Here is a 47548-nt window from a genome sequence, read left to right as displayed (position 1 = left end):
ATGAGAGAGGAAAGGGCCGCAGTCGAGCGTCTCGCCAAGCTCCCAGCCACCGGCAGCAAAGCAGCCATGCCGCAACGACCCCATGAACCCGCCCGACCGGCCAGTGCCCACACGATGGACCACGCCACTACGCGCCGGCCGACCCCCTCGACGGCCACCCCCGATGTGCCCGACCGATCGTGGCACCGGTTCAGGGTGCGGTCTGCGGTCGCCTGGACGGCGTCCTCTCCGACAGGAGGTCGCGGAGCAGGGCGAGGCTGTGGTCGCGGAACTCGGCAAGACCGTGTTCGATGCCGTGCAGGACGTCCTCGGTCACGTCCGCGAGTTCCCAGAAGCGGAGCTTGCGCTCAAGGCGGTCGCTGAACGGGACCCCGCGCAACTCCTGGAGCCGCCGGATGAACCCGGGCCCCGTCTCGGACCACAGGTAGCACAGGTCGTAGTCAGGGTCGCCGATCGTGGTGTCGCCGAAGTCGATCAGGCCGGTGACATCCGTACCGGCCACGAGGAGGTGGTCCAGGCTGATGTCGGCGTGGGTCGAGATCGTTCGCGGAGCAGCCTGATCCTCAGCCTTGGCGCCACCCCCGAAACGCGAGGGAGGTGACGGTCGTGGCACTGCTCGACATCGTCCGTCCATGTGTCCGAGCGGGAGAGCGGTACGGGGGCCGGGGCATACCGCCCTTCCTCAGGTCACATCTCCCGGGCCTCATGCCCGCGACCACGTTCCCAGTGGGTTGCTCCGCTTGATCGGCATCCTTCCGGGGCGTCCCCTGGTCTCGGATGTCCGCCAAGCCCAATCAAGCCCAGAGGGGTAGTCCCGAGGTGCGCATGCCCCGAACCCCCACACCTCCATGAGCGCGCCCGTGAGCATGCTCGTCACATGGGCGTGTCGTACCTCCCTCGGGGTTTGCGACGCTCCTGTTTTCCGGGGGCGGCCAAGTGGACGAGGAACGACTGCGCGCCGGAGATACGGACACGTTGCAGGTGTATGGGGACGAGTCCGTGACGGATTCCGGTGGGCAGGTCCTCGAGGCCGGGGAGCAGGACCGTCGCTGTCGCGCCGGGCGCGAGGACGCGACGTAGCTCCGCCCACCAGAACGAGGTGGACGCGGCAAGCAGGCCGCCGGGGGAGACCTGCCCGCCCCAGGGCGGATTGTTCAGTATCCGGTCGATGCTGCCGTCCGGCAGCGGCAGGTGCCCGGCGTCGGCCCGCACGAAGCCGACGGGCAGCCCGGCCGCGTTCTCCTCGGACGCGCGCAGGGCGCTCACGTCCAGGTCGAAGCCGTACAGGCGGGCCCGCGGCTGCTGCCTCGCGGCCTCGGCCAGCAGTGTGCCCGCTCCGCAGGAGGGATCGACAACGGTGTGACCGGGGCGGATGTCGGCCATTCGCGCCATGGCGGCGGCCAGCGGAGGGTGCAGGCTTCCCGGGACGGATCGTTGTCTGTAGTCACGCCGGTGGAGTGGCCGGTCGGCGATCCGCAGCATCAGGGTGGCGTGCTCGCCGTCGAGGGTCACCCGCCATCCCGTGCAGTTCCGTGGAGGCCCCTCGCCCGCCCGGCGTGAGTGGTACCGGACCGCCAGCCGCCGGGCCAATGCGTGTCCGACAGTGTCCTCGACGTCGTAGCGGTTGAAGTTGCGCCTTCCCAAGAACGACGCCGACACCTCGACACCGGTGAGGGGGACCGGTCCGCCCCGGACTCGCCGTAGCAGTGAGTCGAGGTCGGCGAGGTCGGCGAGGCGTCCGAGGGTGGAGGCGCCCTGCTTGGCGACGCCGATGTCGGCGCACTGGGAGGCCAGGAGGAACACGTCGTCCGCGGTGCGAAGGGCGACGGCCCCCGACGCGGAGCGGTGGGTACGGAAATGGACCTCGCGATGCCCGATCTGGGTGATCAGGCCGAGGCCGAGCTGAAGGATTTCCGCGGCCACGGTCGGCTCCAGCCCGTGAACACACCGCGCCACCAGGCGCGCCGCCGTCACGAGACGGCGGCGGCGCTGGGACGCGGAGCGGTGAAAAAGATCGCGTGAACACGCATAGTGATCGTTCTTCTTCCACGTCAGCCCGGGACGGCGCTGCGCCGCCCCGCCTCGTCGGCGACGGGTCTGTCCTCGCTTCGCCGACGGCGGCTAGCGGAGGTGGAAGGAGAACGCGAAGTTCATGGTCACTGATCGTAGGGGTGCCGCGGTCCCGAACTCAAGCCGTTATCGGGAGAGGCAGCGCGATGACACCGGCTGTGCGGCGCGGACGAAAGGCGCGAAATCCCGCCTGCGCAGGCGGGTACGGCAAGGAAGATGGGCGCATGCGAACCCTCACCGCCGTGATCATCCTCGTGGCCGGCGTGAGCGCCGCGTGCGCCACCGCTGATCCGCCACGGCCGACCACCGCTGCTCCGCCGTCGAGGAGCGAGACCCCGACTTCGCCTTCCCCCGCTCCGTCGGGGAGCGTACGGTGCGCCGACGCGATCAGCGGGGAACCCGCTCCGCCCGATGGCTTCGAGATCATCGGCGGCGCCGTGGCCCTTCCGACGAACGTTGTCCGGACCGAGGCCCTGCAGGCGGCTACGGCGGAGCTGCCGGACGGAAGCAGGGGGTCGTTCGCCAAGCAGGGGCTTCTCGTACGGCGCGGGCACCATGTCGAGTTGACCGTGCCGGAGAATCTGACCGGCCGGGCCTGGATGATTTGGGGTCTCCCGGGGAAGCCAGGGGCGCGCGTGGTGGTGGGCCGGTGCGAGGCGAAGGACGAGTGGGCCGTCTTCGCGGGCGGATACCTGGTCCGCGACACCGGGTGCCTGCCGGTGCGGGTCCGGGTCGACGGCGGTCCTGTCCAGGAGGTGACCATCGGCGTGGGCGCCCCCTGCCCGGGACAGGGACCCCCTCCCCGGCCCTGATCGAGGGCATCGCCCGGCCCCCGCTCGCGTGCGCGTCGTCTCCCAAGGGGCTGGCCGTGACGACACTTCATCGTGGGTGACCGCCGGGCCGTACCTCTGCTCGCGTGGGCGTCGTCTCTCAGGCGGGCGGCCGTGACGACACGTCATCGTGGGCGACGGCCGGGCCGTACGTCATCCCGGCCGGTGGGAGCGGGGGACGACCAGGCCCGACTCGTACGCGGCGACGACCGCCTGGGTCCTGTCGCGGAGGGCGAGCTTGTTGAGCACGCGGCTCACGTGCGTCTTGACGGTCTCCTCGGTGACCGTCAACCTGGCCGCGATCTCCGGATTGGACAGGCCCTCGGCGATCAGTCGCAGGACCTGGGTCTCGCGGGGGGTGAGCGCGGCGAGCGCGGCCGTGGAGGCGGCGTCGGGTGTGGGGCGCAGCCGGGCGAACTCGTCGATGAGACGGCGGGTGACCGCCGGGGCGAGCAGCGCCTCACCGGCGGCGATGACGCGTACGGCGTCGAAGAGCCACTCGGCGGTGACGTCCTTGAGCAGGAACCCGCTGGCTCCGGCGCGCAGCGCGTCGTAGACGTACTCGTCCAGGTCGAAGGTCGTCAGGATGAGCACGCGCGGTCCACCGGCCGCCGAGCCGGCGAGGAGGCGGGTGGCCTCGATGCCGTCCATGCCCGGCATACGGACGTCCATGAGGACGACGTCGGGCGACAGTTCGCGGCAGAGCCGTACCGCCTCCCGGCCGTCGGCGGCGACCCCCACGACGGCGAAGTCCGGCTGGGTGCCGAGCAGCTCCGCGAAGCCGGTGCGGACCACCAGGTGGTCGTCGGCGACGACGATCCTGACCGCGGGGGACGGGGCCGTCATGCGGAGGCCTCGTTCGCGCCGGGCAGGCGCGCCTCGACGAGGAAGCCGCCGCCCGCGGCGGGTCCGGCGCGCAGCTCGCCGCCCACGGCCGCCGCGCGTTCGCGCATCCCGGCCAGTCCGTGACCGCCGCGAGGTGGCGCGACCGGGGACCCGGGGCCGTTGTCGCGGACGAGCAGCCGGAGGGAGTCGCCGGCGTAGTGCAGCTCCACGTCCACCGCGGCGCCGGGCGCGTGTCGCCGGGCGTTGGTGAGCGCCTCCTGGATGATGCGGTAGGCCGCCAGCTCCACGCCGGGGTCGAGCACGAGCGGAGTGCCGCGGAGGATGAGGCGGGTCCCCGTCCCGGAGGCGTCCCGGGACTCGTCGAGCAGCTCGTTGATCTCCCACAGGCGCAGGCCCGGCTGGGGCCTCCGGGGCGCCTTCCCTCCCTCCCGGCCAGACGTTTTCGCCTGTTCCTCCGCTTTCGTCCCCGCCGGAAAAGCCATCGAAGACGCCGTCGAAGACGCCGTCGAGGACAGCGCCGAGGACAGCGCCGAGGACACCGCCGAGGACACCGCCGACGGCACCACGGAAGACTCCGCCCCGGTCTCCGCCGGGGACTCCGTCGACGACCGCGTCACGAACTCCTGCGAGGGCTGAGCGGCGAACTGTGCCGCGGACTTCGCCGCGGGTTCCGGCGAGGGCTGTGCGGCGGGCTCCGCCGAGGTCCGGGCCGAGGGCGCCGACGACCGCGCCGGAGTCTCCGTCGCCGGCTCCGCGTCCTCGCGCAGCACGCCGAGGAGCCGCCGCATCTCGGTCAGCGCCGCCCGGGCGGTGTCGCCGATCGCCAACAGCCGCTCCGCACCCGCCGCAGGCATCCCGGGGGTGGCCAGCCGTGCGGTCTCCGCCTGTACGGCGATCATGGAGATGTGGTGGGCGACGACGTCGTGCAGCTCCCGTGCGATGCGGGCACGTTCGCCGCGCGCCACGTGCTCCAGGAGGCTGTCGGCGGCGACCTGCCGGACGGCCCTGCTCTCCATGGCCTCGCGGCGCGCCCGCCGCGCCACCCCGGCCAGCGCCGCCGCCGGCGCAAGTGAGGCGAGCAGGAGGATGAGCACGCGGGTCCCGCTCTCTCCCACGCCGGCCAGCGCCAGCACCGGGTACGGCGCGGCGAGGAGCAGGGCGAGGAGTACGGCCGGCGGCCGCGAACCGTCCCGCCCGAGCCGGTATCCGGCGACGAGCTGGGCGGCGGCGCCGGCCACCGTCAGCGTCTGGAAGGCCGTGAGCGACAGCACGGCCGACGCGGAGACGAGCACGGCGGACACGGCGGGCTGCGCCCACAGCAGGACGAGCGGCAGCGTCGTCGCCAGGCCGAGCAGGGCGAGCACCATCAGGTACCGCGCGCTGTCGGGGCCGGGCACGGGCGGCGCGCCCGCGCCGTGCCCGAGCCCCACCGGCACGCCGACCGCCTGGTCGAACGTGTGCGACCGGCGGGCACGCGTGACCGCCTCGATCGGTGCGACCAGCGCGAGCAGTGCGGCGGCCGCGACCGGCACACGGGGAGCCGCCGGAACCTTCCGCCATCTCGCGGTCCATCCGCCGCGCCGGGCGTCCGCTGCGTTCACGACGGTCATTGTCGCGGCCGTGCGGCGTTCCGGCATCCCTCACGTGAGGGATAGGACGTCCCTTGTGTGGGTGACGGCGAAGATGGCTCGGGTTCGTGACGACGGTGACCGCGGCCGCTGCCTAGTCTGCCCGGCGTGGAAGCGACCATCGAAGTAACCGGATTACGCAAGCGGTTCGGCCGGACCACGGCACTGGACGGGATGACCTTCACCGCACGGCCGGGCCTGGTCACGGGTCTCGTCGGCCCGGACGGCGCGGGGAAGTCCACCGCCATGCGGGTGGTCCTCGGCCTCGACACGGCCGACGAGGGCACCGCGCTGGTCGGCGGGCGGCCGTACAGGAGCCTGCGGGACCCGCTGTGCCAGGTCGGGGCGCTGCTGGACGCCGACGCCCTGCATCCGAACAGGTCCGGCCGGAACCACCTGCTGTGGCTGGCCCGCTCGCACGGCCTGGGCGCGAGGCGGGTCGACGAGCTGATCGAACGGGTCGGTCTGGGGGACGCGGCCCGCCGGAGGGCGGGCGGCTACTCGCCGGGCGTGCGCGTGCGGCTCGGGATCGCGGCGGCGCTGATCGGCGACCCGCCGGTGCTCATGCTCGACGAGCCCTTCGACGGCCTCGATCCCGAAGGCGTGGACTGGCTCCGCGGCCTCCTGCGGTCCCTGGCGGAGGAAGGGCGGGCCGTACTCGTGTCCACTCCTCTGATGAGCGAGCTTCAGGGTGTGGCGGGCCATCTCGTGGTGGCCTGGAGGGGGCGGGTGGTCGCGGACACCGGCGTGGCCGAGCTGGTCGCGGACGCGTCCCGCGGCCGGGTCGCGCTGCGTACGACGGCGCGGCCGGAGGCGATGACGGCGCTCGCGGGCGCGGGCGCGGCGGTCGCGGTCACCGGCCGCGAGACGCTCACGGTCGCGGGCCTGGCGCCCGAGCGCGTCGTGGCGCTCCTCGACGCGGAGGGGGTGCCGTTCTCCGAGGTGGCGGCCCACCGCGCGACGCTGGAGGAGGCCTACATGGACCTCACCCGGGACGCGGTCGGCTTCGAGCCGGTCGCCGGCGGCGAGGAGTCGGCCCGATGACCGCCGCGACGCCGTACCGCTCGGTCCGGCCGCGCGGGCGGGACGGCTTCCTGCGGCTGCTGCGCGCGGAGTGGACGAAGTTCCGCACGGTCCGCGGCTGGGTGGCCGGCATGACGGCGGCGGCGCTGGTCACCGTGCTGGTCGGGCTGCTCCCCGCGGTGGGCGGCCACTCGTCGTGCGGCATGGGCGAAGTCGAGACCGCCTGCCCCGCCGACCCCGTCGGGCCGGGCGGCCAGGCGGTGAAGGACAGGTTCTCCTTCGTCCATCGGACGCTGACCGGCGACGGCGGCATCACGGTCCGCGTGACCTCGATGAGCGGCGTCATCACCTATCCGCCGCCGAACCACGACACCATCGTCCCCGGGCTCGTGCCCTGGGCCAAGGCGGGGATCATCGTCAAGGACGGCACCCGGCCGGGTTCGGCGTACGCGGCCGTGATGCTCACCGGCGCCCACGGGGTGCGGATGCAGCACGATTTCACCGAGGACGTCCCCGGTCGTCCCGGCGGCGTCTCGGCGGCGTCGCCGCGCTGGCTGCGCCTCGACCGCTCCGGCGACACGATCACCGGCTACGAGTCGGCCGACGGCACGCGCTGGACCGAGGTCGGTACGGCCCGCCTGGCCGGGCTGCCGGACACGGTGCGGATCGGGCTCTTCGTCACCTCGCCCGGCGACCTGACGGTGACGCCGGGGGAGATCGGGGGGAGCGGGGAGCAGGTCCGCTTCACCCAGGCGACCGCCGTCTTCGACAACGTCGGCGTACGCGGCACGACCGGCGGCGGCGCGTGGAGCAGCGAGGAGGTGGGAGCCGAGGACGGGATGACGGACTGGGAGCGTCACCACCGGCCGGCCGGGCTGGTCGAGTCCGGCGGCACCTTGACCGTGACCGGGTCCGGCGACATCGCGCCGTCCACCGAGGGGCAGGTCGTCGAGCGCGCGTTGACCGGAGCGACGGTGGCACTGATCGCGGTGATCGCGGTGGCGGCGATGTTCGTCACCGCCGAGTACCGGCGCGGCCTGATCCACACCACGCTGACGGCGAGCCCGCGGCGCGGGCGGGTGCCGGTGGCGAAGGCCCTCGTGATCGGCGCGGTCGCCTTCGCGACCGGGCTGGCCGCCGCGGCCGTCGCACTCCCGATCGGTACGAGGCTGCTCGCCGAGGGCGGCCCCGTGCTCCGGGTGTCCTCGCTCACCGAACTGCGTGTCATCGTCGGGACGGCCGCGCTGTTCGCGGTCGTCGCCGTCCTCGCCCTCGCTCTCGGCGCGCTGCTCCGGCGGGGCGTCGCGGCGATCGCCGCCGCGGTCGCGCTGATCGTCGTCCCGTACGTGCTCGCGACGGTCTCGGTGCTGCCCGACGAGGCGGCGCGCTGGTTGTTGCGCCTGACGCCGGCCGCCGGGTTCGCGATCCAGCAGAGCGTCCCGGAGTACGCGCACGTGCTCGGCCACTACGCCCCGTCCACCGGGTATCTCCCGCTGCCGCCGTGGGCCGGGTTCGCGGTCCTGTGCGGCTACGCCGGCGTGGCTCTCGCCCTGGCCGCCGTACGGTTCGGGCGCAGGGACGTCTGAGCCCGCCCTCGGGGCGCTCCCGCTTGGAGACGGCTACAGGAAGGAACGGGGCGGCTCGTGGCGTTCGCCAATGGCCGGGTCCGGTCTTCGCTGGTTTCCTGGAACCGCACCAAATGTCGTCACCCAAGGTAAAGAGGGGGGCCGGTGGCCGTCGAGCAACGCGGCATCGAGCTGGTTTCGCCGCAGGAGAGGTACGGCAGGCCCCGCGACCTGCTCTTCCTGTGGTCGGGGACCACGCTCGGCATCTTCACCCTGGTCTACGGCACGGTCGTCGTGTCGCTCGGTCTGAGCTTCCCGCAGGCGGTGGCGGCGATCGTCATCGGCAACCTGCTGGCCTTCCCGCTGGTCGGCCTGACCAGCCTCCAGGGCCCCGCGGTGGGCACGTCCACCATGGCCGTGTCCCGCGCCGCGTACGGTCCCCGGGGCGCGCGGGCGCTGGGCCTGTTCGGCTGGATCAACATGGTCGGGTTCGAGGCCGGCGGCATGGTGCTGATCACCTTCGCCGCGCTCGCGCTGCTGGACAAGGCGGGCGTCCACGACCAGGGCACCGGGCTCAAGGTGGCGGTCATCGTGGTCGCCGCGCTGATCCAGCTCGTGCTGCCGCTGGTCGGCCACGCCGCCGTCATGAAGGCCCAGAAGTACTTCACCTGGGTGTTCGTCGCCATGTTCGCGATCATGGCGGTGCTGGTCGGGCCCAAGGTCGACGTGGCGGCCGGCGGCGGCGCCGACTTCGCCACCTTCACGATCGCCGTGGCGCTGGTGATGTCCTGCGGCGGGCTCTCCTGGGCCCCGCTGGGCAGCGACTACTCGCGCTACCTCCCGGCGAACGCGAGCCGGCGGGCGGTGTTCCTCTCCGCCGCGCTCGGCGGCTTCGTGCCGTACGTGCTGCTGATGACGCTCGGCGCGGCGGTGGGCACGGTGGTGAAGGACGCGGGCGACCCGATCTCCGGTCTGCCGGGCGCGCTGCCCGGCTGGTTCACCGTGCCGTACCTGGTGCTGGCGATGGTGACGCTGTTCGCGGTGAACACCACCGACCTGTACTCGTCCGGGCTGAACCTGCAGGCCGCCGGGATCAACGTGAAGCGCTGGGTGGCCGTCGTCGCCGACCTGGTGATCTGCGTGGCGATCACGTACGTGGCCGTGATGTCCAACTCGTTCAACGAGCTGCTCAACGCGTTCCTCAACCTGCTGATCATCTGGCTGGCCCCGTGGGCGGGCGTCTACCTCTCCGACTGGCTGCGCCGCCGGGGACGCTACGACGGTCCGGCGCTGTTCGACGAGACCCCGGCGAGCCCGTACTGGGGCGCCGGAGGCGTTCGCTGGCCGGGCATCGTCGCCCAGGTCGCGGGCATGGCCGCCGCCGCACTGTGGATCAACTCGACCGCGTTCGTCGGCCCGATCTCGCAGGCGACCGGCGGCACGGACTTCAGCGTCTTCGCCGGGGTCATCGTGGCGGGCGTCGTCTACCTGGTGCTGGAGCGCGGCACCGCCCGCCGGCCCGCCGCGGTGCCCGCGGAGGCCGCGACCTGAGCCCCACGACCTGAGCCCCGGGGCGCACGAGTCCCCTCAGAGATCGACACCAGAGACACGAGAAAGGCACGCACACCTCATGCCCGACCGCCTCCTGCTCGACGTCGCCTACGGGCGGCGCCCCGCCGACCGCGTCATCACCGGCGGCACGCTCGTCAACGTGCTGACCGGCGAGACCTACCCCGCCGACGTCGCGATCAGCGGCACGCGGATCGCGGCGGTGGGGGACCTGCCGGAGGCGCTGCGCGGCCCCGACACCGAGATCATCGACGCCCGCGGCGGCTACCTCGTGCCCGGTCTGATCGACGGCCACCTGCACATCGAGTGCAGCAAGCTCTCGGTCACCAGCTTCGCCGACCTGGTGGTGCCGCTCGGCACGACGAGCGTCGTCTCCGGCCTCGACCAGATCCTCGTCGTCGACGGCCTGCCGGGTGTGCGGCGCTTCCTGGACGAGTCCAAGCGCACCGGCATGCGGATCTGGTGGGGCGCCCCGGCGAAGGCGCCGTACACGGTGCCGGAGTCCACGGTGGGCCACACCTTCGGGCCGGAGCAGCACGCCGAGGCGCACACGTGGCCCGAGTGCGTCGGCGTGTGGGAGACCGTCCAGGAGATGGTGGAGCACGGCGACCCCGCCGTGATGGAGGCGCTCGACCTGGCCGAGCGGCACCGGCTGCCGGTCTTCGGCTGCGCGCCGTTGTCCGACGCCCGCCGCATCGGCGGCCTGGCCGCCGCCGGGCTGCGGCTGGACCACGAGTCGTACTCGCACGAGGAGATGCTGGAGAAGCTCCGCCTCGGCATGTACGGGATCGTCCGCGAGTCGTCGGTGGCGCACTTCCTGGAGGAGAACATCCAGGTCGTCGCCAAGGTCGGCGCGCGGCGGGTGGCGTTCTGCACCGACGACGTCCACGCGGCCGACGTGCTGGCGGGCGGGCACATGGACAAGCTGGTCCGGATGGCCGTGAAGGCGGGCGTCGACCCGGTGACCGCCATCCAGATGGCCACGATCAACTGCGCGGAGATGTACCGGATCGACCACCTGGTCGGCAGCATCGCGCCGGGCCGCTTCGCGGACGTGCTGATCGTGGACTCGCTTCAGGACTTCCGCGTCCGCGAGGTCGTGGCCGGGGGCGCCCTGGTCGCCCGCGACGGCGCCATGATCACCCCGACCGCCGCGCCGGAGCGCGGCGAGGTACGGCCGCTGCCCGTCCGCGAGGTCACCGCCGACGACCTGGCGCTGCGCGCGCCCGAGGGCGCCTCGCGGGTGACCGTGCTGACCATGAACATGACGCCGGAGCAGGTGTTCGTGCGCAGGCGCCGCGACGTGACGCTGCCCGTCACCGGCGGCCTGGTCGAGCCCTCCGTGGCCGACGACGCCCTCCTGGTCACCGTGGTCGAGCGGTACGGCAAGACCGGCAACATGCCCGTCGCCATGGTCAGCGGCATGGGCCTGCGCAAGGGCGCGATCGCCACCAGCGCCGCCCCGGACGACAACAACATCATCTGCGTGGGCGCCTCGCGCGCCGACATGGCCGTCGCGATCAACGCGGTCGTCGCGGCGGGCGGCGGCCAGGCGGTCGTCGTGGACGGCGAGGTCGCCGCGCTGCTGCCGCTGCCGGTCGGCGGCATCGTCTCCGACCTGCCCGCGGCCGAGATGGCCGCCGCCGAGACCCGGCTCGACGACCTGGCCCGCGAACTGGGCTGCGGGCTCCCCGCGCCGCTGATGTACCTGTTCTTCCTCTCGATCACCGCGATCCCCGACTACGCGATCACCGACCTCGGTCTGGTCGACTGCGTGGCCCTGGACGTCATCGACCCGATCATCTCGGAGGCCTGACATGCCCGAGTCCATGAAGGACTTCATCGCCGGACTGCCCAAGTGCGAGCTGCACCTGCACATCGAGGGCACGCTCGAGCCCGAGCTGAAGTTCGAGCTGGCGAAGCGGAACGGTCTGGACCTCCCGTACGCCACGGTCGAGGAGATGCGCGCCGCGTACGACTTCGACGACCTGCCGTCGTTCCTCACGGTGTACTACGAGGGCATGAACGTGCTGCGCGCCGAGCCGGACTTCTACGACCTCGCGATGGCCTACCTGCGCAAGGCCGCCGCGCAGAACGTGCGGTACGCGGAGATCTTCTTCGACCCGCAGGCGCACACGTCGCGCGGCGTGCCGTTCGACGTCGTGATCCGCGGCCTGCGCCGGGCGCTGATCGACGCCGAGAACCAGCTCGGTGTCCGCGCCCAGCTCATCATGTGCTTCCTGCGCGACTTCCAGGCCGAGTACGCGATGGCGACCCTGCTGGAGTCGCTGCCGTACCGGGAGTGGATCGCGGGCGTCGGCCTGGACTCCGACGAGAAGGGCAACCCGCCGGCCAAGTTCGCCGCCGTGTTCGCCCGGGCCCGGGAGGAGGGCTACCTGCTGACCATGCACTGCGACGTGGACCAGGAGAACTCCACCGAGCACATCCGCCAGTGCGTCGAGGAGATCGGCGTCAACCGGATCGACCACGGCGTCAACTCCCTGGAGGACCCGAAGCTCGTCGAGGCCATCAAAGAGCGCGGCCTCGGCCTGACCGTGTGCCCGATCTCCAACGGGTACGTCACGGACTCGATGAAGGCGGACGCCATCCGCCGGATGCTCGACCTCGGCCTGCGCGTCACGATCAACTCCGACGATCCGGCGTACTTCGCCGGGTATGTGCAGGAGAACGTGGAGGCGGTGCAGCAGGCGCTGGAGCTGTCCCGCGAGGAGCTGGTCCGGCTGCAGCGCAACGCCTTCGAGATCACCTGGCTGCCCCGTCAGGTGAAGGACGCGTACCTGGCCGAGCTGGACGCCTACGCCGCCTCCTGAGAAACGACACTGAGAGACGGCGCAGAGAGACGGCGCAGAGAGACGGCGCAGAGAGACGGCGCAGAGAGCGGCGCCGGGACGCGGCGCTGAGAGACGCTCCGCTCTCCCCGGGTCTTCTCGCCGGACCGACCGCGGCCGGCGAGAAGACCGACCGGGTGCCCTCCTGCCGGACCCCGGGGGCGACGCTCTCGGCTCTTCCCCGCGCGTCGAGCCGGCCGGCCGCCGTGTCCGGCGCGGTCAGGTCCCGATCAGCTCTCGATCAGGGTGAAGGGGACGCTCGCCCGGACGACGCCGTTGACGACGATCTCCAGGAGCCGCGGTCCGGGAGGCTCGCTCCTGGTCGTGACCGGCCGGAACGAGTGGGATCTCGTCATCGTGAACGTCTGCCCGGAGTCGGTCGCCGTACGCTCGCCGAGATGGAAGATCCGCCGGGAGCCGTCGCGGCGTACCGCGTATTTGAGGACGAGCGGGCCCGGGGACCGGGCGGCGAGGGTGACGGTGAACCGCAGCAGCCCGCCCACGGCCACCTGCTCCGACTCCAGGACGAGCGCGTCGACGGATCCGCTGCCCGGAGTGGCTCCCACCAGGTGCAGCGCGCCCGGGTGGCCGGCGCGCAGCAGACCGCGCACCGCGTGGCGCAGCACCTTCTCGACGTGCGAGCCGCCTTCGGCGCGCCAGCGGCCGAGCAGCCCGAGCGCGGCGTCGGGATGGTCCTTGGAGAGGTCGTTGACGTGGTTGGCCACCGAGCGGCGCACGTACTCGCTGGGATCCTCGCGCAGCAGGTCGAGGATCGGCAGCGTCGGCCCCGGCTCCATCAGCCACCGCACGCGTGAGCCCCAGGGAAGCCGGGGGCGCGACCCCTCGGAGGCGAGCCGTCGCAGGTGCTCGTCGGCGGACTCGGCCCAGCCGTACATGATCTTCAAGGCGTCGTCCCGATGGCGGTCCAGGTAGGGCCGGACCGCGAACTCGGCGGTCGAATAGGGCGTCAGCGCGGCGAGCGTGGCCATCGCCTCGTCGAGATGGTCGAGCCCGTGCCCGGCCACGTAGTCGGTGGCGGGCCAGCCGCTCCACAGGTCGAGCCGGACCCGGTGCACCGACTCGCGCAGAATCTCGGCCGCCCGGGGGAACGGCAGTGCCAGTGCCTCGTGCAACGCCGACGAGACATGGCGGACACGGTCCTTGAGCTCCAGCTCGCCGAGCCCCGCGGTCGCCGCCGACACGAAGGGAACGCGCGGGAAGGGCGACCAGGACCTCGCCAGGCCGTCGGCGAGCGCTGCCACGGATTCCGCGTTGATCATCGCTTTCAATGGTTGGGCCACGGGCCGTACCTTGCCAGACGGCACCGACATTCCCTGCCCGTCGGCGACCTCCGGCTCCGACCCCGTGACCCGCCCCCTGACCCGCACCGTGCGCCGGGACGCCGTCCGCGAGGACGTCGAGCACTACTAGGCCGACGGACGCCAGGAGCTGCCCTCGCCCTTCTCCGCCTCGTACGCGGGGCGCGCGGTGACGGTGTCGTAGACGATGTGCAGCGCCTCGACGCGGCCGTCGTCGGCCAGCTCCAGGACGTCCACGCATTCGAAGTCGGCGGGCTGTCCCGACGGCAGCGTCCAGTCGAACTGGAACCAGACGGTGACGAGCCGGCCGCCGCTCGTCTTCGTGCCGTCGGCCACGCCGAGGAGGTTGAGCTTCGCCCGGCCGGTGTCCGCGAACAGCGCGGGATAGAACTCGGTGGCGGGGATGGGCCCGTACAGGGGCGAGTGCACGATCGCGCCGGGGCGGAACAGGGCCAGGACGGCGGGCAGGTCCCCGCGCGCCAGGCCGTCGAGGTAGGTTTCAGCGAGCTCGTTCGGCGTCATGCCGGTTCGGTCCTTTCTTCCGAGCTGTACGGTTCTGCACGGCTGTAAGGTTCTGCGCGGCTGTACGGTGCTGCGAGGTCGAGCGCGTCGAGGTCGAGGGTCAGCGCGGCGACCCCGGCGGGCAGGCGCAGGCGCCGCAGGACGGCGGGGTCGAGCTCGCCGGCCTCGCCGATCGGTGTCCCGCCCGCGACCAGGCGGGCCCAGCGCCCGCCGTGCCAGGGCCAGGAGGGCCCGGCGTCCGCCTGCCCGTCGCCTCCGCGGTCTTCGTGGTCTTCGGCGTCTCCGGCGTCTCCGGCGTCGGGCCGGAGGCGGACACCCCACTGCCGTCCCACCGCCTGGCCCGCGGCGACGGCGGCCGGCAGGTCACCGCCGGTCAGCGCCGCCGCGAGATGGTGGGGCTGGGCCGGGATCGCCGAGAGCAGCGCCGCGAGCTCCTCCGGACGGGGCGGCCCGCCGGTGGACGGTGACGGCGGCGGGCGCAGGCCCCCGGGCGGGTGGAGGAAGACCACTCCCTGCTCGAACAGCATCAGGTCGCCGGACGACCACCGTGCACGGGCCCGCAGGGCGGCGAGGACGCCGGGGAGCAGCGAGGTGCGCAGCGCGGAGGGCTGCCCGCCGAGAGGGTTGGCGACGCCGATCTGGGTGCGGCGCGGGTCCTCCCGGAGCAGGCCGAACGTGTCCCATTCCGCCGGATCCAGGAAGGGCGAGGTCAGGGTCTCGGTCCAGCCGGCGGCGACGAGCGCGTGCGCCGCGGCCTGGCGGCGCGCGAACGGTGAGACCGGCCCGGGGACGCGGCGGCTCGGGACCCGTCGCCGCAACTCCACCGGGGGAGGCCGGTCGTGCCCGAGGACGTCCCGCAGATCGCCGAGCCCGTGCCGCAGCATCAGGGTGCGCTCGACCCCGACGCCGAAGGCGAAGCCGGTGAAGCGGCGCGGATCGACTCCGCACGTGGCCAGCACGCGGGGATGGACCATGCCGCAGCCGGCCCACTCGATCCAGCCGTCCCCGCACAGGCCGCATCCCCCGCCCCGGCAGGCCGGACAGCGTACGTCCGCCTCCGCGGAGGGGTCGGTGTAGGCGAACCAGTGCGGGCGCGACCGGACCGGCGCGTCGGGGCCGAACATGGCGGCGGCCAGGCGCCCGAGCGCGGCGCGCAGGTCGTCCATGGTCAGCCCCTCGGCGACGGCCAGGACCTCGGCCTGGTGGAACACGGGGCTGTGCGTGGCGTCCGGAGGGTCGGGGCGGAAGACCCGCCCGACCGTGACCACGCGGAGCGGAGCGGTACGGCGCAGCATCTCCCGCACCTGGACCGGTGAGGTGTGCCCCCGGAGCACCAGGCCCGACGGGCCGTCGAGGCCCCGGATGGAGAAGGTGGCGTCGGGGGAGCGGCTGGGATGGTCGGCGGCCATGTTCAGCGCGTCGAAGTTCAGCCATTCGGCCTCGAGCTCGGGTCCCTCGGCGACGTGGTACCCCTCGCCGGCGAACAGGCTCACGATCTCCTCGGCCAGGGCCGCCACCGGGTCGCGGGCGGCGGCCGGACGGTCGGCCACCGGTCAGCGCCCTTCGACGGCCCAGGCGGCGATGCGCTCGTGGACGAGGTCCATCTGGTCCCAGGCCCGCCGGCAGATCGCCGCCAGCCGGGGGAACTCGGAGGGAGGCAGCGTGGCCAGCCGGTGGCGTCCGATCTCCCGGTGCTCGTCGTCCGCCGTGGCGTGCAGGGTGAAGAAGTCCTCCCCGGAGGCGTCCCGGCCGAAGCCGTCGGCGGCGGCCGCGCCGAACAGGTGGCCGCTGGTCTCGACGACCATGTGCACCAGGACGATCTTCTGCGCCTCGTCCAGCCCGTACATCTGGGCGACGAACCAGGTGCAGGCCGCCTCCAGCACCGGGTCGTCGACCTCCTCGGTGACGGCGTAGCGGTCGCGCAGGAGCCGGTCGTGGCCGTACTCGTCCCGCAGGTGCTCCTCGTACTCCTCCCGCAGGACGGGGTCGGCGCACACGGCCTGGCGGGCGAGCAGCATCCGCTGGAAGTGGCGCGACCAGACGTACAGCGCCGCGACGAAACGCGCGCGCGTCCGGGGGGCCTCCCGCAGCCGCCCGCTCCGCAGGAGCCCGAACAGGGCGTTGCCGGTGTGGCGCTCGGCCAGTGCGCCGTTGAGCGCCTCCAGCCCGGCGAGCGACTCCTGACCGCCGCGGCTCTCCGTGGCCGCCTCCACCGCGGCGGCGGCGCCGAAGGACACCCTGGGCGCGAGCTCGTCCTCGTACAGGCCGGCGCCGTCGAACTGCACCGACAGGCCGTGGAACTCCTGGCCCGGCTCGGTGCGGAACCCGTGGCGGCACCCCGGGGGCACGCAGACCACGTCGCCTTCGGCGAGCGCCCGCTCGTTGTCGCCCAGCAGCCGCACCGACCCCCGGCACACGAGGATCATGGAGCTGGTCGGGTGGGTGTGGACCGCCAGCTCCTCGCCGTCGCGCAGCCGTACCCACGCGAAGGACGGCCGTCCGGCCTCGGGCAGGAACGCCGACAGCGCCGGGTGCCGCCGGAAGTCGCGCTGCTGCCCGAGCCGGTGGACCCGTCCGTCCACGACGACCGAGGTGATCGGCCGGATCTGCGCGCGCGCCACGGTGGTCACGGTCGTGACGGCCTCCGCCGTCGCCAGTGTGGTCAAGACGATCCTTCCCTTTCGCTGACGTGGACGCCGCCCTCGGAGAGGACGGCGAGCAGCCGGTCGTTGTCGGCCGGTTCTCCGACCGAGATGCGCAGGCGGCCGCTCCACCCCATGGGGTCGGGCAGGACGGCCAGACCCGCGGCGCGCAGCCGGGCGGCGACCTCGGTCGCCGGCCGCCGCGTCCGCACGGTCACGAAACCCGCCGCCGAGCCGACCGGGCCGAGGCCGGGACAGCGGCGCAGCCCGGCCGCGAGCCGGTCGCGTTCCGCGACGAACAGCTCGACGCCGCGGCGCAGCCCGGCCGGATCGGCCAGCGCCTCGGCCGCCTGCTCCGTCACCGGGGACGGCAGGGCGAAGGGCAGGCAAGCGCGCCGCAGCGCGGACACCGCCCGCGGCTCCGCGAGCACCGCGCCCAGCCGCAACGCGGCCAGTCCGAGCGCCTTGGACATGGATCGGACGACGACGAGGTTCGGATGGCGGGGGACGAGATGGCGGTGGGACGGGCGGCCGGTGTATTCGACATACGCCTCGTCCACCACGACGAGGCCGTCGAAGGACGCCAGCAGCCGCTCGACCTCGCCGGGGCGCAGCGACGTCCCCACCGGGTTGCCCGGATCGCACAGGATCACCCCGGCGGCTCCCGACCGGGCCAGCGCCGAAACGTCGAGCCGGTCGTGGTCGTCGCCTGCGAGCGGCACCCGGATCCGCTCGATCCCGTGGATCGCGGCCAGCTCGTCGAAGAGGGCGAAGGTCGGCGGCGTGAGCGCCACCGCGTCCGCGCCCGGCTCGAAGAAGGTGCGGAACAGCAGGTCGAGCGCGTCGCCCGCGCCGCGGGTGAGCAGGATCGTCTCCGGACCCCAGCGCCAGGTGGGCGGCGGCCGCTCCCCGTCTGCCGGGGCGGCGCCTTCGAGGACGTCCAGGGCGGCGGCGTACAGGCGGGCCAGCCGGCGGTTCATGTTGTCGGGGTAGCGGCGGTGCGGGCCGGCGAACGGGTTCTCGTTGTCCCTGAGGTTCACCAGGCCCTCGTCCTCGGGGCGGGTCTCGAACAGGAACGAGGGGCGGAGCTCCCCGATCGCCCTCCGGGCGGGCCACCCGTCCCCCTCGGCCGTGGCCCGCCGCGTCCTGGACGCGACGGGCCACGGACCGGCAGGCCGGGCTGTCAACGGGCGGGCGCCGTCAGGCCGTGGACGGGGATGTCGGTGCTCGCCGACGTGTAGTAGTCCACGATCGTCGCGGCCCACACGTCGACCGGGACGCGGCCGTCGCCGGCCTCGTCCAGCCGCGTGAACAGCGTCACGCAGTTGGCCCGGTGGAACCCGAGAGCGGTCATGCAGGTGAGGAAGTCACCCAGCTCGATGAAGCCGTCGCCGTCCCGGTCGGCCAGGGCGGCGAGGGACTCCGCGTAGTCCGCGACCGTCTCCCTGGCCTCGACCGGCGCGCCCAGCCGGGCGATGTACTCGCTCGGGCTGATCCGGCCGTCGCCGTCGACGTCGAGGGCGTCGCGCAGGCCCTCCCAGTAGCGCCGGTGCCCGGCGAAGACCGCCCGGCCCTTCTGGGAGCCCGCCGGCTCGTCCATCGCCTCCAGCACGTCGGCGGCGAGCCGTTCGAAGTCCTCTCCCTCCAGGTAGCCGTTGCCGTCGGTGTCGAGCATCCGGAACCGGAACCGGAGCCGCTCCAGCACGCCCTCGCTCACCTCGGAGCCCTCGGACCGCGTGGATTCGTACGTCACAGTGACCTCCCGTCGCTTTACGCAATCAGGAAGATACATTGGGTGACGCCTTGCGGTCTCGAATCATGCCGTCTATGCGGGGGTCCCCGGCGAGGGGCGCTCGGGTGCCCGGTCAGCGCATCCGGAGGGCGAGCAGGAAGTCCACCCGCTCCTCCAGGGAGTTGAGCGACCGCCCGGTCAGCTCCTCGATGCGCTTCAGGCGATAGCGCAGCGTGTTGACGTGGACGTGCAGCCGGTCGGCCGTCGCCGCCCAGGAGCCCGACTCCGCCAGGAAGGTCTCCAGCGTCTCGACCAGATCCGTCTGGTTGGCCGCGTCGTACTCCTCGAGGCGGCCGAGCAGGCGGGCGCGGAACGACCGGCGCAGGTCGCCGGGGATGGCCGCGAGCAGCGACCGGTACGAGCTGACGTCGTCGGCGGTCATCGCGCTGACCCGGTCCCGGCCCAGCGCGGCCAGCTTGCGCGCGTTGCGCGCCTCCTCGATGAGGCTGCTCAGCCCGGCGGGACCGGTGGTCACGCTGCTCAGCCCGAGCGAGATCCTGGCGTCGCCGAGCCCCGCCTCGAGCGCCCGCGCGCCGCGCAGCACGTGCTCGGCGATCTCGGCGGCGGTGTTCCCCGCGAGCGGGACGAGCGCGACCGCCTCCCCGTCCTCGCGCGCCGTGGCCACGCCAGGCGCGAGCGGGCGCAGCAGCTCGTCGAGCACGGCGGCGCCCACCTCGTCCGCCCGCTCCACGCCCTCGATCCGCAGCGTCGCCGCGAGCAGCCCGTGCTCGGTCTCGACGTGCAGCGTGTGCAGCCGCGAGACGACGCCGGGCAGGTTGGCCTCGCCCGAGCCGAGCAGGTCGAGGAGCTGGTCGAACACCCGCCGCTCGATCCGCTGCGCGGCCTCGAGGCGGGACCGCTCCAGGGCCACGAGGGCGGCCAGCTCCACGATCAGGTCCTCGTGCTCGCCGCCGGCCCCCGTCTGCTCCCCGGCGTACGCGAGGAACCAGTTGGCGATGCGGTGCGGCGCGCCCTTGCTCACCGGGAAGACCGAGAGCAGCGAGCCGTCCTCGCGGGCGGAGATGCCGGGCAGGAACCGCGCCGACAGGAACGCGTGCGCGAGCCGGGCGCGGTCGTCGGCCGCGAGCGGCTGCGACCCCACGATCACCCGGCCGGTGGCCGACATCACCCAGCAGGGCACGTCCAGCTCCCCGGCGACGGCGGTGACCAGCTTGGTCAGGCTGCCGCCGTCCACGAGCACGCTCGCCAGCCTGCGCCTGGAGCCCTGGAGACCGCGCGGCGCCGCGCCGAGCTCGTCGATCAGGCGGCGCAGGACGTACTCGGTGACCGAGCTGAACGGCACGTCGACCGACAGGCACAGCAGCGGCAGACCGGCCTCGGCGCAGGCGTCGATCAGGTCGGCGGGCGGCACCTTCAGCGCCGTGCCCGAGCAGAGCGCGGTCACCCCCACCCGTACGAGCGCCGAGACGAACGCGCGCGAAGACGCGGCCCCGTCGTGCCAGGTCAGCTCGGTGAGGACCAGCTCTCCCGGTTTGACGAACCTGGCCGGGTCGGGCAGGTCGGTCGTGGCAACGCCGCGTACCCGCCGGTCCAGCAGGTCGTGGCCGGTCAGGACCTTCAACCCCAGATGGTCGACCTGGCACAGGTCCCGCAGCCGCATCTCTCCCGATCCTGTAGCCGTCCGAATTGCCCCGTCGAATGCCCTATCGAGAGTATCGGCAGCTCAGACGGGCCAGACCTCCCGCCGCCAGGCGGCGTCCCAGAACATCCATTCGTACCGGGCGGTGGTGGTGGCGTTCGCGAGCAGCCGCCCGCGCTCGTCGCCGGTCAGGCCGGCCGCGACCTCGTCCAGCAGGTCGAGCACGCCCGCGACGGTCTCCTGGTACTCCTCGCCGCCGTACGTCTGGATCCACCAGGCGTACAGCGGGTCGGGGGAGGAGCGGCGGAGCAGGGTCTCGCCGACCCGGGCGTAGATCCAGTAGCAGGGCACGATCGCCCCGAGCGCCTCGGCGAAGGTGCCGAGGTGGCAGGCGCGCAGCAGGTACGACCCGTAGCCGAGCGCGGTCGGCGGGGCGGGGTGGCGGCGCGCCTCCGCCTCTCCGATGCCGAACGCGTTGAGCAGCTCCACGTGCAGGCTGTGCTCGACCTCGACGGTGCGGGCGGCGTCGGCGGCGAAACGCTGGACGGTCGCCGGGTCGGGGGCCTTGACGGCGCAGGCCGCCAGCGCACGCGCGTAGTCGGGCAGGAAGTGCGCCTCCTGGAGGACGAATTGCCGGAAGACCTCCTTGGGGAGGGACCCGTCGGTCAGCCCGGTGAGGAACGGGTGGGCCAGGATCTCGTGGTAGATCCCGTCCATCGCCCGCCACAGCTCGTCGCGGAAGGCACGCATCCGCCGATGCTATCCGGCCCGCCGCGTCGCCCTCCGTCGAGCCGCCGACCGGCCGATCCGGCCGTCGACGGGCGGGCCGGGATGCGGGACCTGCCCCGAGTCGGACACTAGATCCAGCCCTGGCGGGCGGCCTGTACGCCGAGCTGGAAGCGTGTCTGGGCGCCCAGGATCTCCTGGAGCCGGGCGATCCTGCGGGCGACGGTGCGCTCGCTGACGCCGAGCTCGCGGGCGATGGACTCGTCGGTGAGCCCGGCGCTGAGATAGCCGAGCAGCCGGCGCGCCTCGGGGGTGGGGCCGGCGTCGATCTCGTCGGGCTCCACGTCGGCGGCGAGCGGCACCGCCATCCGCCAGAAGGACTCGAACATCCCGGCGAGCCCGTTCAGGAGGCCCGACGGCCGGACCACGAGGGCGTGCCGCCGCCGCGTGTTCCCCCTGAAGATCAGCAGGGCCTCGCGGTCGTCGCCGACGAGCATGTGGAGGGAGACGTCGGGGAACACCCGGGCCTGCTGGCCCGCGTCCACGCAGGTGCGCAGGGCGGCGAGGGCGGCGGGCCTGCGGAGGATCTCGGCTCCGTAGACCGCCCGGATGGCGACGCCGCGGGCCAGCGCCTCAAGGGTGCCCGCCGCCACCCGCGGGGTCTCGGCGGGGCGCCCGACCGGGCCGATGACCAGTGCCCGCACCTCGTGCTCGGCCTGGTCGAGCAGCCTGCGCTGCATCGCCGTCGTGCCCTGCGAGGTGGTGACGGTCTCGAGGTAGCTCGCCGACGGCTGGTGGTCGTGCCAGAACCGGGCCAGGACGGCGGCGCTCTCCCTGGCCAGCAGGGCCTCACGCGCGCGGCGCTCGGCGTACGACTCCAGGGCGCTGAGCGGGGGGAGCGGCGACACGTGCCCGTCGGCGACGGCGACCAGCCCGAGGGACTCCAGCTCGGCCAGCGCCTGACCGACCTCCGCCCGGCTGATCTCCTGGCGCAGCGAGGGCAGGTTCTCCACGGGGCTCTCACCGGCCTCGGCCAGGGAGAAGTAGATCGCTTCCGCCGTGGGTGAGACGCCGAGGGCCTGCAGGGGCTTCACCGTGTCGCTCACCTTCCCCGAGCCGATCTCGGATCTCACCGAGGGTTCCGCGGATATCTCTGTTTGTCATATTCCGGACATGCCGGATCATGACATGTCAGGAACGTTCACAATTCGTGTCAGCGGTCTGGAGACTTTCGCCAAGTGCGTCCCCGTCGAAGGAGCCCCCTTGCGCAAGCCCCTGGCCCTGCTGGCCGCCGCCGCTGTCGCCGCCGCCTTCGCGATCAGTGCCCCCACCTCGGCGCAGGCGACCTCGCCCACCGCCGCCCTCGAGAACGCCATCAACTCCCTGCACGTCGACGACGCCACCAAGGCCCGCTACCTCGACACCGTGAAGACCCTGCCGTCCGACTGGCAGGAGCGGGCCGCCCGGTTCAAGGCCGGGCTCGGCGTCACCGGGTCGTCCTGGAACGACCTGGCCCTTTCGGCGATCGACCCGAACGACTACCAGTGCGCCGACACCACCCTGACCGCGTGGCTCGACCAGCGGCTCGAAGGCGCCGACTTCGGCACCATCCTGATCGTCGTACTGCTCGGCGGCCTGGACGTGCCCGCCTACGACGCGCTGCTCTTCAAGTCGGGCGACGACCCGCAGAGCTACGGCGAGAACGGCGAGTACACCACGACCGTCACCCACGAACTGCGTGACCTGAAGAAGTTCTGGGACATCAAGTCCGACGACATCCGCGGCGTCGCCATGCACAGCGACACCCTCAAGGACGCCGACCGCACCGCCCGCGTCCTCGAGGTGCTGTGGGGCCTGCCCGCCGGTGAGGGCAAGGACCTGGCCGACCTGCTGATCGAGGTGCTGGCCGCCGACCCGGTGCTCAACGCGGACAACCCGATCTTCACCTTCAACGCCTTCGCCTTCACCGCCGAGGGCGACCCCGACCCGATCGTGCAGGGCATCCCCGACAAGATCATCATGGGCGACGGCATCATGAAGGGCATGACCTCGATCGGCCTGGGCGACGTGGCCACCAGGTCCATCCTGAGCCACGAGTTCGGCCACCACGTCCAGTTCGAGGACGGCCTCTTCGACAGCCCGCTCACCGGCCCCGAGGCCACCCGGCGCACCGAGCTCATGGCCGACGCCTTCGCCGGTTACTTCCTGACCCACAAGCGCGGCGGCACGCTGAACGCCAAGCGCCTGCTTCCCGCGGTCCAGTCCTTCTTCGAGGTGGGCGACTGCGCCTTCGACAACAACGGTCACCACGGCACGCCGAACCAGCGGCTGGCCAGCTCCTCGTGGGCGGTCGGACTGGCCCAGGACGAGCAGAAGAAGGGCCACATCATGCCCTCGCGGACCTTCGCCACCCTGTTCGACGCCCAGCTCCCGGTGATCGTCAAGCCGGACGCCCACTGACCCCCTGAGGAGACCGGGCACGGAGACCGGCGGCGCGCGCGGGCCCGCACCAGAGGGTGAGGGCACGCTCGACGTCGCCGGGACCGGGGTGCTCGTCCGCCCAGGCGATGTACCCGTCGGGGCGGACGAGCAGCGACGCGGCGCCCGGCCTGGACGGGGCGACCCGGACGACCCTGTCGTCCCAGCCGTCCGGCGCCGGGGCGTCGGTGACGAGCACGAACAGGCCGCCCCGCAGCGCCTCGTGCAGGCGGCCGCCTCCGGCGAGGGGGACGTCGGGGGCGCGCATCCCGGTCCACCGGTGCGCGCCGGCCGGCGCGGCGTACCGGATGCCGAGGCCGGACAACATGTTCAGGGCGACCCGGCGGCGCAGGGGCGGGACGCGCGTCACCCCGGCGCTCACGAGGTCGCGCAGCCCGCGCGACGCGGGGGAGCGGAGCAGGGCCAGCCGGGTCAGCGCGCCGCTGGTGCGCAGCACGGTCCGGCCCACCGGAAGCCGCTCGCTCTGGTAGGTCTCCAGCAGGCCCGGCCGGGCCCATCCCCGTACGGCGGCGGCCAGCTTCCAGCTCAGGTTCGCGGCGTCCTGGAGCCCGGTGTTCATGCCCTGGCCGCCCGCGGGCGAGTGGACGTGCGCGGCGTCGCCGACGAGGAACACCCTCCCGGCCCGGTAGCGGCCGGCCTGCCGCTCGTCGCTGTGGAAGCGTGACATCCAGCGCGGATCGTGCATGCCGAAGTCGGTGCCGTAACACTCGCGGGTCAGCCGCCGCAGCTCCTCGAAGTCGACCGGGGCGTCGTCGGGGAGGTCGCCGTTGCGGTGGTCGCGGCCGATGATCCGGTACCAGCCGTCGCCGAAGGGGACGATGAAGACGAACCCCTCGCGTACGCCGTTCACCGACAGCAGGTCCTTCGGCTTCTCGGTGAGCCTGACGTCGGCCAGCATCACCGAGCGGGCGACGGGCCGGCCGGGGAAGGGGATGCCGGCGGCCGCGCGCACCGCGCTGCGGACGCCGTCCGCCCCGACCAGGTACGACGCGCGCAGGGTCGCGGCCGTCCCGTCCGGCCGTCGGACACGCACGTCCACGCCGTCCCCGTCCTGATCGAAGCCGGTGAACTCGTGGCCGGACAGCAGCTCGGCCCCGCTGTCGCGGAGGCGTCCGGCCAGCAGCCGCTCGATCTCGTACTGCGGGGTGATCAGCATGAACGGGAACCGGCCCGGGAGGTCGGTCATGCCGATCACGGCGTGGTTCCAGATCATCAGGCCGGGAACCGTGGTGCCGGAGGCGAGCGCCCGCTCGGCCAGGCCGCGCGCGTCGAGCAGCTCCAGCGTCCTGGCGTGTACGGCGAAGGCGCGGGTGAGGGGCGACTCGGCGGTGCGGCGCTCGATCACGGCGACGCGGACCCCGGCGCGGGCGAGGTCTCCGGCGAGCAGCATCCCGGCCGGTCCCGCGCCCACGACGGCGACGTCGGTCGTCAGGTCGGCGGTCGTCCCTGTGGTCGTCCCTGTGGTCGTCTCTGTGGTCATGAGGTTCGCTCCTTGGCTGACAGGGCCCGCAGGACGAGGGCCACATGTGCGTCGATGTCGAACGCGTCGGCGGGCCGCCCCTCGGCGGGGGCGACGAGCATGACGTTCAGCAGGGCGTGGATCACCAGGGGCGCGACGAACAGCCGGGCGGCGGCGTCCAGGTCGACGTCGCCGACCAGCTCCGCGCGGCGGGCGGCGGCCAGCAGGTCGCGCGCCCTGTGCAACGCGCGCTCCGGCACCGCCCGGCGGAACGTCTCGCCGATGTGCGGGAGCCTCGGCGTCTCCGCGACGACGATCCGGGCGAGCTCGATGTAGTCGCGCTCGACGAGCTCGGCCAGGAGGTGCCGCGCGAAGTGGCGCAGCTCGTCCTCGAGTTCCGAGGGCGTGGCCGGGGCGGGCCGGTCGGCGGGGCCGGGGTCCTCCGGTGTGGTGATGAGGTGTTCGAGCACGTCGGCGAGGATCGCCTCCTTGCTCGGATAACGCGTGTACAGCGTCTCCTTGGAGACCCCGGCCTCCTTGGCCAGGCTGGCCGTGCTCACCTCGGCGTACCCGTGCCGCAGGAACAGCGTCCGCGCGGCGGCGCGGATCTGGCGCACCTTGGGGTCGTCGTCCATCGTGTCTCTGTCCACCGCGCCTCTGTCCCATCGCCGAGCCGAATCACCGGTCGCCTTGCCCTGGTCGCATCGTCGAACCGAACCGTACGGTTCGACAGTAACTCGCGAGCCGGGCACCGGCAAGCCCCTCTCTCGATTGCCCGCTCCCGGTCGCCCCTTCCATCCGGGGTCACCGGATGCTGCGACGCCTCGGTAGTGGCGGGCGCGAGCCGATCGTCAGCGTTCCTCTCGGGGGTCGCCGCCGCTCCAGTCCCAGCTCGTGATCGTCGTGCGCATCAGGCGGGCGGCGGTCGACAGGTGGCTGTCGGCGCCCCAGTACAGGGTGACCCCGCGACGGCAGTCGGGGCTGTCGACGGCGATCCAGGCGACGGGGAGAGACGCCGCGCTGCGGCGGGCGAAGGCGGGGACGAGACCGATGCCGAGTCCCGCGCTGATCAGCTGCGCGATGGCCGCGGGCTCGTCGCTCTCGCAGACGATCTTCGGGGTGATGCCTCTCGCGGCGAAGAGCCGATCGAGCAGCCGGCGCAACCAGTGCCCCTTTCGGGCGGTGATGAAGGACTGGTCGGCGAGTTCGCCGACGCTCACGGACGTACGGCCCGCGAGCGGGTGATTGAATGGGATGCCCACCCCCACCGCCTCGTCGAACAACTGCGCCGACTCCAGGCCTTCGGCGTTGATGGGCTGCGAGGCGACACACAGATCGACGTCCTGGGCGCGCAGACGACGGGCCATGTCCTCGGCCAGGGACCAGTGGAGCTCGATCTCGACGGAGGGATGGGCTCGCTTGTAGGCCGCCAGCGGCCCGGTGAGGGTGAGGAAGGTCTCCGACGCCAGTCTCACGGTGCCGAGGCCCTCGCTGGTGGCCTCGGCGACGGCGCGCCGTCCGGCCTCGAGCTCGCCGAGGGAACGTTCGACGTGATCGCGGAAGATCTTGCCCGCGTCGTTGAGCCGGAGCCGGCCGCTCCGGTCGAACAGCGGTGTGCCCAGTTCGCCCTCCAACCGGGCGATGGTGCGGCTCAGCGACGGCTGGGCGATGTGAAGCTCGTCGGCTGCCCGGCTGAGGTGCTCCAGTCGCGCCACCACCAGGAACTGCTTGAGCGCGTTCAGGTCCATCATGACTCCCCGGACATAACGGCATAGCAATATTGATCTTAGACAAGATAACTCCTGAGCCATAGCCTCGGGGCCGTTCACGAATGAGAACCCGATGGAGGAGGGGGCCACATGCCCACCGTGGCCGCGCGCCGGACGACACCCACGGGGTGGACGCTGCGGGCCGTCGTCAGCGCGCACATGGTGGCGATCGCCGGCCAGCCGGTGTTCGCCGGGGTCTATCTGACCGGTGACTACGACGCCTTGAGCTTGCACACGGCCGGTGCGAACGTCACCACCTCCATCGCATACCTACAGGTGATCGTCGCGATCGTGGTCTGGGTCCGATCGCGTCAGCCCTGGCCGTTCCTTGCCACGTCGGCTGTGGTCGCGGCCGAGACGGTGCAGTATTTCGCCGGGTTGGACGGGGCGCTGTGGTTGCACCTCCCCTTGGGGGTGACGACCGTCGCCGCTGTCGTCGTGCAGTTCATCGACGTGTGGCGGCGCCCCCTGCTGCGCAAGGGGGCCGAGAATGCGTAGCGGCCGTGGCGTGACCAGGCGGCGGGCGCTGGGCATCGGCGGGGCGCTCGGGCTGGTGGCAGCCACCGGGCTGACGAGCGCGGCGGCGCTGGCCCGCCGGCCGCCGGCGACGGGCGCCGAGCTGCGCGGCGCCGTACCGCTGCGGCCCCCGTTCCAGGTGCCGCTGCCGATCCCCGGCGTGCTGAAGCCGGTCGGCACCTCCGGCGGCGTCGACCGTTACGAGATCACCCAGCGCGAAGCGAGCGTGGAGATCCTGCCCGGCGTCAGGACGCCGATGTGGACGTACGACGGGACGTTCCCGGGGCCGACGATCGAGTCGCGCCGCGGCCGGCCGGTCACCGTGTCACACCGCAACGAGCTGCCCGTCCCGACGGTCGTGCACCTGCACGGCGGCCGGACTCCGGCGGGCTCCGACGGGTACCCGACCGACCTCGTGCTGCCCGCCGGCCGGCAGGAGACCGCCATGCACATGGGGCACGGTTCCGAGCACGGCATGCACGACCCGCGGGCCGTGGTGACCGAGCTGACGCGGGACTACGCCTTTCCACTGGACCAGCGGCCCACGCTGCTGTGGTACCACGACCACCGGATGGACTTCACGGCCCCCGCGATCTGGCGGGGCCTGGCCGGGCTGCACATCGTGCGCGACGACGCCGAGGACGCCCTCGGTCTGCCCGCCGGGCCGCGCGAGCTGCCCCTCATGATCGCCGACCGGGCGTTCGCCGCCGACGGCGGCCTCGCCTATCCCGCCCTCGACCCCACCCTGCGCGTACGCCCCGGCGTCCGCGAGCCGTACCTCGCCGGGGTCCTCGGCGACGTCATCCTGGTCAACGGCGCGCCGTGGCCGGTGCACGAGGTCGACGCGGCCCGCTACCGGCTGCGCGTCCTCAACGGCTCCAACGCCCGCCACTACGAACTCGAAGCGGTCACCGACGACGGACGCCGCCTCGACCTCGTCCAGGTCGGCGCCGACCAGGGGCTCCTCGCCGCCCCGGTCACCCACAAGACGCTGCCGATCGCACCCGCCGAACGTTACGACGTGGTCGTCGACTTCTCCGGCGTCCCGATCGGCGGCCGTGTCAGGGTGGTCAACCGGCTCGGCTCCGGCCGTACCCGGGACGTGATGGCCTTCCGGGTCGCGCGCAAGGTCGCCGACGACAGCCGCATCCCGGGCACCCTGTCCACCGACCTGCCCGACTGGCGGCGCTCGGACGCCGTCAGGGTGCGCGAGTTCGCCTTCCGCGCGGGGCGGACGCACGGGGGCCGCGGCTGGCTGATCGGCGGCCTGCCGTTCGACCCCGCCCGCACCGACGTCACCGCCCGGCTCGGCGACGTCGAGGTCTGGCGGCTCATCGCCGACGTCCACCATCCCGTCCACCTGCACCTGGTCGGCTTCCGGGTGCTCTCGCGCGGCGGCCGGCCGCCGCTGGCCCACGACGCGGGACTCAAGGACACCGTCTCGCTACGACCCGGCGAAGCCGTGGAGATCATCACCCGGTTCGACGGCTATCGCGGCCGCTACCTCTTCCACTGCCACAACGCCGAGCACGAGGACATGGGCATGATGGCCAACCTCGAGATCATCTAGGAGCACGGCCTTGAGTGCCCCCGGCGCCGTCAACATCGGAGCGAGCCTCGCCGACGCACTGCTGCCGGACCTCCGCCGAAAAAACCGAGTCGCGGTTCTTGAGTACCGCCCTACGAAGCGGGGGAGGCCGCCTCGTCCTCGGCGGCGGGCAGCTCACGCTGCAGCGCCTCCGCCTGGTGGCGCAGGTGGTCGAGCATGGCCTTGGCGGCGGGGGTGAGGGGGCGGGCCTCGGGCAGCGTCACGCCGACCGAGCGCCGTACGGACGCGAGCGGCACCGGCAGCTCCGCGAGCCGGTCGTCCGTCCGCACGAGCAGGGCGGGCAGCGCCGCGATCATGTCCGTGGCGAGGAGGAGCGAGCGGATCGTCAGGATCGAGGTGCACTCCACCCGGTTCTCCGGCATCGGCAGCCCCTGGCGCTGGAAGACCTGCTCCAGCTCGTGCTTCAGGGCGGTCTGCTCCAGCGGGAGGATCCACGGGTACGCGAGCAGCTCCGGGAGCGTACGGGCCCGCTGGGCGGGGTGCCCGGCGCGGGCGACCAGCAGGGTCGGCTCGTTGTAGAGGGGGATCTGGTGGAGGCCCGGCCGGCCCTCGATGGGGTTGAGCCGGCCGAGGATCAGGTCGGTGCCCCCGTCCACCAGCCGGGGGACGAGCGAGTCGAAGGTGCCCTCCCGGACGATCACCGTGATGCCGGGCCGTTCGGCCTTGAGCGCGGCGATCGAGCGGGGCAGCAGGACGTTGGTGGCGGCCAGGAGGGTGCCGACGGTGACGGTCCCGGTCTCGCCGTCCGCGAGGCCGGCGATCCGGTCGCCCGCCCGGCGCAGCTCGGCCTGTACGGCACGGGCGTGGTCGATGAACGCCTCGCCGAAGAGGGTGGGCGTGACGCCGCGCGGGCCGCGCCGGAACAGCTCCACGCCGAGGATCTGCTCCACCTCCCGCAGCCCGCGCGTCACGGCGGGCTGCGCCAGGTGGAGATGTTCGGCGGCGCGCAGGACGCTGCCGTGCTCGGCGATGGTCGTCACGAGCACGAGGTGCCGGAGCTTGAGCCGGCCGCTCAGCAGGTCCAGCGGTCGGGATATCACCGCCACATCATATAAGTCCTAAAAACAGGACCTATTTTGATATATCCGCAGATGTGGCGGGCTGAGCGGCGGCGGGCGCGTCGCCCAGGCGCTCGGCGTCGTTGCGCGGGATCACCAGCGCGGCGACCAGGCTGACGGCGGCGATCGCGGTCAGGTACGCGGTGATCGACAACGAGGTCCCGGCGGCCGCGTACAGCGAGGCCGCGATGAGCGGGGTGATGCCGCCGCCCAGCAGCGAGGCGAGCTGGTAGGCGACCGACGTGCCCGAGTAGCGGATGGCCACGGGGAAGAAGCTGGCGGTGAGCGTGCCCTGCGGGGCGTGGGTCATCGACAACACGGCCCCCATCGCGACCATGAACACCGCGATGAGGGCGGTGTTGCCGGTGTCGATGATCCGGAGGATCGCCACGGCGCCCAGCAGCAGGACCACCGACCCCCACGTGAACATCGCGCGCAGCCCGCGGCGGTCGCCGATGTGCGCCCACACCGGCGCGGTGACCAGCCACACGGCGGCGCCGCCGATCACGCACACCAGCAGGAACGTGCGGGACAGGCCCACCTCGGTCTCGCCGTAGTTGAGGATGTAGACCATGAAGATGTAGGAGACCGCGCTGTTGCCGATGATCACCCCGATGGTGTGGACCACCTGGCGCCAGTGGTCGCGCAGCACGATCGCGATCGGCAGCCTGGCCGGCTTGCGGCGCTCGACGAGGTTCTCGTACGCGGGGCTCTCCTCGATGCGCAGCCGCAGATAGAGCCCGACGAGCACCAGCACGACGCTGAGCAGGAACGGCACCCGCCAGCCCCACGACAGGAAGCTCTCCTCGCTGAGCAGCGACGACGTGCTCAGGAAGACGACGTTGGCGGCGAGCATCCCGGCGGGCGTGCCCATCATGGGGAAGGCGCCGAAGAGCCCCCGGCGGCCCTTGGGCGCGTGTTCCATGGTCAGCACCACGGCCCCGCCCAGCTCGCCGCCGAGCCCGATGCCCTGGGCGACGCGCATCACGACGAGGAGCACGGCCGCCCACACGCCGAGGGTGTCGTACGTCGGGAGCAGGCCGATCAGCGTGGTGCCGATTCCCATGATCAGCAGCGACACGACCAGCGTGTTGCGCCGCCCGATGCGGTCGCCGAAATGGCCGAAGACGATGCCGCCGAGGGGACGGGCGAGGAAGCCCACGGTCATGGTGCCGAACGACGCGATCGAGCCGGCGACCGGGTCCATGGCCGGGAAGAACTGTTTGTTGAAGACCAGCGCGGCTGCCGTGCCGTACAGGAAGAAGTCGTACCACTCGATGGTCGTGCCGATGAAGGCCGCCCACGAGACGCGGCGCGCGGCCTGGCGGCGGTCTGTGTCCATATAACACCTGTGCTTTCGGATCGGGGGTAGGGATGAGGATGCATCCAGGCGGTATGCCGCGGCGAATACCGATCTGGGCGTGAGATATGCGAACCCTGATATATGACGACATCGATATATCTGCGGCAGATAGCGGTATTAGACTGTTATGCCTGGTCCGCAGCACAATGGCGGCCATGAAGCCCGCGCACTACGTCAACGGTGTCTTCTCGACGACGGGAGAGACATTTCCGCTGCTGTCCCCCGTCGACGGAAGCCAGGTAGGAGTCGTCCCCGAAGCCACGCGCGACGTCGTCGACTCCGCGGTCCGCGCCGCCCGGGCGGCGCTCGACGGCCCGTGGGGGCGGAGCGGCGTCGAGGAGCGGTGCGCGTTCCTGCGCCGGATCGCCGACGGCATCGAGGCCCGCTTCGAGGAGTTCGTCGACGCCGAGGTCGCCGACACCGGCAAGCCGCGCGAGCTGGCCGCGACGGTGGACATCCCCCGCGCGATCGGCAACTTCCGCGCCTACGCCGACCTGTCGTACGGCCGCCCCGAGCGGGCCTACCCGACGACCGTCCCGGGGTGGAGCGGCAGCGGCCAGGCGCTGAACTACACCGTCCGCCGCCCGCTCGGCGTCGTCGCGATCATCTCGCCGTGGAACCTGCCGCTGCTGCTGCTGACCTGGAAGGTCGCGCCCGCGCTCGCCGCCGGGAACGCCGTCGTCGCCAAGCCGTCGGAGGAGACCCCGTCCACCGCCACCCTGCTCGCCGAGGTGATCGACGAGGCGGGGGTGCCGGACGGAGCGTTCAACCTCGTCCACGGCCACGGCGGCGCCGCGGCGGGGGAGTACCTCACCTCCCACGCCGGCGTCGACGCGATCGCCTTCACCGGAGCGTCCGCGACCGGCGCCGCGATCATGCGGAACGCGGCCGACCACGTCACTCCGGTCTCCTTCGAGCTCGGCGGCAAGAACCCCGCGCTGGTCTTCGCCGACGCCGACCTCGCCGAGGCCGTCGAGGGGACCGTGCGGTCGAGCTTCACCCACTCGGGCCAGATCTGCCTGTGCACCGAGCGCGTCTATGTCCAGCGGCCCGTCTACGACGAGTTCGTCCGCGCCCTCGCCGAGCGCGCCCGCACGCTGAAGGACTACGGCCCGATGATCTCCGCCGAGCACCGTGACAAGGTGCTCTCCTACTACCGCCTCGCCGTCGCGGAGGGCGCCACCGTCGTCGCCGGGGGCGGTGTGCCGAGCTTCGGCGACGCCCGCGACGGCGGGTTCTACGTCGAGCCGACCGTCCTCACCGGGCTGCCGCAGACCGCCAGGACCGTCCGCGAGGAGATCTTCGGCCCCGTCTGCCACGTCGCGCCCTTCGACGACGAGGACGAGGCGATCCGGCTGGCCAACGACAGCCCGTACGGCCTGGCGGCCACGGTGTGGACCACCGACCTGTCGCGCGCCCACCGCGTGGCGCCGCGCGTCGAGGCCGGGATCGTGTGGGTCAACTGCTGGAACCTGCGCGACCTGCGCACCCCCTTCGGCGGGGTGAAGGCGTCCGGCATCGGCCGCGAGGGCGGCGAGTACTCGCTCGACTTCTTCTCCGAGCCCGTCAACGTGTGCGTCAAGATTTGAGGACATCCGTGACAGAGAGACACCAGGCCGCCGCCGCGCGGCTGCTGGAGGCGTACGCGTCCGGCCGCCCGTGCGAGCCGGTACGCGACCTGATCGACGGCGTGGACGACGCCTACGCCGTGCAGAACCTGCTCACCGAGCGGTGGTTGTCGCAGGGACGCCGCCTCACCGGCCGCAAGATCGGGCTGACCAGCGCGGCGGTCCAGCGGCAGCTCGGCGTGGACTCGCCGGACTTCGGCGTGCTGTTCGCCGACATGGCGGTGCCGGACGGCGCGGAGATCCCGGCCGGCGCGGTGCTGCAACCGCGCGCCGAGGCCGAGGTCGCGCTCGTGCTCGACCGCGACCTCACGCACGAGCGGCACACGGTCGCCGACATCATCCGGGCGACGGCGTTCGCGCTGCCCGCGATCGAGATCGTGGGCAGCCGGATCCGCGACTGGGACATCACGCTGACCGACACGGTCGCCGACAACGCCTCATCGGGCATGTACGTGCTCGGCAACCGGCCGGTGCCGCTGCGGGACGTGGACCTGCGGATGGCCGGGATGGTCATCGAGCGGCGCGGAGAGCAGGTGTCCAGCGGCATCGGCGCCGCCTGCCTCGGCCACCCGCTGCACGCCGCGGTGTGGCTGGCCGACACACTGGTCAGGCTCGGCCGCCCGCTCCAGGCGGGGGACACCGTGCTGACCGGGGCGCTCGGGCCGGTCGTCCCGGTGGCGCCCGGCGACGTGCTCGAAGCGCGCATCGACGGCCTCGGCGACGTGCGGGCCGCGTTCGCCGCAGACGACCCGAGCCTTGAGGGGGAAGTGTGAACTCGCGGCTGAACACGTTCGCGGAGACCCTGGACGAGGCGGCGCTGAACCGACGGGCCGTCCCCCGGCTCACCGACACCGCGCCTCTCGACGTGTCCGAGGCGTACGAGGTGCAGCGGGCGGTGATCGAGCGGCGGCGGGCCAGGGGCGAGACGCTCATCGGCGTCAAGATGGGGTTCACCAGCCGCGCCAAGATGGTGCAGATGGGCGTGGACGACGTCATCTGGGGCCTGCTCACCGACGCCATGCTGATCGAGTCCCACCTTGACACCGGCGGGCTGATCCACCCGCGCATCGAGCCGGAGATCGCGTTCCTGCTGGACCGGCCGGTGCGCACCCCGGCGGACGCGGTCGCGGCCGTCGGCGGCATCGCGGTCGGCTACGAGGTGCTCGACTCCCGCTACGAGGGCTTCAGCTTCACCCTCGCGGACGTCATCGCCGACAACGCCTCGGCCAGCGGCTTCGGCGTCGGCCCCTGGCACCGGCCCGCGGACGTCGGCAACGTCGGCATGCTGCTGGAGATCGACGGCCGTCCCGTCGCCAGCGGCTCCTCGGCGGCGATCCTCGGCGACCCGATGCGGTCGCTGACCGCCGCCGCGCGGCTGGCCTGCGCCGCCGGGATCGAGCTGCAGCCCGGCTGGGTCATCCTCGCGGGCGCCGCGACCGCGGCCGTCCCGCTTCCCTCCGGCGCGCACGTCCGCGTCAGCGCCGCCGGTCTCGGTCACGTGGAGGTGACGACGCGATGAGCGACGCGCTGCTCGTCCAGGGCAAGGCCACGCCGCGCGGCAGGTTCCCGCACGTCAGGCGGGCGGGGGACTTCGTGTTCGTGTCCGGCACCAGCTCCCGCCGTCCCGACGGCTCGTTCGCGGGGGCGAGCGCGGACGCCATGGGCACCACCAGCCTGGACATCCGCGAGCAGACCAGGGCGGTCATCGAGAACATCCGCGACCTGCTCGCGGCCGCGGGCGGGGACCTGTCCGACGTGGTCAACGTGACCAGCTACCTCGTCAACATGAACGACTTCGGGGGCTACAACGAGGTCTACGGCGAGTACTTCGACGAGACCGGCCCGGCCCGCACCACGGTCGCGGTCCACCAGCTCCCGCACCCCCACCTGCTCATCGAGATCTCCTGCACCGCCCACATCCCGCAGAGGAGCGCACAGTGATCCCCCCCTTCAACCTCCAGAAGTGGATCGACGAGCACCAGGACATGCTGCGGCCGCCCGTCGGCAACGTGCAGATCTGGAAGGACGCCGATCTGATGGTCACCATCGTCGGCGGTCCCAACCAGCGCACCGACTTCCACGACGACCCGATCGAGGAGTTCTTCTACCAGCTCAAGGGCGACATGGTGCTGCGCGTCATGGAGGAGGAGGGCAAGCCTCCCGTGGACGTGCAGATCAAGGAGGGCGACGTCTTCCTGCTGCCGCCGCACGTCCGGCACTCGCCGCAGCGTCCGGTGCCCGGCTCGATCGGCCTCGTCGTCGAGTACGCCCGCCCGGTGGGCGAGCTGGACGCGTTCGAGTGGTACTGCACCGAGTGCCACCACCGCGTCCACCGCGCCGAGCTCCAGCTCCAGTCGATCGTCGAGGACCTGCCGCCGGTCTTCCAGGCGTTCTACGACGGCGACCGCACCTGCCCGAGCTGCGGGGCGACGCACCCCGGCAAGGACTGGCCCGAGCACCTGCGGCCGGTGATCCGATGACCCGTTCCGGCCAGGTCGTCGACGTCCACGCGCACGTCTTCCCGCGCATCTCCCGCGAGGAGAGCCGGATCCTCGCCGGGGCGGGGGAGCCGTGGCTGCGCGACGGCATGATGATGAGCGGCGAGGACGACTACCGTCCCGTCACGCCCGAGTTGTGGGACGCGGGCGCCCGCCTCGCGGCGATGGACCGCTCCGGCGTCGACGTGCAGGCCGTCTCGTCCACGCCGCTGCTGTTCGGGTACGCGGCAGCGCCGGACCGCGCCGCCGACTGGTGCGAGATGGTCAACGACCGGATCCTCGCGTACTGCGCCGAGGACCCCTCCCGCCTGCTGCCGCTGTGCCAGGTCCCGCTGCAGGACCTGGCGACCGCCTGCACGGTCGTCACCAAGGCCAAGGCGGCCGGGCACCGGGGCGTCCACATCGGCAACCACGTCGGACCGCGCAACCTGCACGACCCGGAGATCGTCGAGTTCCTCGCGCACTGCGCCCGCGAGGACATGCCGGTGCTCGTCCACCCGTGGGACATGCTGGCCGCCGACCGCATGGCGGGCTACATGCTGCCGTGGCTGGTCGGCATGGCGGCCGAGACCCAGCTCAGCATCCTGTCGCTGATGTTGTCCGGCGCGTTCGAGCGGCTGCCCTCCTCGCTGCGGCTCTGCTTCTGCCACGGCGGCGGCAGCTTCGCCTTCCTCCTCGGCCGGGCCGACAACGCCTGGCGCAACCGCGACATCGTCAGGAAGGACTCGCCCAAGCCGCCCTCGGCGTACGTCGACAGGTTCTACGTCGACTCGGCGGTGTTCGACACGCGGGCGCTGCGCCTGCTCGTCGAGGTGATGGGCGTCGAGCGGGTCATGCTCGGCACCGACTTCCCCTTCCCGCTGGGCGAGCAGGAGCCGGGCTCGGTCGTCCGCGCCTGCCCGGAGCTGGGCGAGGCCGACCGGGCCGCGATCCTCGGCGGCAACGCCGCGAGGTTCCTGGGGTTGTGATGACGCTCGCGCACACGCCGCTCGGAACGCTGCGCGGCCGCGACCTCGGAGGCGTCACGGCCTTCACGGGCGTACGGTACGCCGCGCCGGCCCGCAGGTTCGCCGCGCCGTCGCCCGCCCTGCCGTGGGAGGGCGTCGCCGACGCGGTCGAGCCCGGCCCGCCCGCGCCGCAGCGGCCGGGCCGGATGGGCTGGGTGCCGGGACTGGAGATCGACCCGGCCTCCGGCCGCGAGGACTGCCTGTACCTGAACGTCTGGACGTCCTCCGTCGAAGGGCGGCGGCCGGTGCTGGTGTTCCTGCACGGCGGCGCGTACGTGTTCGGTTCGGGCGCGCAGCGGATGTACGACGGCGCGGCGCTCGCCCGCGACCACGGGCTCGTCGTCGTGACGGTGAACTACCGGTTCGGCTTCGCCGGCTTCTGGTACGGCGACGGCGTGCCGGCGAACCTCGCCCTGCGCGACCAGACCGCCGCTCTCGAGTGGGTGCGCGACAACATCGCGGCCTTCGGCGGCGACCCCGACCGGGTCACCCTCGGAGGTCACTCGGCGGGCGCCACCAGCGTGCTCGCCCTGATGTCCCGGACGCCGGCCCTCTTCTCGCGCGCCGTGGCCATGAGCCCGGTGCCGTACGGCTTCGCCGCACCCCGCGAGGCCGCCGCCTGGACCGACGCCGCCCGGGACGCGCTGGGCGGCGCCGACCCGTACGAGGCGCCGCTCGCGGACCTGCTGTCCGCCGAGGGCGTCGCCGTACGGGCGGTGCCGCCGGTGGGCGGGCTGCTGCCGGTCGCGCCCGTGATCGACGGCGACTTCCTGGCCGTCCACCCCATGGACGCGGTCCGCTCCGGCGCGGTCGCCCCGACGCCGCTCCTGGTGACGACGACGTCCGAGGAGATGCGGCTGTTCGCCGCGATCGGCGGCGGCGACGCCGACCGGCGTGACGTGTTCGAGGAGCCCGCCGAGGAGATCGTCCGCGCGCACCCGGGCCCCGCGCGCCTGCTGGTGTGCGACCACCGCTCACCCATGCGCCACGGCGGGATCACGCTCGGCGCCTGCCATCTCGTGGACGTGCCGCTCTACTTCGGCAACCACGGGAGCCCCCTCACCGGCACGGGAGCCGAGGTGGAGGAACTGGCAGGCGCGATGACCGAGGAGTTCGCCCGGTTCTGCCGCGGCGAGGAGGAAACGCGATGAGTGAAGCCAAGGTCAGGACGACCGGGCCGTCACCGGCGACGCGGTCGAGCACCCCGGTCAGGATCTTCCCGGTGCTGGAGAAGCTCTGCGGGCCGTCCGGCCGGTCGCTCGCGCCCGCGCCGAGCCGGTCGTAGGAACAGACCCGGTTCTGCTTGCTCAGCGTCTTCTGGACGGCGGCCGGCTTGTCCAGCCCGTCGCCTCCCCCGTGCATCAGGATGATGACCGGCCTGCCTTTCCCCGGGTCGCCCGAACAGGACACGTTCACCGACCGGCCCGCGACGTCTATCTTCTCGGTCCCGGAGATCGGGGCGGCGTCGACTGTCGGCGTGGCGGGGGCGAAGGGGTCCCAGTTCTCCAGCGCGTCGCCGTCGCAGCCGGCGACGCCCGCGCCGAGCACGGTGCAGCACAGCGCGGCCACGACGGATGTCTTCGTTTTGCGGAGCATGAGGTCCTCCAGTGAGGGAGTCGACGCCGGGATGATGCGCACGGCGGTGTCGTGGAAGGCGACGGAGCGCCGTGGCTGCGTCGCAACGCTAGGGATCGGGCGGTCCTAGATCATCACCGCACGGTGGACTTTCGCCGGTAGCTCGTACGGGGGACAAGTGCGGCCTGTCGGAGAGGGGCGCGCTCGCCGCGCTCTGGCGTGCGGTGCGGACGCCGCCGGAGATGTACGCGATCCACGGAGACGTCGAACGCAGCGGCGTCGTACGACGAATCGCATGTGCGCCTGTCCCCCGTGCGAGCTACCCGCGACTGTCCACCGCACGGGGACGATTCCCGACCGCCGAATCCCTAAGGTTCTCGGCGTAGCGGCGGCGTCCCGTCGCGAAGTCCCCCCACCTGAGCCCCACCAAGGGAGTCGTCATGCGGTTGTTGAAACAGCTCGTGCCTGTCGCGCTGGTCGCCTTCGTCGGCAGCGCCATCGTGGGCGCGGTGCAGGGGAGCTCGCTCCTCACCCTGCTCTTCGGCGTCGCGACGGCCGTGCTCGCGGTGCTCGTGTACGCCCGGGTGGTGCGGTGGTCCGAGCGCCGCGCAGCGGTGGAGGTGGCGACGCGAGGAGCCGCCCGCGCCATCACACGAGGAGCGCTGATCGGTGTCGCGTTGTTCGCGGCCGTCATCGTGAACATCGCTCTCGTGGGCGGCTACCGGATCGACGGCCTCGGCTCGCTGACGGGCGCGATCGGACTGCTCGGCTTCATGGCCGCCGCCGCGGTGACGGAGGAGCTGCTCTTCCGCGGCATCCTGTTCAGGATCGTCGAGGAACGCATGGGGACATGGACGGCGCTGGCGTTGACCGGCGTGCTGTTCGGCCTGTCGCACCTGTTCAACCCGCACGCCAGCCTGTGGGGCGCGATCGCCATCGCGATCGAGGCGGGCGGCATGCTCGCCGCCGCCTACGCCGCCACCCGCACCCTGTGGGCGCCGATCGGCGTGCACTTCGGCTGGAACTTCGCGGCGGCCGGCATCTTCGGCACCGAGGTCTCGGGCAACGGCGCGACGCAGGGGCTGCTGCACGGCGTGACGTCGGGCCCCGGCCTGCTCACGGGCGGCGAGTTCGGGCCGGAGGCGAGCCCGTACGCGGTGGTGTTCGGCCTGCTGCTGACGGTCGTGTTCATGTGGCTGGCCCGCCGTCGCGGCAACGTGGTCCCGCTCCGGCGCGGCGCGGCCGCTACCCTCGCCCCATGATCGATCTACGGCGGGTCACGGACCTGTGGCGGCGGTGTGACGTCGTGGTCCGGGATTTACCGTTCGGGCTACTGCTGGCCGTCGCATCGCTCCTGCCGGCGCTCCACGGCAAGGGGACGCAGGTCGGCGACCTGCCGGCCCGCCCCTTCGACGCGCTGGCGTTCGTGGTGATCGCCCTGGAGTGCCTTCCGCTCGCCGTCCGCCGGCGGTGGCCGGCCGTGTGTCTGGCTCTGGTGTCGCTCGGGTTCGCCCTCGACCAGTTCCGCGCCTACCACGTGTTCGCGAGCAGCGCGATGCCCATCGCGCTCATCAGCGCGGGCGCCCATCTGGAGCGCCACCGGCGCGTCACCGTGGTCCTCCTCTCCATGGCGTACGTGCCGCTGGCGCTCGCGCTCGGCCGGCTCGGCGCGACCGAGAAGGTGGAAGGTTACGTGGTGTTCTACCTGGGGCTGATCCTCGCGTGGGGCATCGGGGCCTGGCTGCGCTCCTCCCGCGCCGCGGAGGCGGAACGCCGCCGCCACGTCGCCGAGGCCACCCGCGCCGCCGAACGCACCCGGATCGCCCGTGAGCTCCACGACGTCGTGACGCACCATGTGACGGCGATGGTCGTGCAGGCCGAGGCCGCACGCTATCTGACCGCCGCCCCCGGCCGCCTCGACGCGACGCTGAGCGCCATCACCGACACCGGACGGCGGGCCATCACCGACCTGCGGCACATGCTCGACCTGCTCAAAGCCGATCATGACACCGACGTCAGCATCCCCTCCGCCGGCGAGCTCCACACGCTCGTGGAGCAGACCCGCCAGGCCGGGCAGCCGGTGGAGTTCGCCGAGGAGGGCAGTCCGGCGGAATCGGCGGGCAGCGCCGAGTTGGTGACCTATAGGGTCGTGCAGGAGGCCCTGACGAACGCGCTCAAATACGCCCACGGCAGCCGCACCGTGGTCCGGGTGCGCTACGGCGAGAAGGAGATCAGCGTGGCGGTGAGCACCGACGGTTCCGGCTCGCGGGTCGGCTCTCCCGGCGGGAGCGGGCGGGGGCTGGCCGGGCTCTGCGAGCGGGTGGACGCCCTGGGCGGCGAGTTCACCGCGGACCGGCAGGCGGGTGGCGGCTTCGTCGTACGGGCCCGCATCCCCGCGGGGAGCCCGTCGTGACGGCGTCGGTGCGGGTCCTTGTCTGCGACGACCAGGCGCTGATCCGCACCGGGTTCGCGACGATCATCGATGCACAGCCCGACCTGGAGGTGGTGGGCGAGTGCGGCGACGGCCGCGCCGCGGTCGACCTGGCCCGCCGGCTGAGCCCCGACATCGTGGTGATGGACGTGCGGATGCCGGTGCTCGACGGCATCGAGGCCACCCGCCTGCTGGCCGGCGCCGGGGTGGCGGACCCCGTCAAGGTGCTCGTGGTGACGACGTTCAACCTGGACGAGTACGTCTACGAGGCGCTGCGCGCCGGGGCGAGCGGCTTCCTGCTCAAGGACGCCCCACCGGCGCAGCTCCTGCACGGCATCCGCACCGTCGCGGCGGGCGCCGCGCTGCTTGCGCCGGAGGTGACCCGTCAGCTCGTCGGCCGGTACGCGGCGCGCATCCGCCCCGTCGAGGGCGCGGCGGATGACGTCCCGCTGACCCTGCGCGAGCTGGAGGTGCTGCGCCTCATCGCCGACGGCCTGTCCAACAGCGAGATCGCCGCCACCCTGGTGATCAGCCAGGAGACCGTCAAGACGTACGTGTCGCGCATCCTCACCAAGCTCGACCTGCGTGACCGCGTGCAGGCGGTGGTCTACGCCTACCGCAGGGGCCTGGTCACCTGAGACGCCGGCCCGCCGTCGGCTCCGGGTCACTCGCTGGAACAGTTCGCTGCGGTGTGTTCGCTACGGGCGGGTCAAGACGAGTTCGAGCAGCTTGACGAGCTGGTCGAGCTGCTCCGGGTCCAGGCGGCCGGACATGGGCGCCAGGGCGCGCCGGACCTCGTCCTCCACGCGCTTGGCCAGTTCGAGCCCGGCCGGGGTGATGTACACATCGACGACCCGGCCGTCATCGGGGTTCTTGCCGCGCGTCAGCAGCCCCCGGCGCTGGGCGCGGTCGATGAGGCCGGACATCGTGGACTTGTCCAGGCCGAGGTAGGCGGCCAGTTCGGTGATGCGGGCGCGGCGGTCGCGGAGGATGCCGAGCACCCGTAGTTGGGTGAGCGACAGGTCGTGCTCGCCGCCGATGCGGGTCAGCACGCCTGCCACCTCGAAGGTGGTCCGGACGAGGGCGTCCAGGACGTCGTCGGCGGCGGTCATTCCGTCATGCTATTTCGGCATGGTTGGTAATGCCAACCATGCCGAAGCCGGCCCGAGCGGACGGCTTCCCCTGCTCCGACACCGGCAACACCGCCACGGCTGGTCGCGCACGGCCTCATGCACCCACAAGCGCGACGGCGACAGTTCGCGGGCGTGATGTGGCGTCGATCGCGCCGTACGCGTTGACATGGTTTGCATTACCAACCACTATAAGGTAGTTGGTAAAACAAACCATTTCCGGGAGGCCACCATGCACGCTGCCGTCATCGCGACAGCCGATGCCCCGCCGGTCTATCGCGACCACCCCGACCCCACGGAGCGCCACGACGACGAGATGGTCGTCGAGGTCCTCGCGGCTGGCCTGCACCATCTGACCAGGGCGAAGGCGATCGGCGTGCACTACTCCAGCAACGGCGTGTACCCGCTCGTCCCCGGCGTCGACGGCGTAGTGCGCGACAAGGAGGGCAACGTCCGTTACGTGGTTCTGGACGACACCGCTCTGGGGACGTTCGCCGACCGCACCCTCATCGACCCGCGCCGCAGCGTGATCCTGCCCGACGGCGTCGACCCCGTGCAGATCGCCGCCAGATCGGATCCATCGCCGGCCAGACCGCGCCGATCCCCTCCGCGGCACTGCGCTCCGCCCGCCTGCGGATCGTCGGCAGCGGCATCGGCTCGGTCCCCGCCCGGGACTTCCTCGCCGAGCTGCCGGAGCTGGCCTCGGCGGTGGCCGCGGGCGCGATCGACGTACGGGCCCGCGCCGTGCCCCTCGCCCAGGTCGCGCAGGCGTGGACCGCCGAGACCGACGACCGCATCGTCTTCGTCCCCTAGCCGTCACATCGGAGGAGGAAGCCATGACTTCGTCGAGCAGCAGTAGGAGACGGGCCCCGCGACCGGGCCCCGCTACGCGGAGGCGTCGGCGAAGCGGCGGGCCAGGTGCGCGAAGGCGTCCTTGAGCTCGACCGGGCCGACGACCTCGATGTCGGCGTCGAACCTGCCGACGGCGGCGGCCAGTCCGGTCCATGACCACGAGCTCAGGACGAGCCGGCAACGGTCCGGACCGAGCTCCTCGACGACCCCGTCGCGGACATAAGGGGACACGTCGGCTGCGGGCAGGCTGAGGATCACCTCGCCCCGGCAGGGCCAGTCGCCGGAGCCGTCGGAGCCCCGGAACCTGCCGGCCACGAAGGCGGCCACGTCGCCTCCCGGCAGCTCCCGAGGGGTGAAGCGGGGCCCGGTCGGGGCGCGCGGGGTGATCCGGTCGGCGCGGAAGGTGCGCCAGTCCTCACGGTCGAGGTCCCAGGCGACGAGGTACCAGCGCCCGCCCCAGGTGACGAGGTGGTGGGGCTCCGCCCGCCGCGGCGAGGACTGCGGGCCGTAGTCGAAGCGCAGCACCTCACGGGCGTGGACGGCGGCGCTGAGCGCCATGATCACTTCGCGGCCGACCTGCGGGGCCGGCCGGGGCGCGGGCCCCTCGACGGCGGTGACCTGGAGGGTGTCGATCCGGTGGCGCAGCCGCGCGGGCATGACCTGCCGTACGGTGTTCAACGCGCGGGCCGCGGCCTCCTCGATGCCGGCGCCGCTGGTGACGGCGGTCTGGAGCCCGATGGCCAGGGCGACGGCCTGCTCGTCGTCGAACAGCAGCGGGGGCAGCCGCGTGCCGGCGTCCAGCCGGTACCCGCCGTCGGGTCCCTTGAAGGTCACGATGGGATAGCCGAGCTCGCGCAGCCGGTCGACGTCACGGCGCACGGTGCGCGGGCTGACCTCCAGCCGCTCGGCCAGCAGCGCTCCCGGCCAGTCCCGGCGCGTCTGGAGCAGCGAGAGCAGTGCCAGCAGTCGCGCTGAGGTCGTCGGCATGAAATCCATTGTGCCGTCGGTAGCGGCCACATCCTGACCTCTACCCCTGCGACCGTTGTCCCGTCTCAGGCGCTGCACAGCGTCCAGAACCGATAGGAGCGACATGTCCGTCAAGTCCGTCACTCATCTGAACTTCCGGGGCGACGCCCGCGCGGCGCTGGAGTTCTACCAGTCCGTCTTCGGCGGTCATCTCGCCGTCGTCACGTACAACGACGCCGGGAACGTGCAGGACCCGGCCGAGGCGGACCAGGTGATGTGGGGCCAGGTGGTCGCGGACAGCGGCTTCCACGTGATGGCCTACGACGTGCCCTCGCGGTTGCCGTGGGACCGGGGTGAGAACGCGTTCTTTCTCTCCCTCCGCGGCGAGACCACCGAGGAGATCACCGCGTACTGGGAGAAGCTCTCCGACGGGGCGAGTATCGCGCAACCGCTGGGGCCCGCGCAGTGGGCTCCGCTCTACGGAATGCTGACCGACCGCTTCGGCGTCGTCTGGGTCGTGGACGTCGCGCGCGAATACAACGGCTGAGCAGAGGCCTGACCCGATGACCGTTCTCGGCATCCGGGCGCTCAACCGCGCGACGCTCGCCCGTCAGTTGCTGCTTGACCGCGCCGACCTGCCGGTCCTCGACGCCGTCACGCACTTGTGCGGCCTGCAGGCGCAGGAGCCGCAGGAGCCGTTCGTCGGGCTCTGGTCACGGCTGTGCGGGTTCGACCCGGCGGTGCTGTCGGACCTGCTGATCCGGCGCGACGTGGTGCGTACCCACCTCATGCGCCGCACCGTCCACCTCCTCACCGCCGACGACGTCCTGGCCTGGCGGGCCCGCCACGGCCTCATGCTGCGCCAGCGGGTGCTCGGAACCTACCGTCGCGAGCTCGCCGGGGTGGACCTCGACGAGCTCGCGGCGGCGGGCCGGGCGGTGATGGCCGACGGAGAGCCGCGCTCGATGGGCGAACTCGCGCGGGCGCTGGCCGGCCGCTGGCCGGAGCCGGGACCGCGGGCGCTGGGCGAGATGCTGGTCGCCGCCCTCGTCCCGATGGCGCAGCTGCCGCCGCGCGGGCTGTGGCGCACGAAGGCGGGGGTGCGCAACGTCCCGCTCTCCTCATGGCTGGGGCGAGAGATCGACCCGCCGGCCGTGAACGGCAGCGATCCGGTGGGTGAGACGCTGGTACGGCGTTATCTCGCCGCGTTCGGCCCCGCCGCCGTGGCCGACCTGCGCGCCTGGTGCGGCCTGGCCGGACTGCCGGCCGCGGTGGCCGCGATCCGCGGGGAGCTGGTCTCCTTCCGGGACGAGCGCGGCCGGGAACTGCTCGATCTCCCCGACGCGCCACGCCCCGACCCGGACACGCCCGCCCCCGTACGGTTCCTGCCGGCGTTCGACAACACGATCCTCGGTTACCACGACCGTGGCCGGATCATCGACGACACCGACCGCGGCCTGTCGGTCACCGGCGCCCGCATGGTCCTGGTCGACGGCCGGGTCGCCGCGACCTGGACCGTCGAGGACGGCACCGTGATCGTCACCCCGCTGCGTCCCTTCTCCCGGGCCGACCGCGACACGGTGGCCGAGGAGGGCCGGGCGCTGGCGTCGTTCCTGTCCGACGGCGACAGTGACCGCGTACGGCTCACGTGATCGGCGGGGAGGGCCCGGCATCGCCGTGGCTACGGCTCAGCCGCTGCGCGAGCGACCCTGCCGGTCACCGTTCCCGCGCGGCTGCGGGCGGCGTCGCGGGAACGACGCAGGACAGGGCGCTGCGCAGGATGGCGGCGAAGGACGCGTCGGAGCCGGCTTCGAGCCAGTGCCGTCCCGCCACCCGGATGGCGCCGGCGACCGCGGCGGCCGTGACGGCGGGGAACAGGTCGCGCGCCGGGTCGGTGCCGGTGCGTGCCGCGATCGCGTCGGCGAGCGGGCCCTCCGCCATGGTGAACGCCTTGAGAGCCTCGCCCTCCAGCTCGGGCGTCAGCATGATCATGCGTAGGCCGGCCCTGTCCGGCTCGGGCTCGGTGTAGAGCTGGATCACGGCGGCGATGACGGCCTGGTCGAGCGGCTCGTCGGCAGGGCGGGAGCGCAGCGCCTGCCCCACGCGCCTGGACTGGTCGGCCTGGAAGGCGCAGATCGCCTCAGCCCTGCTGGAGAAATAGTTGTTGTAGGTCCTGGGCGAGACTCCCGCGGCCGTGGCGATGTCATGGACGCGGACGAGGGCCAGCCCGTGCGGGCCGCTTTCGATGGCCAGGCGCAGCGCGGCGTGGCCGATCGCCTCCCTGGTGGCCTGCTTGTTGCGTTCCCTGAGGTCCATGGGGTCGTCGTTCACGGGTCGATTCTAACCGGCATTGCGCGGCACGCACTATGTGCGTGTCGCGCAAGTCGTGGGTAGAGTGCGTCAAGACGCCTGGCACTCGCACCTGGAGAGTGCCAATCGCAGTGCGTGGCCGGGACGGCGAGGTCCGGCGGCGGGTCGGCCACCCTCCGCCGGGCCGTCCGTCGCGGGCGTCGTCCCGGCAGCGCCCCACACGACCATCGAGAGCAGGAGCAGTGATGACCTCGAAAATGATCGCCTTCGACGAGGACGCCCGGCGCGGTCTCGAGCGCGGCATGAACCAGCTCGCCGACGCGGTGAAGGTGACTCTCGGCCCCAAGGGCCGCAACGTCGTTCTGGAGAAGAAGTGGGGCGCCCCCACCATCACCAACGACGGTGTCTCCATCGCCAAGGAGATCGAGCTCGAGGACCCGTGGGAGAAGATCGGGGCCGAGCTCGTCAAGGAAGTCGCCAAGAAGACCGACGACGTCGCGGGTGACGGCACCACCACCGCCACCGTGCTCGCCCAGGCGCTGGTACGCGAGGGCCTGCGCAACGTCGCCGCCGGCGCCAACCCGATGTCCCTGAAGAAGGGCATCGAGGCCGCCGTCGAGCGCGTCAGCGAGGAGCTCTCCAAGCTGGCCAAGGACGTGGAGACCAAGGAGCAGATCGCCTCCACCGCCTCCATCTCCGCGGCCGACCCCGAGATCGGCTCGCTCATCGCAGAAGCCATGGACAAGGTCGGCAAGGAAGGCGTCATCACCGTCGAGGAGAGCAACGCCTTCGGCCTGGAGCTCGAGCTCACCGAGGGCATGCGGTTCGACAAGGGCTTCGTCGCCCCGCACTTCATCACCGACTCCGACCGGCTCGAAGCGGTACTGGACGATCCGTACGTCCTCGTCGTGAACGGCAAGGTCTCGGCCAACAGGGACGTGCTGCCGCTGCTCGACAAGGTCGTGCAGGCCGGCAAGCCGCTGGTCGTCATCGCCGAGGACGTCGAGGGCGAGGCCCTGGCCACCCTGATCGTGAACAAGATGAAGGGCGTGCTCCGCTCGGTCGCGGTCAAGGCTCCGGGCTTCGGTGACCGCCGCAAGGCCATGCTGGGCGACATCGCCGTCCTCACCGGTGGCCAGGTCATCAGCGAGGAGGTCGGTCTCAAGCTCGAGAACGCCACCCTCGACCTGCTCGGCCGCGCCCGTAAGGTCGTGGCGTCCAAGGACGAGACCACGATCGTGGACGGCGCCGGTGACGCCGAGCAGATCGCCGGCCGGGTGAACCAGATCCGCGCCGAGATCGACAACACCGACTCCGACTACGACCGCGAGAAGCTCCAGGAGCGCCTCGCCAAGCTGGCTGGCGGCGTCGCCGTCATCAAGGCCGGCGCGGCCACCGAGGTCGAGCTGAAGGAGCGCAAGCACCGCATCGAGGACGCCGTCCGCAACGCGAAGGCGGCCGTCGAGGAGGGCATCGTCCCCGGCGGTGGCGTGGCCCTGCTGCAGGCCGGCGCCAAGGCGTTCGACAAGCTGGAGCTGAACGGCGACGAGGCCACCGGTGCCGCGATCGTCCGCAAGGCGCTCGAGGAGCCGCTGAAGCAGATCGCCGTGAACGCCGGCCTCGAGGGCGGCGTCGTGGTCGAGAAGGTGCGCAACCTCACCCCGGGTGAGGGCCTCAACGCGGCCTCCGGCGAGTACGTCGACATGTTCGAGTCGGGCATCATCGACCCGGCCAAGGTGACGCGCTCCGCGCTGCAGAACGCCGCCTCCATCGCGGCTCTGTTCCTGACCACCGAGGCCGTCATCGCCGAGAAGCCCGAGAAGGCCGCGGCCGCTCCCGCCATGCCCGGCGGCGACATGGACTTCTAGGGCCCGCTCAGGCCGGGCGGTCCCCGCGC

General features: G+C 72.5%; 45 protein-coding genes. 22 read left to right on the top strand and 23 right to left on the bottom strand.

Annotation, left to right across the window (positions count from 1 at the left end; genetic code table 11):
• Positions 1–190: 190 nt before the first annotated feature.
• Both AWQ70_RS04465 and AWQ70_RS04460 read right to left on the bottom strand, forming a co-directional pair.
• Positions 191–634 (bottom strand): phosphotransferase, encoded by a 444-nt coding sequence (locus AWQ70_RS04465; protein WP_084516507.1) that lies wholly within the window; start codon positions 632–634, stop codon positions 191–193.
• Positions 635–873: 239 nt separating this feature from the next.
• Entirely contained in the window at positions 874–1923 is a 1050-nt protein-coding gene (locus AWQ70_RS04460) for a TRM11 family SAM-dependent methyltransferase (RefSeq protein ID WP_218004410.1), read from the bottom strand.
• Between the two features lie 371 nt (positions 1924–2294).
• Here AWQ70_RS04460 and AWQ70_RS04455 point away from each other — a divergent pair, with 371 nt between their 5' ends.
• Positions 2295–2882, top strand: a complete 588-nt coding sequence (locus AWQ70_RS04455; protein ID WP_067170584.1) for a hypothetical protein — start codon at positions 2295–2297, stop codon at positions 2880–2882.
• 171 nt (positions 2883–3053) lie between these two features.
• Here the strand turns inward: AWQ70_RS04455 and AWQ70_RS04450 are convergent, their stop codons facing one another.
• Positions 3054–3746, bottom strand: a complete 693-nt coding sequence (locus AWQ70_RS04450; RefSeq protein ID WP_067170581.1) for a response regulator — start codon at positions 3744–3746, stop codon at positions 3054–3056.
• The gene (locus tag AWQ70_RS37320) at positions 3743–5347 is read right to left on the bottom strand and encodes a sensor histidine kinase (RefSeq protein WP_245646723.1); all 1605 of its coding nucleotides are present in this window, start codon (positions 5345–5347) and stop codon (positions 3743–3745) included. The genes AWQ70_RS04450 and AWQ70_RS37320 overlap by 4 nt, the downstream gene beginning before the upstream one ends.
• A 135-nt stretch (positions 5348–5482) precedes the next feature.
• On the opposite strand from AWQ70_RS37320, the gene AWQ70_RS04440 reads away from it, so the two are divergent.
• From AWQ70_RS04440 to AWQ70_RS04420, 5 genes are all read left to right on the top strand, one after another.
• Positions 5483–6418, top strand: coding sequence for an ABC transporter ATP-binding protein (locus tag AWQ70_RS04440; RefSeq protein ID WP_067170578.1), 936 nt, complete (start codon positions 5483–5485; stop codon positions 6416–6418).
• Positions 6415–7983, top strand: coding sequence for a DUF1349 domain-containing protein (locus AWQ70_RS04435; RefSeq protein ID WP_067170575.1), 1569 nt, complete (start codon positions 6415–6417; stop codon positions 7981–7983). Before AWQ70_RS04440 ends, AWQ70_RS04435 begins: the two co-directional genes overlap by 4 nt.
• Before the next feature lie 144 nt (positions 7984–8127).
• Complete coding sequence (locus tag AWQ70_RS04430) at positions 8128–9513, top strand: purine-cytosine permease family protein (protein WP_067170572.1); 1386 nt, start codon at positions 8128–8130, stop codon at positions 9511–9513.
• Between the two features lie 79 nt (positions 9514–9592).
• Positions 9593–11347 carry an adenine deaminase C-terminal domain-containing protein gene (locus AWQ70_RS04425; RefSeq protein WP_067170568.1) on the top strand — a complete coding sequence of 585 codons (1755 nt, stop codon included), beginning with the start codon at positions 9593–9595 and terminating at the stop codon, positions 11345–11347.
• A gap of 13 nt (positions 11348–11360) precedes the next feature.
• Positions 11361–12362: an adenosine deaminase gene (locus AWQ70_RS04420; RefSeq protein WP_067170756.1), complete on the top strand. Its 1002-nt coding sequence runs from the start codon at positions 11361–11363 to the stop codon at positions 12360–12362.
• A 248-nt stretch (positions 12363–12610) separates the two neighbouring features.
• On the opposite strand, the gene AWQ70_RS04415 is transcribed toward AWQ70_RS04420, so the two are convergent.
• From AWQ70_RS04415 to AWQ70_RS04375, 9 genes are all read right to left on the bottom strand, one after another.
• Entirely contained in the window at positions 12611–13660 is a 1050-nt protein-coding gene (locus AWQ70_RS04415) for a YhaZ family DNA alkylation repair protein (protein ID WP_084516505.1), read from the bottom strand.
• Between the two features lie 147 nt (positions 13661–13807).
• Complete coding sequence (locus AWQ70_RS04410; protein WP_067170562.1) at positions 13808–14221, bottom strand: nuclear transport factor 2 family protein; 414 nt, start codon at positions 14219–14221, stop codon at positions 13808–13810.
• On the bottom strand, positions 14218–15771 hold the full coding sequence (locus AWQ70_RS39750; RefSeq protein WP_067170559.1) for a tRNA ligase subunit PheS family protein: 1554 nt from the start codon (positions 15769–15771) through the stop codon (positions 14218–14220). Before AWQ70_RS39750 ends, AWQ70_RS04410 begins: the two co-directional genes overlap by 4 nt.
• Positions 15772–15774: 3 nt before the next feature.
• Positions 15775–16887: a cupin domain-containing protein gene (locus tag AWQ70_RS04400; RefSeq protein ID WP_218004408.1), complete on the bottom strand. Its 1113-nt coding sequence runs from the start codon at positions 16885–16887 to the stop codon at positions 15775–15777.
• Complete coding sequence (locus AWQ70_RS04395) at positions 16884–18050, bottom strand: aminotransferase class I/II-fold pyridoxal phosphate-dependent enzyme (protein ID WP_218004407.1); 1167 nt, start codon at positions 18048–18050, stop codon at positions 16884–16886. Before AWQ70_RS04395 ends, AWQ70_RS04400 begins: the two co-directional genes overlap by 4 nt.
• Positions 18047–18616, bottom strand: coding sequence for an EF-hand domain-containing protein (locus tag AWQ70_RS04390; RefSeq protein ID WP_169808616.1), 570 nt, complete (start codon positions 18614–18616; stop codon positions 18047–18049). The genes AWQ70_RS04395 and AWQ70_RS04390 overlap by 4 nt, the downstream gene beginning before the upstream one ends.
• Before the next feature lie 112 nt (positions 18617–18728).
• Positions 18729–20276, bottom strand: coding sequence for a PucR family transcriptional regulator (locus AWQ70_RS04385; protein WP_067170555.1), 1548 nt, complete (start codon positions 20274–20276; stop codon positions 18729–18731).
• 63 nt (positions 20277–20339) lie between these two features.
• The gene (tenA, locus tag AWQ70_RS04380; RefSeq protein WP_067170552.1) at positions 20340–21005 is read right to left on the bottom strand and encodes a thiaminase II; all 666 of its coding nucleotides are present in this window, start codon (positions 21003–21005) and stop codon (positions 20340–20342) included.
• Between the two features lie 107 nt (positions 21006–21112).
• Positions 21113–22114 (bottom strand): helix-turn-helix transcriptional regulator, encoded by a 1002-nt coding sequence (locus AWQ70_RS04375; protein WP_067170549.1) that lies wholly within the window; start codon positions 22112–22114, stop codon positions 21113–21115.
• Positions 22115–22244: 130 nt separating this feature from the next.
• Between AWQ70_RS04375 and AWQ70_RS04370 the strand changes: the two genes are divergently transcribed.
• Positions 22245–23441: a neutral zinc metallopeptidase gene (locus tag AWQ70_RS04370; RefSeq protein ID WP_067170545.1), complete on the top strand. Its 1197-nt coding sequence runs from the start codon at positions 22245–22247 to the stop codon at positions 23439–23441.
• On the opposite strand, the gene AWQ70_RS04365 is transcribed toward AWQ70_RS04370, so the two are convergent.
• From AWQ70_RS04365 to AWQ70_RS04355, 3 genes are all read right to left on the bottom strand, one after another.
• Positions 23422–24960, bottom strand: coding sequence for an FAD-dependent monooxygenase (locus AWQ70_RS04365; RefSeq protein WP_067170542.1), 1539 nt, complete (start codon positions 24958–24960; stop codon positions 23422–23424). The genes AWQ70_RS04370 and AWQ70_RS04365 overlap by 20 nt on opposite strands.
• Positions 24957–25589: a TetR/AcrR family transcriptional regulator gene (locus AWQ70_RS04360; RefSeq protein WP_157529876.1), complete on the bottom strand. Its 633-nt coding sequence runs from the start codon at positions 25587–25589 to the stop codon at positions 24957–24959. Before AWQ70_RS04360 ends, AWQ70_RS04365 begins: the two co-directional genes overlap by 4 nt.
• 201 nt (positions 25590–25790) lie before the next feature.
• Entirely contained in the window at positions 25791–26690 is a 900-nt protein-coding gene (locus AWQ70_RS04355) for a LysR family transcriptional regulator (RefSeq protein WP_245646721.1), read from the bottom strand.
• A gap of 108 nt (positions 26691–26798) precedes the next feature.
• Between AWQ70_RS04355 and AWQ70_RS04350 the strand changes: the two genes are divergently transcribed.
• Both AWQ70_RS04350 and AWQ70_RS04345 read left to right on the top strand, forming a co-directional pair.
• On the top strand, positions 26799–27206 hold the full coding sequence (locus AWQ70_RS04350) for a hypothetical protein (protein WP_067170534.1): 408 nt from the start codon (positions 26799–26801) through the stop codon (positions 27204–27206).
• Entirely contained in the window at positions 27199–28794 is a 1596-nt protein-coding gene (locus AWQ70_RS04345; protein ID WP_067170532.1) for a multicopper oxidase family protein, read from the top strand. Before AWQ70_RS04350 ends, AWQ70_RS04345 begins: the two co-directional genes overlap by 8 nt.
• A 110-nt stretch (positions 28795–28904) precedes the next feature.
• Here the strand turns inward: AWQ70_RS04345 and AWQ70_RS04340 are convergent, their stop codons facing one another.
• Entirely contained in the window at positions 28905–29873 is a 969-nt protein-coding gene (locus AWQ70_RS04340) for a LysR substrate-binding domain-containing protein (RefSeq protein ID WP_245646719.1), read from the bottom strand.
• A 31-nt stretch (positions 29874–29904) separates the two neighbouring features.
• On the bottom strand, positions 29905–31233 hold the full coding sequence (locus tag AWQ70_RS04335; RefSeq protein ID WP_067170528.1) for an MFS transporter: 1329 nt from the start codon (positions 31231–31233) through the stop codon (positions 29905–29907).
• 176 nt (positions 31234–31409) lie between these two features.
• On the opposite strand from AWQ70_RS04335, the gene AWQ70_RS04330 reads away from it, so the two are divergent.
• From AWQ70_RS04330 to AWQ70_RS04300, 7 genes are read left to right on the top strand one after another with little or no spacing between them, the layout of a single operon-like run.
• Positions 31410–32843: a 2-hydroxymuconic semialdehyde dehydrogenase gene (locus AWQ70_RS04330; RefSeq protein WP_084516521.1), complete on the top strand. Its 1434-nt coding sequence runs from the start codon at positions 31410–31412 to the stop codon at positions 32841–32843.
• Positions 32844–32851: 8 nt separating this feature from the next.
• Positions 32852–33655: a 2-keto-4-pentenoate hydratase gene (locus AWQ70_RS04325; RefSeq protein ID WP_067170519.1), complete on the top strand. Its 804-nt coding sequence runs from the start codon at positions 32852–32854 to the stop codon at positions 33653–33655.
• Complete coding sequence (locus AWQ70_RS04320; RefSeq protein ID WP_067170516.1) at positions 33652–34401, top strand: 2-keto-4-pentenoate hydratase; 750 nt, start codon at positions 33652–33654, stop codon at positions 34399–34401. The genes AWQ70_RS04325 and AWQ70_RS04320 overlap by 4 nt, the downstream gene beginning before the upstream one ends.
• Positions 34398–34823 (top strand): RidA family protein, encoded by a 426-nt coding sequence (locus AWQ70_RS04315; RefSeq protein ID WP_067170513.1) that lies wholly within the window; start codon positions 34398–34400, stop codon positions 34821–34823. The genes AWQ70_RS04320 and AWQ70_RS04315 overlap by 4 nt, the downstream gene beginning before the upstream one ends.
• Complete coding sequence (locus AWQ70_RS04310) at positions 34820–35362, top strand: 3-hydroxyanthranilate 3,4-dioxygenase (RefSeq protein ID WP_084516503.1); 543 nt, start codon at positions 34820–34822, stop codon at positions 35360–35362. The genes AWQ70_RS04315 and AWQ70_RS04310 overlap by 4 nt, the downstream gene beginning before the upstream one ends.
• On the top strand, positions 35359–36348 hold the full coding sequence (locus tag AWQ70_RS04305; protein ID WP_067170510.1) for an amidohydrolase family protein: 990 nt from the start codon (positions 35359–35361) through the stop codon (positions 36346–36348). Before AWQ70_RS04310 ends, AWQ70_RS04305 begins: the two co-directional genes overlap by 4 nt.
• Positions 36348–37538, top strand: coding sequence for a carboxylesterase family protein (locus tag AWQ70_RS04300; protein ID WP_067170506.1), 1191 nt, complete (start codon positions 36348–36350; stop codon positions 37536–37538). Before AWQ70_RS04305 ends, AWQ70_RS04300 begins: the two co-directional genes overlap by 1 nt.
• Here AWQ70_RS04300 and AWQ70_RS38565 read toward each other — a convergent pair.
• Positions 37447–37983: an alpha/beta fold hydrolase gene (locus AWQ70_RS38565; RefSeq protein WP_157529875.1), complete on the bottom strand. Its 537-nt coding sequence runs from the start codon at positions 37981–37983 to the stop codon at positions 37447–37449. The genes AWQ70_RS04300 and AWQ70_RS38565 overlap by 92 nt on opposite strands.
• Positions 37984–38402: 419 nt before the next feature.
• On the opposite strand from AWQ70_RS38565, the gene AWQ70_RS04290 reads away from it, so the two are divergent.
• The 3 genes from AWQ70_RS04290 to AWQ70_RS04280 are packed head-to-tail and all read left to right on the top strand — an operon-like array spanning position 38403 to position 41031.
• Positions 38403–39224 (top strand): CPBP family intramembrane glutamic endopeptidase, encoded by an 822-nt coding sequence (locus AWQ70_RS04290; RefSeq protein ID WP_067170498.1) that lies wholly within the window; start codon positions 38403–38405, stop codon positions 39222–39224.
• Positions 39221–40375 carry a sensor histidine kinase gene (locus AWQ70_RS04285; RefSeq protein WP_067170495.1) on the top strand — a complete coding sequence of 385 codons (1155 nt, stop codon included), beginning with the start codon at positions 39221–39223 and terminating at the stop codon, positions 40373–40375. Before AWQ70_RS04290 ends, AWQ70_RS04285 begins: the two co-directional genes overlap by 4 nt.
• Positions 40372–41031, top strand: coding sequence for a response regulator (locus AWQ70_RS04280; protein ID WP_067170491.1), 660 nt, complete (start codon positions 40372–40374; stop codon positions 41029–41031). Before AWQ70_RS04285 ends, AWQ70_RS04280 begins: the two co-directional genes overlap by 4 nt.
• A 60-nt stretch (positions 41032–41091) precedes the next feature.
• On the opposite strand, the gene AWQ70_RS04275 is transcribed toward AWQ70_RS04280, so the two are convergent.
• The 3 genes from AWQ70_RS04275 to AWQ70_RS04265 all read right to left on the bottom strand — a co-directional run bounded on the left by AWQ70_RS04275 (position 41092) and on the right by AWQ70_RS04265 (position 43362).
• Positions 41092–41505, bottom strand: a complete 414-nt coding sequence (locus AWQ70_RS04275; RefSeq protein ID WP_067170487.1) for a MarR family winged helix-turn-helix transcriptional regulator — start codon at positions 41503–41505, stop codon at positions 41092–41094.
• A gap of 115 nt (positions 41506–41620) precedes the next feature.
• Positions 41621–41875 carry a hypothetical protein gene (locus tag AWQ70_RS39745; protein ID WP_169808612.1) on the bottom strand — a complete coding sequence of 85 codons (255 nt, stop codon included), beginning with the start codon at positions 41873–41875 and terminating at the stop codon, positions 41621–41623.
• Positions 41876–42408: 533 nt separating this feature from the next.
• Complete coding sequence (locus tag AWQ70_RS04265; RefSeq protein ID WP_067170733.1) at positions 42409–43362, bottom strand: helix-turn-helix transcriptional regulator; 954 nt, start codon at positions 43360–43362, stop codon at positions 42409–42411.
• Between the two features lie 103 nt (positions 43363–43465).
• Here AWQ70_RS04265 and AWQ70_RS04260 point away from each other — a divergent pair, with 103 nt between their 5' ends.
• Positions 43466–43888: a VOC family protein gene (locus tag AWQ70_RS04260; RefSeq protein ID WP_067170484.1), complete on the top strand. Its 423-nt coding sequence runs from the start codon at positions 43466–43468 to the stop codon at positions 43886–43888.
• A 16-nt stretch (positions 43889–43904) separates the two neighbouring features.
• Positions 43905–44993 (top strand): winged helix DNA-binding domain-containing protein, encoded by a 1089-nt coding sequence (locus AWQ70_RS04255; protein ID WP_067170480.1) that lies wholly within the window; start codon positions 43905–43907, stop codon positions 44991–44993.
• A gap of 64 nt (positions 44994–45057) precedes the next feature.
• On the opposite strand, the gene AWQ70_RS04250 is transcribed toward AWQ70_RS04255, so the two are convergent.
• Positions 45058–45672: a TetR/AcrR family transcriptional regulator gene (locus tag AWQ70_RS04250; protein ID WP_067170477.1), complete on the bottom strand. Its 615-nt coding sequence runs from the start codon at positions 45670–45672 to the stop codon at positions 45058–45060.
• A 224-nt stretch (positions 45673–45896) separates the two neighbouring features.
• On the opposite strand from AWQ70_RS04250, the gene groL reads away from it, so the two are divergent.
• The gene (gene groL / locus AWQ70_RS04245; protein ID WP_067170473.1) at positions 45897–47519 is read left to right on the top strand and encodes a chaperonin GroEL; all 1623 of its coding nucleotides are present in this window, start codon (positions 45897–45899) and stop codon (positions 47517–47519) included.
• The last annotated feature ends 29 nt before the right edge of the window (positions 47520–47548 follow it).

It is taken from the genome of Microtetraspora niveoalba (assembly GCF_001570405.1).
GTDB classification, from domain to species: domain Bacteria; phylum Actinomycetota; class Actinomycetes; order Streptosporangiales; family Streptosporangiaceae; genus Microtetraspora; species Microtetraspora niveoalba.
The sequence above is the reverse complement of the archived record's forward strand: the minus strand, read 5'-3'. Positions and strand labels throughout refer to the sequence as shown.

Coding starts and splice junctions, on each gene's coding strand:
- AWQ70_RS04465 (WP_084516507.1), bottom strand. CDS start 634: ATGGACGGACGATGTCGAGCAGTGCCACGACCGTCACCTCCCTCGCGT.
- AWQ70_RS04455 (WP_067170584.1), top strand. CDS start 2,295: ATGCGAACCCTCACCGCCGTGATCATCCTCGTGGCCGGCGTGAGCGCC.
- AWQ70_RS04450 (WP_067170581.1), bottom strand. CDS start 3,746: ATGACGGCCCCGTCCCCCGCGGTCAGGATCGTCGTCGCCGACGACCAC.
- AWQ70_RS04435 (WP_067170575.1), top strand. CDS start 6,415: ATGACCGCCGCGACGCCGTACCGCTCGGTCCGGCCGCGCGGGCGGGAC.
- AWQ70_RS04425 (WP_067170568.1), top strand. CDS start 9,593: ATGCCCGACCGCCTCCTGCTCGACGTCGCCTACGGGCGGCGCCCCGCC.
- AWQ70_RS04420 (WP_067170756.1), top strand. CDS start 11,361: ATGAAGGACTTCATCGCCGGACTGCCCAAGTGCGAGCTGCACCTGCAC.
- AWQ70_RS04415 (WP_084516505.1), bottom strand. CDS start 13,660: ATGATCAACGCGGAATCCGTGGCAGCGCTCGCCGACGGCCTGGCGAGG.
- AWQ70_RS04410 (WP_067170562.1), bottom strand. CDS start 14,221: ATGACGCCGAACGAGCTCGCTGAAACCTACCTCGACGGCCTGGCGCGC.
- AWQ70_RS04385 (WP_067170555.1), bottom strand. CDS start 20,276: ATGCGGCTGCGGGACCTGTGCCAGGTCGACCATCTGGGGTTGAAGGTC.
- tenA (WP_067170552.1), bottom strand. CDS start 21,005: ATGCGTGCCTTCCGCGACGAGCTGTGGCGGGCGATGGACGGGATCTAC.
- AWQ70_RS04365 (WP_067170542.1), bottom strand. CDS start 24,960: ATGACCACAGAGACGACCACAGGGACGACCACAGGGACGACCGCCGAC.
- AWQ70_RS04355 (WP_245646721.1), bottom strand. CDS start 26,690: ATGATGGACCTGAACGCGCTCAAGCAGTTCCTGGTGGTGGCGCGACTG.
- AWQ70_RS04350 (WP_067170534.1), top strand. CDS start 26,799: ATGCCCACCGTGGCCGCGCGCCGGACGACACCCACGGGGTGGACGCTG.
- AWQ70_RS04345 (WP_067170532.1), top strand. CDS start 27,199: ATGCGTAGCGGCCGTGGCGTGACCAGGCGGCGGGCGCTGGGCATCGGC.
- AWQ70_RS04335 (WP_067170528.1), bottom strand. CDS start 31,233: ATGGACACAGACCGCCGCCAGGCCGCGCGCCGCGTCTCGTGGGCGGCC.
- AWQ70_RS04330 (WP_084516521.1), top strand. CDS start 31,410: ATGAAGCCCGCGCACTACGTCAACGGTGTCTTCTCGACGACGGGAGAG.
- AWQ70_RS04315 (WP_067170513.1), top strand. CDS start 34,398: ATGAGCGACGCGCTGCTCGTCCAGGGCAAGGCCACGCCGCGCGGCAGG.
- AWQ70_RS04305 (WP_067170510.1), top strand. CDS start 35,359: ATGACCCGTTCCGGCCAGGTCGTCGACGTCCACGCGCACGTCTTCCCG.
- AWQ70_RS04300 (WP_067170506.1), top strand. CDS start 36,348: ATGACGCTCGCGCACACGCCGCTCGGAACGCTGCGCGGCCGCGACCTC.
- AWQ70_RS38565 (WP_157529875.1), bottom strand. CDS start 37,983: ATGCTCCGCAAAACGAAGACATCCGTCGTGGCCGCGCTGTGCTGCACC.
- AWQ70_RS04290 (WP_067170498.1), top strand. CDS start 38,403: ATGCGGTTGTTGAAACAGCTCGTGCCTGTCGCGCTGGTCGCCTTCGTC.
- AWQ70_RS04285 (WP_067170495.1), top strand. CDS start 39,221: ATGATCGATCTACGGCGGGTCACGGACCTGTGGCGGCGGTGTGACGTC.
- AWQ70_RS04275 (WP_067170487.1), bottom strand. CDS start 41,505: ATGACCGCCGCCGACGACGTCCTGGACGCCCTCGTCCGGACCACCTTC.
- AWQ70_RS39745 (WP_169808612.1), bottom strand. CDS start 41,875: ATGGTGCAGGCCAGCCGCGAGGACCTCGACGACCATCTCGTCGTCGTG.
- AWQ70_RS04265 (WP_067170733.1), bottom strand. CDS start 43,362: ATGCCGACGACCTCAGCGCGACTGCTGGCACTGCTCTCGCTGCTCCAG.
- AWQ70_RS04260 (WP_067170484.1), top strand. CDS start 43,466: ATGTCCGTCAAGTCCGTCACTCATCTGAACTTCCGGGGCGACGCCCGC.
- AWQ70_RS04255 (WP_067170480.1), top strand. CDS start 43,905: ATGACCGTTCTCGGCATCCGGGCGCTCAACCGCGCGACGCTCGCCCGT.
- groL (WP_067170473.1), top strand. CDS start 45,897: ATGACCTCGAAAATGATCGCCTTCGACGAGGACGCCCGGCGCGGTCTC.